The organism is Acinetobacter sp. ANC 4178 (genome assembly GCF_004331175.1).
Lineage (GTDB): Bacteria > Pseudomonadota > Gammaproteobacteria > Pseudomonadales > Moraxellaceae > Acinetobacter.
In genome coordinates this window covers 1-57671 of the sequence record NZ_SJOD01000005.1, presented here as the reverse complement: position 1 = coordinate 57671, position 57671 = coordinate 1, and the positions used below count along the sequence as shown (strand labels likewise).

General features: G+C 39.6%; 58 protein-coding genes and 3 tRNA genes (1 of these 61 running past the window's edge). 39 read left to right on the top strand and 22 right to left on the bottom strand.

The window, feature by feature from the left end:
• Positions 1-29: the 3' portion of a glutathione transferase GstA gene (gene gstA / locus E0H87_RS11350; protein ID WP_131323708.1), read on the top strand. Its footprint begins 583 nt before the window's first position; 29 of the gene's 612 nt are visible here — the last part of the coding sequence; its start codon lies beyond the left edge, outside the window; it ends in the stop codon at positions 27-29.
• 55 nt (positions 30-84) lie between these two features.
• Here the strand turns inward: gstA and E0H87_RS11345 are convergent, their stop codons facing one another.
• From E0H87_RS11345 to E0H87_RS11320, 6 genes are all read right to left on the bottom strand, one after another.
• Complete coding sequence (locus tag E0H87_RS11345) at positions 85-774, bottom strand: hypothetical protein (protein ID WP_131323707.1); 690 nt, start codon at positions 772-774, stop codon at positions 85-87.
• Positions 775-853: 79 nt separating this feature from the next.
• Complete coding sequence (locus E0H87_RS11340; protein WP_100243144.1) at positions 854-1639, bottom strand: thiazole synthase; 786 nt, start codon at positions 1637-1639, stop codon at positions 854-856.
• A 12-nt stretch (positions 1640-1651) separates the two neighbouring features.
• Positions 1652-1849, bottom strand: coding sequence for a sulfur carrier protein ThiS (thiS, locus tag E0H87_RS11335; protein WP_116758899.1), 198 nt, complete (start codon positions 1847-1849; stop codon positions 1652-1654).
• A 25-nt stretch (positions 1850-1874) separates the two neighbouring features.
• Complete coding sequence (locus tag E0H87_RS11330; protein ID WP_131323706.1) at positions 1875-2240, bottom strand: DUF423 domain-containing protein; 366 nt, start codon at positions 2238-2240, stop codon at positions 1875-1877.
• 137 nt (positions 2241-2377) lie between these two features.
• Positions 2378-3247: an RNA polymerase sigma factor RpoH gene (gene rpoH / locus E0H87_RS11325; RefSeq protein ID WP_131323705.1), complete on the bottom strand. Its 870-nt coding sequence runs from the start codon at positions 3245-3247 to the stop codon at positions 2378-2380.
• A 141-nt stretch (positions 3248-3388) separates the two neighbouring features.
• Positions 3389-3622 (bottom strand): sulfurtransferase TusA family protein, encoded by a 234-nt coding sequence (locus E0H87_RS11320; RefSeq protein ID WP_131323704.1) that lies wholly within the window; start codon positions 3620-3622, stop codon positions 3389-3391.
• Between the two features lie 384 nt (positions 3623-4006).
• On the opposite strand from E0H87_RS11320, the gene E0H87_RS11315 reads away from it, so the two are divergent.
• Positions 4007-4219, top strand: a complete 213-nt coding sequence (locus tag E0H87_RS11315; protein WP_005177104.1) for a cold-shock protein — start codon at positions 4007-4009, stop codon at positions 4217-4219.
• 98 nt (positions 4220-4317) lie between these two features.
• Positions 4318-5469 carry an ATP-dependent RNA helicase RhlB gene (rhlB, locus tag E0H87_RS11310; protein ID WP_131323703.1) on the top strand — a complete coding sequence of 384 codons (1152 nt, stop codon included), beginning with the start codon at positions 4318-4320 and terminating at the stop codon, positions 5467-5469.
• 78 nt (positions 5470-5547) lie between these two features.
• Here rhlB and E0H87_RS11305 read toward each other — a convergent pair whose 3' ends face one another.
• Entirely contained in the window at positions 5548-5925 is a 378-nt protein-coding gene (locus E0H87_RS11305) for a hypothetical protein (protein ID WP_131323702.1), read from the bottom strand.
• Positions 5926-6120: 195 nt separating this feature from the next.
• On the opposite strand from E0H87_RS11305, the gene E0H87_RS11300 reads away from it, so the two are divergent.
• From E0H87_RS11300 to E0H87_RS11235, 14 genes are all read left to right on the top strand, one after another.
• Positions 6121-6696, top strand: coding sequence for a nitroreductase (locus E0H87_RS11300; protein WP_131323701.1), 576 nt, complete (start codon positions 6121-6123; stop codon positions 6694-6696).
• A gap of 29 nt (positions 6697-6725) precedes the next feature.
• The gene (locus E0H87_RS11295; protein WP_131323700.1) at positions 6726-7799 is read left to right on the top strand and encodes an NAD(P)H-dependent glycerol-3-phosphate dehydrogenase; all 1074 of its coding nucleotides are present in this window, start codon (positions 6726-6728) and stop codon (positions 7797-7799) included.
• Between the two features lie 113 nt (positions 7800-7912).
• Entirely contained in the window at positions 7913-8368 is a 456-nt protein-coding gene (locus tag E0H87_RS11290; protein ID WP_131323699.1) for a SixA phosphatase family protein, read from the top strand.
• Positions 8369-8395: 27 nt separating this feature from the next.
• Positions 8396-9538 carry a type II secretion system protein GspL gene (gene gspL, locus E0H87_RS11285; RefSeq protein WP_131323698.1) on the top strand — a complete coding sequence of 381 codons (1143 nt, stop codon included), beginning with the start codon at positions 8396-8398 and terminating at the stop codon, positions 9536-9538.
• Positions 9538-10017, top strand: coding sequence for a type II secretion system protein GspM (gene gspM / locus E0H87_RS11280; protein WP_131323697.1), 480 nt, complete (start codon positions 9538-9540; stop codon positions 10015-10017). Before gspL ends, gspM begins: the two co-directional genes overlap by 1 nt.
• A gap of 90 nt (positions 10018-10107) precedes the next feature.
• Entirely contained in the window at positions 10108-11118 is a 1011-nt protein-coding gene (locus E0H87_RS11275; RefSeq protein WP_131323696.1) for a quinone-dependent dihydroorotate dehydrogenase, read from the top strand.
• Positions 11115-11699 carry a CvpA family protein gene (locus E0H87_RS11270; protein WP_131323695.1) on the top strand — a complete coding sequence of 195 codons (585 nt, stop codon included), beginning with the start codon at positions 11115-11117 and terminating at the stop codon, positions 11697-11699. The genes E0H87_RS11275 and E0H87_RS11270 overlap by 4 nt, the downstream gene beginning before the upstream one ends.
• A gap of 24 nt (positions 11700-11723) precedes the next feature.
• Complete coding sequence (gene purF, locus E0H87_RS11265; RefSeq protein ID WP_131323694.1) at positions 11724-13265, top strand: amidophosphoribosyltransferase; 1542 nt, start codon at positions 11724-11726, stop codon at positions 13263-13265.
• A gap of 130 nt (positions 13266-13395) precedes the next feature.
• A complete protein-coding gene (locus tag E0H87_RS11260; protein ID WP_413773125.1) occupies positions 13396-15246 on the top strand; it encodes a M48 family metallopeptidase in 1851 nt (616 codons plus the stop codon).
• 97 nt (positions 15247-15343) lie between these two features.
• Entirely contained in the window at positions 15344-16036 is a 693-nt protein-coding gene (locus E0H87_RS11255; protein ID WP_227547355.1) for a hypothetical protein, read from the top strand.
• Positions 16029-16994 (top strand): 2-hydroxyacid dehydrogenase, encoded by a 966-nt coding sequence (locus tag E0H87_RS11250; protein WP_131323692.1) that lies wholly within the window; start codon positions 16029-16031, stop codon positions 16992-16994. Before E0H87_RS11255 ends, E0H87_RS11250 begins: the two co-directional genes overlap by 8 nt.
• A 120-nt stretch (positions 16995-17114) precedes the next feature.
• A complete protein-coding gene (locus E0H87_RS11245) occupies positions 17115-18518 on the top strand; it encodes a M48 family metalloprotease (RefSeq protein ID WP_227547359.1) in 1404 nt (467 codons plus the stop codon).
• A gap of 45 nt (positions 18519-18563) precedes the next feature.
• Positions 18564-18929: a GFA family protein gene (locus E0H87_RS11240; RefSeq protein WP_116758917.1), complete on the top strand. Its 366-nt coding sequence runs from the start codon at positions 18564-18566 to the stop codon at positions 18927-18929.
• 75 nt (positions 18930-19004) lie between these two features.
• A complete protein-coding gene (locus E0H87_RS11235; RefSeq protein ID WP_227547354.1) occupies positions 19005-19370 on the top strand; it encodes a hypothetical protein in 366 nt (121 codons plus the stop codon).
• Positions 19371-19438: 68 nt separating this feature from the next.
• Here E0H87_RS11235 and E0H87_RS11230 read toward each other — a convergent pair whose 3' ends face one another.
• On the bottom strand, positions 19439-19885 hold the full coding sequence (locus E0H87_RS11230; protein WP_131323690.1) for a GatB/YqeY domain-containing protein: 447 nt from the start codon (positions 19883-19885) through the stop codon (positions 19439-19441).
• Between the two features lie 37 nt (positions 19886-19922).
• Complete coding sequence (gene rpsU, locus E0H87_RS11225) at positions 19923-20138, bottom strand: 30S ribosomal protein S21 (RefSeq protein ID WP_001136722.1); 216 nt, start codon at positions 20136-20138, stop codon at positions 19923-19925.
• Positions 20139-20283: 145 nt separating this feature from the next.
• On the opposite strand from rpsU, the gene tsaD reads away from it, so the two are divergent.
• Positions 20284-21300 (top strand): tRNA (adenosine(37)-N6)-threonylcarbamoyltransferase complex transferase subunit TsaD, encoded by a 1017-nt coding sequence (tsaD, locus tag E0H87_RS11220; protein ID WP_131323689.1) that lies wholly within the window; start codon positions 20284-20286, stop codon positions 21298-21300.
• Positions 21301-22503: 1203 nt separating this feature from the next.
• Here the strand turns inward: tsaD and E0H87_RS11210 are convergent.
• A complete protein-coding gene (locus tag E0H87_RS11210; protein WP_131323688.1) occupies positions 22504-23376 on the bottom strand; it encodes an ATP-binding protein in 873 nt (290 codons plus the stop codon).
• A 183-nt stretch (positions 23377-23559) separates the two neighbouring features.
• On the opposite strand from E0H87_RS11210, the gene E0H87_RS11205 reads away from it, so the two are divergent.
• The 5 genes from E0H87_RS11205 to E0H87_RS11185 all read left to right on the top strand — a co-directional run bounded on the left by E0H87_RS11205 (position 23560) and on the right by E0H87_RS11185 (position 26301).
• Positions 23560-25074 carry a DUF3336 domain-containing protein gene (locus tag E0H87_RS11205; protein WP_131323687.1) on the top strand — a complete coding sequence of 505 codons (1515 nt, stop codon included), beginning with the start codon at positions 23560-23562 and terminating at the stop codon, positions 25072-25074.
• A complete protein-coding gene (locus tag E0H87_RS11200) occupies positions 25052-25888 on the top strand; it encodes a serine/threonine-protein kinase (RefSeq protein WP_131323686.1) in 837 nt (278 codons plus the stop codon). The genes E0H87_RS11205 and E0H87_RS11200 overlap by 23 nt, the downstream gene beginning before the upstream one ends.
• Before the next feature lie 107 nt (positions 25889-25995).
• Positions 25996-26080, top strand: a tRNA-Leu gene (locus E0H87_RS11195).
• Between the two features lie 31 nt (positions 26081-26111).
• A tRNA-Trp gene (locus tag E0H87_RS11190) sits at positions 26112-26185 on the top strand.
• Positions 26186-26216: 31 nt separating this feature from the next.
• Positions 26217-26301, top strand: a tRNA-Leu gene (locus E0H87_RS11185).
• A 284-nt stretch (positions 26302-26585) separates the two neighbouring features.
• Here E0H87_RS11185 and E0H87_RS11180 read toward each other — a convergent pair.
• Positions 26586-26789 (bottom strand): hypothetical protein, encoded by a 204-nt coding sequence (locus tag E0H87_RS11180; RefSeq protein WP_100242376.1) that lies wholly within the window; start codon positions 26787-26789, stop codon positions 26586-26588.
• Between the two features lie 353 nt (positions 26790-27142).
• Complete coding sequence (gene metK / locus E0H87_RS11175) at positions 27143-28309, bottom strand: methionine adenosyltransferase (protein ID WP_131323685.1); 1167 nt, start codon at positions 28307-28309, stop codon at positions 27143-27145.
• 1330 nt (positions 28310-29639) lie between these two features.
• On the opposite strand from metK, the gene tkt reads away from it, so the two are divergent.
• Together tkt and E0H87_RS11165 are read left to right on the top strand one after the other, a co-directional pair.
• The gene (tkt, locus tag E0H87_RS11170; RefSeq protein ID WP_131323684.1) at positions 29640-31628 is read left to right on the top strand and encodes a transketolase; all 1989 of its coding nucleotides are present in this window, start codon (positions 29640-29642) and stop codon (positions 31626-31628) included.
• Positions 31629-31908: 280 nt separating this feature from the next.
• On the top strand, positions 31909-32493 hold the full coding sequence (locus E0H87_RS11165; RefSeq protein ID WP_131323683.1) for a YceI family protein: 585 nt from the start codon (positions 31909-31911) through the stop codon (positions 32491-32493).
• Positions 32494-32589: 96 nt separating this feature from the next.
• Here E0H87_RS11165 and E0H87_RS11160 read toward each other — a convergent pair whose 3' ends face one another.
• Together E0H87_RS11160 and E0H87_RS11155 are read right to left on the bottom strand one after the other, a co-directional pair.
• On the bottom strand, positions 32590-33303 hold the full coding sequence (locus E0H87_RS11160; protein ID WP_131323682.1) for a glutamine amidotransferase: 714 nt from the start codon (positions 33301-33303) through the stop codon (positions 32590-32592).
• Between the two features lie 77 nt (positions 33304-33380).
• The gene (locus E0H87_RS11155) at positions 33381-33941 is read right to left on the bottom strand and encodes a TetR/AcrR family transcriptional regulator (RefSeq protein WP_131323681.1); all 561 of its coding nucleotides are present in this window, start codon (positions 33939-33941) and stop codon (positions 33381-33383) included.
• Positions 33942-34031: 90 nt separating this feature from the next.
• Here E0H87_RS11155 and E0H87_RS11150 point away from each other — a divergent pair, with 90 nt between their 5' ends.
• The 4 genes from E0H87_RS11150 (at position 34032) to E0H87_RS11135 (ending at position 37123) form a co-directional block, all read left to right on the top strand.
• Positions 34032-34784 (top strand): SDR family oxidoreductase, encoded by a 753-nt coding sequence (locus E0H87_RS11150; RefSeq protein WP_171458373.1) that lies wholly within the window; start codon positions 34032-34034, stop codon positions 34782-34784.
• Positions 34785-34823: 39 nt separating this feature from the next.
• Positions 34824-35417, top strand: coding sequence for a 2-hydroxychromene-2-carboxylate isomerase (locus E0H87_RS11145; RefSeq protein WP_131323679.1), 594 nt, complete (start codon positions 34824-34826; stop codon positions 35415-35417).
• 192 nt (positions 35418-35609) lie between these two features.
• Complete coding sequence (locus tag E0H87_RS11140; protein ID WP_131323678.1) at positions 35610-36188, top strand: TetR/AcrR family transcriptional regulator; 579 nt, start codon at positions 35610-35612, stop codon at positions 36186-36188.
• Positions 36185-37123 carry a DMT family transporter gene (locus tag E0H87_RS11135; RefSeq protein ID WP_131323677.1) on the top strand — a complete coding sequence of 313 codons (939 nt, stop codon included), beginning with the start codon at positions 36185-36187 and terminating at the stop codon, positions 37121-37123. The genes E0H87_RS11140 and E0H87_RS11135 overlap by 4 nt, the downstream gene beginning before the upstream one ends.
• Before the next feature lie 99 nt (positions 37124-37222).
• Here E0H87_RS11135 and E0H87_RS11130 read toward each other — a convergent pair whose 3' ends face one another.
• The gene (locus tag E0H87_RS11130) at positions 37223-38734 is read right to left on the bottom strand and encodes an aldehyde dehydrogenase family protein (protein WP_131323676.1); all 1512 of its coding nucleotides are present in this window, start codon (positions 38732-38734) and stop codon (positions 37223-37225) included.
• A 196-nt stretch (positions 38735-38930) separates the two neighbouring features.
• Here E0H87_RS11130 and E0H87_RS11125 point away from each other — a divergent pair, with 196 nt between their 5' ends.
• Positions 38931-40121 carry a transcriptional regulator gene (locus tag E0H87_RS11125; RefSeq protein WP_131323675.1) on the top strand — a complete coding sequence of 397 codons (1191 nt, stop codon included), beginning with the start codon at positions 38931-38933 and terminating at the stop codon, positions 40119-40121.
• 1 nt (position 40122) lies between these two features.
• Here E0H87_RS11125 and E0H87_RS11120 read toward each other — a convergent pair whose 3' ends face one another.
• Together E0H87_RS11120 and mdh are read right to left on the bottom strand one after the other, a co-directional pair.
• Positions 40123-41091 (bottom strand): alpha/beta hydrolase, encoded by a 969-nt coding sequence (locus E0H87_RS11120; RefSeq protein ID WP_131323674.1) that lies wholly within the window; start codon positions 41089-41091, stop codon positions 40123-40125.
• A 218-nt stretch (positions 41092-41309) separates the two neighbouring features.
• Positions 41310-42521 (bottom strand): iron-dependent methanol dehydrogenase, encoded by a 1212-nt coding sequence (mdh, locus tag E0H87_RS11115; protein WP_131323673.1) that lies wholly within the window; start codon positions 42519-42521, stop codon positions 41310-41312.
• Positions 42522-42808: 287 nt separating this feature from the next.
• Between mdh and E0H87_RS11110 the strand changes: the two genes are divergently transcribed.
• The 3 genes from E0H87_RS11110 to E0H87_RS11100 all read left to right on the top strand — a co-directional run bounded on the left by E0H87_RS11110 (position 42809) and on the right by E0H87_RS11100 (position 47794).
• Entirely contained in the window at positions 42809-44818 is a 2010-nt protein-coding gene (locus E0H87_RS11110) for a hypothetical protein (protein WP_131323672.1), read from the top strand.
• A 173-nt stretch (positions 44819-44991) separates the two neighbouring features.
• The gene (locus tag E0H87_RS11105) at positions 44992-46707 is read left to right on the top strand and encodes an AAA family ATPase (RefSeq protein WP_131323671.1); all 1716 of its coding nucleotides are present in this window, start codon (positions 44992-44994) and stop codon (positions 46705-46707) included.
• 103 nt (positions 46708-46810) lie between these two features.
• Entirely contained in the window at positions 46811-47794 is a 984-nt protein-coding gene (locus tag E0H87_RS11100; RefSeq protein ID WP_131323670.1) for an ion transporter, read from the top strand.
• Positions 47795-47889: 95 nt separating this feature from the next.
• On the opposite strand, the gene E0H87_RS11095 is transcribed toward E0H87_RS11100, so the two are convergent.
• On the bottom strand, positions 47890-49116 hold the full coding sequence (locus E0H87_RS11095) for an MFS transporter (protein ID WP_131323669.1): 1227 nt from the start codon (positions 49114-49116) through the stop codon (positions 47890-47892).
• Positions 49117-49626: 510 nt separating this feature from the next.
• Here E0H87_RS11095 and E0H87_RS11090 point away from each other — a divergent pair.
• Positions 49627-50547: a LysR family transcriptional regulator gene (locus E0H87_RS11090; protein ID WP_131323668.1), complete on the top strand. Its 921-nt coding sequence runs from the start codon at positions 49627-49629 to the stop codon at positions 50545-50547.
• 67 nt (positions 50548-50614) lie between these two features.
• Here E0H87_RS11090 and E0H87_RS11085 read toward each other — a convergent pair whose 3' ends face one another.
• Positions 50615-51067 carry a DUF441 domain-containing protein gene (locus E0H87_RS11085; RefSeq protein WP_131323667.1) on the bottom strand — a complete coding sequence of 151 codons (453 nt, stop codon included), beginning with the start codon at positions 51065-51067 and terminating at the stop codon, positions 50615-50617.
• A 125-nt stretch (positions 51068-51192) separates the two neighbouring features.
• On the opposite strand from E0H87_RS11085, the gene E0H87_RS11080 reads away from it, so the two are divergent.
• Positions 51193-51903: a pseudouridine synthase gene (locus tag E0H87_RS11080; protein ID WP_131323666.1), complete on the top strand. Its 711-nt coding sequence runs from the start codon at positions 51193-51195 to the stop codon at positions 51901-51903.
• Here the strand turns inward: E0H87_RS11080 and E0H87_RS11075 are convergent.
• The 3 genes from E0H87_RS11075 to E0H87_RS11065 form a co-directional block, all read right to left on the bottom strand.
• Positions 51896-52339, bottom strand: a complete 444-nt coding sequence (locus E0H87_RS11075) for a GNAT family N-acetyltransferase (protein WP_131323665.1) — start codon at positions 52337-52339, stop codon at positions 51896-51898. The two genes, E0H87_RS11080 and E0H87_RS11075, sit on opposite strands and share 8 nt — an antisense overlap.
• A 93-nt stretch (positions 52340-52432) precedes the next feature.
• Positions 52433-52783, bottom strand: coding sequence for a type II toxin-antitoxin system RelB/DinJ family antitoxin (locus tag E0H87_RS11070; RefSeq protein ID WP_131323664.1), 351 nt, complete (start codon positions 52781-52783; stop codon positions 52433-52435).
• Positions 52784-52892: 109 nt separating this feature from the next.
• Positions 52893-53798, bottom strand: a complete 906-nt coding sequence (locus tag E0H87_RS11065; protein WP_131323663.1) for an RluA family pseudouridine synthase — start codon at positions 53796-53798, stop codon at positions 52893-52895.
• A gap of 132 nt (positions 53799-53930) precedes the next feature.
• Between E0H87_RS11065 and tsaE the strand changes: the two genes are divergently transcribed.
• The 4 genes from tsaE to hfq form a co-directional block, all read left to right on the top strand.
• Positions 53931-54407 (top strand): tRNA (adenosine(37)-N6)-threonylcarbamoyltransferase complex ATPase subunit type 1 TsaE, encoded by a 477-nt coding sequence (tsaE, locus tag E0H87_RS11060; RefSeq protein ID WP_131323662.1) that lies wholly within the window; start codon positions 53931-53933, stop codon positions 54405-54407.
• On the top strand, positions 54400-56334 hold the full coding sequence (gene mutL, locus E0H87_RS11055) for a DNA mismatch repair endonuclease MutL (protein ID WP_131323661.1): 1935 nt from the start codon (positions 54400-54402) through the stop codon (positions 56332-56334). The genes tsaE and mutL overlap by 8 nt, the downstream gene beginning before the upstream one ends.
• Before the next feature lie 6 nt (positions 56335-56340).
• Positions 56341-57285 (top strand): tRNA (adenosine(37)-N6)-dimethylallyltransferase MiaA, encoded by a 945-nt coding sequence (gene miaA, locus E0H87_RS11050; RefSeq protein WP_131323660.1) that lies wholly within the window; start codon positions 56341-56343, stop codon positions 57283-57285.
• Positions 57286-57380: 95 nt separating this feature from the next.
• Positions 57381-57671, top strand: a 291-nt coding sequence (gene hfq, locus E0H87_RS11045) for an RNA chaperone Hfq (RefSeq protein WP_131323659.1), incomplete at its 3' end; no start/stop codon positions are given.

The window sequence follows — 57671 nt, the reverse complement described above, 5'->3', positions numbered from 1 at the left end:
CGATGCGTGATGAAGGCCTAATCCCTTAATTTTTGTTCTTCTCTGTAAAATGTCTAAAAAAAATGCCTCACTGGAGGCATTTTTTTATTGGTATTCTGGGTATTCACTAAAATCAATATTTGGTAATTGAATCTGATATTTATTTTTAAGTGTACTCCACTGAACCTTTACAGGTTGCGAAGTTTCCGCAAATTCATTTTTACCCGTGGTACTTTTCACTTTACCTGTAGCAAAATTAATGCTCTTTTCGGTAATGTCACCTGAAGCACGATGGAAATCATTACTGTCAAAACCAATCAAACGAAAGTCATTATTTTCATAGCGAAAGGTAAAGGTATTATTGGTCACATACCAAGAACCACAACTTAACCAATAATGTAGGCTTATTTTTAACAAGCCTTTAGCAATCGTTATTCCACCTTCTTCTAGTGGGTCTGCAAGACAAGGGGATTCGGCATCGTTCTCACTAGGCAATAGCTCATTTTTACTTATTAATTGGTAACCTGAAGCTGTCTTAAATAAAACAAGCAGCGTTCTGGGGTTGGTATTAAGTACAGAACTGCCTAAACCAGCATTGGCAATCACATTTTCTGGATTATTTTCTTCAATAACCAAGACGGTGTCATTCTGACCATCACGGTTCAAATCCCCAGTGGTTGTTTTCAAAATTTTCCAACCTTGTGGCACAAACTTTGAATAAGCAGGAGTTTCTGAAGCTGCGAATGCTGAGGAGCTTAATGCCGCGAGTGTAAGAGCAAGTATATTTTTTAGCATGATGTTCTGAACTTTTATTATAAAAAGATTATAGAAAGTATAAAAAATGGATTCCGAAGAATCCATTTTAAGTGCAGTATTATTTAAAGAAATAACCCGTTTCAGGGGAACTGGCATTTGCCATACGTTTACGTGGCATACGTCCCGCAAGGAAGGCTTCACGTCCTGCTTCAACTGCCTTTTTCATGGCAGATGCCATTAAAATTGGATTTTGAGCAGCAGCAATCGCTGTATTCATCAGTACACCGTCACAGCCTAATTCCATTGCAATCGCAGCATCGCTGGCTGTACCAACACCAGCATCTACCAACACTGGAACTTTGGCATTCTCTTTAATAATTGAAATGGTGTGCGGATTTAAAATACCTAAACCAGAGCCAATTAAACTGCCTAAAGGCATAATCGCAACGCAACCCATGCTTTCTAATTCTTGCGCGACAATTGGGTCATCCGAGGTGTACACCATAATCTCGAAACCATCATCAATCAGTGTGCGTGCTGCTTTTAAGGTTTCAGTAATGTTGGGATACAGGGTTTTTTCATCCCCTAAAACTTCCAGTTTTACCAGATTGTGACCATCTAACAGTTCACGTGCCAACATACAGGTACGGATTGCACTATTTGCATCAAAGCAGCCTGCTGTGTTCGGTAAAATGGTGTATTTTTCTGGAGGGATCACAGAAAGTAAATTCGGTTGATCAGGGTGTTGCCCAATGTTCACACGACGAATGGCGACGGTGACAATTTCAGCACCACTGGCTTGAATGGCTAAATCAGTTTCATTCAAATCTTTATATTTACCTGTACCCACTAACAAACGTGAGTGAAAGGTTCTTGAACCAACAATAAGAGGGGTATCTTCCATGGGAGCTCCGAATTAGCCGCCACCAACGGCCTGAATAATTTCAATGCGATCTTGATCACAAATTGGGGTTTGTTCGAGTTTAGACTTAGAAATAATCATTTCATTTTGTTCTACCGCAAAGCGTTTACCTTCCAGTTCTAATTCCTGAACCAGTTGTAAAAGATTGCGACAAGTGGTGTCTTTTGCTTCACCATTTAAAAAAATTTGCATGTTTCATTCCAGAAAATCTGCGACTTTATTTGGCGTATTTGTAAGCATTCCAAGCCAGAACCAGCCATCCAGCAATCATGAGAGCGCCGCCAATAGGTGTAATGGCACCTAAGATGCGAGGTAAACCTAAAGCCATGACGTACAATGAGCCACAAAAGAAGAAAATTCCAATTTGAATAAGGGAAAAACTCATTTTAATAGGCAGTTGGGGAACTACTTTTGCCAAAATGGCGAGCGCCAATAAGCCCAAGGCATGATAGAAAAAATAATCTGTTGCTGTATGCCACCAAGCCAGTTGAGCTTCAGTTGCACGCGCTTTTAAACCATGTGCACCAAAAGCGCCTAACATGACAGCAATTGCTAAATTAAGTGCAGAGATTGCGATCCACATAAGCCATGATGACCTAAACAAGTTTGCGCATAACCTTAGCATATTCTGGCTAAGGTAAAAAAGCGAAATGTGACATTGTTCAAAGCGTTAATATAAAAAAGGCACAATGTGAAGTTGTGCCTTTTAAAACAAAAAACTTAATTGGATGACATCGCGACTTTAATTTTTTCCATCGCATTTTTTTCTAACTGACGGATACGTTCAGCAGAGACGTTATATTCAGCAGCCAATTCATGCAAGGTCGACTTGTCATCATCTAACCAACGACGTTGTAAGATGTTGCGCGAACGATCATCCAGTTGCTCCATCGCTTCGTGTAAGGCAGAGGTGCTTTGTTCCTCATAGTCTTCACTTTCAACTAAGCGAGCAGGGTCGTAACGATTATCTTCTAAGTATAATGCAGGGGCAACATGAGTTGAACCTTCGTCATCATCATCTCCCTGTGCTTCAAATGCAGCATCATAAGCAGTTAAACGTCCTTCCATTTCAAGGACTTGCTCAGGTGTTACATTTAAATCATTGGCAATTGATCGTGCTTCTTCTAGCGTCAGTTTTTTGCTTGATTTTTTCAGACTACGTAAATTAAAGAACAATTTACGTTGAGCTTTAGTTGTTGCAATTTTTACGATTCGCCAGTTACGAATGACGTATTCATGAATTTCGGCTTTAATCCAGTGTACTGCAAATGAAACCAAGCGTACGCCCATATTCGGATCAAAACGTTTTACGGCTTTCATTAAGCCTAGGTTGCCTTCTTGAATTAAATCGCCTTGGGGTAGTCCATAACCTGCATAACTACGTGCAATATGTACCACAAAACGTAAATGCGACATCACCAGCATTTTTGCAGCATCAAGGTCTTGGTCGTAGTAGTAACGCTCAGCCAACTCTTTTTCTTGTTCGGCTGTTAAAATTGGAATCTGATTGACAGTACTAATATATGCCCCAAGGTTTACACCTGGTGCAGATAATGACAGGGGCATCAATTGATTGCTGCTGTCACTCATAGGTACTCCTTAATAAAATTGGACATTGATGTTCCACTACCATTCATCTTAATGCCAATACGCTCACACATTAAGGAAATTTGGGTAGTGTTATGTAATTTTTTATGCCAAATTGAAACCATTTAGTTTAATTGAAAATAATTAAGATTCAATTAAGTAATGATATTCATGCTCTGAAATTTTTTGCACAACACAGGTCATCTGATGCATTTGGCAATACCTTGTTACATCAATTTGGCTATGTGGATCGGACGATTTAAGTAAGACCCGACAATGCGGCGAATTTTTTAAAGAACGCTTCAACATGAGTAATGGCATAGGGCAAGGCTTACCCATAGCATCAATAATGAGGTCATATTCGTTTTGATTCGACATCTGGAGTGAGAAATTTCAGGATACACTGCCAAATATTAGCAAATTTAATGCCAAATCCCAACTTAAATCACAGTAAAACTATATTTATGTTTATACTGGTGATAAATAAGTATCGAAAAAAAAATACTAAATTTGATGTGGAATAAGTAAAAAAAATTCTATTAATTGTCATAAACCCATGTTAAGCTCGATGCCGTATTGAGGATTTAACACAACTATAAATTGTTTTAAACCCATACTGTACAAATGGATGTAACCGGGATTTTGTTAATAGTTATACAGAATGATTACAAGCTTAGAAATAATAAATGTTTTTAAACCTTGTTTGCTCTGCTGTTTGCAACACCGGGTGGTCCTTCTTTTAAATACAATGAGGATTAACTTATGACAGCTCGTGAACAAGGCGTAGTTAAATGGTTCAACGACACTAAAGGTTTTGGTTTTATTCAACGCAATGGCGGTGATGATGTATTTGTTCACTTCCGTGCTATTCAAGGCGAAGGCCACCGTTCACTTCGTGACGGCCAACGTGTTGAATTCAGCGTTGTAAAAGGTCAAAAAGGCTTCCAAGCTGAAGAAGTTCAACCTTTAGACTAATACGCTAAAGATTCTTCGAAACGCCTCAATGTCTATTGGGGCGTTTTTTGTTTATAATGACTCTGTTTTTCTATATTTATTAGTTTGAGCGCGTATTTATGTCATCTGGTTTTGAAACCCTAAATTTACACCCGCAACTTAAACAAGCGATTGATGCTTTAGGGTTTAAGGAAATGACGCCAATCCAGCAAAAGGTGCTCAAATTTACTTTGGCTGGGCATGATGCGATTGGTCGTGCGCAAACAGGGACGGGGAAAACAGCCGCATTTTTGGTCAGTGTGATTAATGATTTACTCAATAATCCGATTAAAGAACAGCGTTTTCGTGGTGAACCACGTGCTTTAATTTTGGCACCCACGCGTGAATTGGCATTACAAATTGAAAGTGATGCGCAACATTTGACGAAGTTTACCGACCTGCATTTGGTGACTTTATTGGGTGGGGTGGATTTTGATAAGCAAAAAGCACAACTCGATAAAAAACCTGTCGATATTATTGTAGCTACTCCAGGGCGACTGATTGATTTTGTAGAGCAAAAAGAAGTTTGGTTAGATCAAATTGAATTTTTAGTAATCGATGAAGCAGACCGTTTGTTGGATATGGGCTTCATTCCTTCAGTTAAACGGATTGTGCGTTATTCACCGCGTAAAGAACAGCGTCAAACCCTCATGTTCTCTGCAACTTTTAGCTACGATGTGCTTAACTTGGCACAACAATGGTTGTTTGAGCCAGTTACAGTAGAAATCGAACCTGAAAAGAAAACCAATGCAGATGTTGAACAACGTGTGTATATGGTTGCGAAGTCTGATAAATATAAATTGCTACAAGATATTTTGCATGATGAGCCGATTGAAAAAGTCATGATCTTTGCTAACCGTCGTGATCAAGTTCGTAAGCTGTATGACAGCTTAAAGCGCGATGGTTATAAAGTGGTCATGTTGTCAGGTGAAATTGCACAAGACAAACGTCTTAAAATGTTAGATCAGTTTAAGAATGGTCAGCATAATATTATGATTGCAACGGACGTTGCAGGGCGTGGTATTCATGTAGATGGTGTGTCACACGTGGTTAATTTCACTTTACCTGAACAGTCTGATGATTATGTACACCGTATTGGACGTACTGGTCGCGCAGGCAGTCGAGGGGTAAGTATTAGCTTCCTTTCTGAGGATGATGCATTCCATTTGCCTGAAATTGAAAAAGCAATTGGTCAGAAATTGCCTTTAACCCGTTTGGAAGGTTATTGCTAATATAGGTTTAAAATCGAAAAGGGTTAGCTTTGAAGCTAACCCTTTTTTATTGCATGTCAATTCTTGGACTTAATTGTGCTAGTTGGCTTTACAATAAAAAGTCACAACAGTCTGATAATCTGTATCTTTGGCCATACTGGTATTGGTGCCTGCAATGCTACCAATCACTTCGGCGGCTGATTGAATTATCTGCCCAGTTTTATCATCAACAACGCCTTTTAAGGCACCATTGTATTCGGTCTTTTCGCTGACAACGATAGGCGTTGAGCTTTTACAAGTTTTGTTCGCGGCAGCAATGGCGTTGTTTTTCGCAATGATATTGGTTTTACCTAGCCCTGTGACTTCAAATTGGTTGTTTTCTTTTTGAATTACCGTGGAGGAAGTGGGCGTCGAGGCACACGCGGTGAGTAAGATAGTGAATAATGCAGTTGTGCCTAAAGTTAAAATTTTATTCATGTTTTCCCCATTTATCATAAGAAATAGATGAGTCATAGTTTCATGATTGGGCTATGGGTGCTGTATTAAAAATGCAGTTTTATTTTATTGCTGTGTGAAACATGATTTGCAAAGACAATTTATTCAGTTGGCTAGAGTAATATGAAAATATTGTGATACTCTTGCTGAAGTATTTATGTATAGATCTTTAAGTTAATGACGGATTTAGCAGCTGACCTTATTCATCAAAATATTCATCAACGTCAGTCAATTGGACATCTTGTTGAACCGGCTCCAAATAAAGCGCAACTCGAATTGGCATTTCAGGCAGCTTTAACCGCGCCCGATCACCATCGCCTAAAACCGACAAAATTTGTGGTGATAGAACCTGAGCAACGTGAAGCATTTGGGTTATTGTTGTCCCAAGCCCTATCAGATTTGGGTGAACAAGACCAAGTTCAACTTGATCGAGTGAAGAATCATCCTTTCCGTGCGCCGTTGTTGGTTCTCGCACTGACTAAGTTCCAAGCGCATATTAAAGTTCCTGACTTTGAGCAAACTCTAAGTACTGGTGCAGCAATTCAAAATTTCTTATTGTCTTTGCACGCGCAAGGTTTTTCGACCATGTGGCGAAGCGGTGCTGTGGTTGAGTCAAAATTATTAAAACAGGCTTTGGGCTTAACAGAGCATGATCTGATTTCAGGAATTATTTATGTAGGGACAGCGGCTAAGGTAATTCCTGCCCGAGCTGAAATAAATACTGCTGACTATGTAAGTACTTGGAATAAATAAGTTAGATCCATTTTGGGATATAAAAATAAATGTCTGAATTAAAGTTTAGTGATTTGCTAGAACCTGTAATTATTGACCGTAAGACAGCTTTACGCGTCACGGTGTTGGGTGGTGGGAGTTTTGGAACGGCAATGGCCAATACGGCTGTTCGTAATGGTTGCGATACCATGATTTGGATTCGTGATGAAGCGATTGCTGAAGAAATTAACCGTACTCACGTGAATCAACGTTATTTACCTGATTTTCAGTTAGAGGAAAATTTGGTTGCAGTTTCGAATTTGGAAAAAGCGGTACGAGATCGCGATATTATCTTGGTTGCCATTCCAAGCCATTCCTTTCGTGATGTGCTGAAACAGATTCGTCCATTTATTAGTTCGCAAGCTGTGGTGTCTTTAACCAAAGGGATTGAAGCCAAAACATTTTGCTTTATGAGCGATATTATTCAGCAAGAACTGCCTGAAATTCCTTTTGGTGTACTTTCGGGGCCGAACTTGGCAAAAGAAATTGTTGCAGGACAACCTGCGGGTACGGTTATAGCAAGCCACTCTGAATTGGTACGTTATGCTGTACAGCAAGCTTTACATAGTGCTTTATTCCGTGTGTTTGCAAGTGATGATGTAAATGGTGTGGAGTTGGGTGGTGCACTTAAGAATATTTATGCAGTCGCAATGGGGATGGCGGCTGCTTATAATGTAGGTGAAAATACCAAAAGTATGATTTTAACTCGCGCTTTGGCTGAGATGAGCCGTTTTGCTGTGAAGTTGGGGGCAAATCCATTAACTTTCTTAGGATTGTCGGGTGTGGGTGATTTATTTGCAACCTGTAACAGTCCACTGAGTCGTAACTATCAGATAGGTTATGCCTTGGGGAAAGGGAAAAGTTTAGAGCAAGCAACTAAAGAGTTGGGACAAACCGCAGAAGGGATTAATACAGTCGTTCAGGTGCGTGCGCGGGCACAAGAGTTGGATGTGTATATGCCAATCACCTGTGCACTCTATGATGTTATTTTTGAAGGTGCGCCGCCTTTATCTATTGCGGTTTCATTAATGAAAAATGGTCATCGTAGTGATGTGGAGTTTGTACTGCCGCATCATGAAATTTAATGAATTGAATACATTAGAATTGTCATAAATCTTGTATATACTTGCGAAATGGGCGCCTGCTGAATTTTAATTTGATAATGCTGCTGTGTGCTCTGCAATAATAAGGAAATTTTATGTTACTTACATTGGTCCGTCATGGTGAAGCTTCACCAGCAATTGACGGTAATGATATGAAAAGACCGCTTACTGCACGTGGTCATCTGCAAGCTCAGGAAACAGCCAATTTTTTAAAAGATATTGTGCAACCAGACATCTTTATTGTGAGCCCATTATTGAGGGCGCAAGAAACCTTGGCACATATTCAAACACATTTTAAAGGTGTGCCTGTTTTACTTTGTAATGCAATTAAACCAGAAGATGATGCACGCGTGGCAGTAGAGTGGTTGTCACATTTACCGTATGAGTCAATTGTAGTGGTTTGCCATATGAATGTTGTGGCACATATCGAAGAATTACTAACGACTGAGCCGTTTCATCCTTTTTCGTTGGCAGAAGCCCGTTGTTATGATCAAAGTGTCATTGCAGCAGGTTTATCAACAGTTCAAAAGCGCTTTATTCCTCAAGCTTAAATTATTCGAAACGGCAGATAAAAATAAATGTTGTATATATGGATGCCTGAAGCCAATGATGCATGGCAGTGGTCGCAAGGAGAATTCTGGCAAAGTGCTTTGAGTCTGGAACAGTTGATTCAGGACTTGCTGCCCTTTGCGACTCAAGAAGCGACTGTTTTTTTTCCAAGTCGCCATGTGCAAATGTTGCAACAGCAGTTAAATAAGACGAATTATAAACAACTGGGGCAAGAGGGAATCAAGTATCTGTTAGAGGAATATATTGTATTCCCTATCGATAGTATGAAAATCTTGCATCATTTTCAAAATCCAGATCAACTTACTTTGTTAGGTGTTTCGCAGCATTTGGTAGAAACATGGCAGCATTCACTTTCATTGTTGCCCATGAAAGTTGCTGCACTTCTTCCTGATTTTTATGCAGCACCACAACCGCAACAAGCTGATGAAACAGTTCTGTTGGACCTGCATGGACGTTTATTAGTACGAGAAAGTGAGTGGGTAGGATGTTCTATTGATGATTTACCACTCTATTTAGATTATCAAGAGGCGTCGAGAAGCTATACGATCTCTAATTTGAATACAGTGCAACTGAATAGTTTGCAAGCACGTGTAACGCAAGATCAAATTCATGGATTTCAATACCACTTTACGGAGCTGAACAAGCCGAAACAACATCCTTTTAATGTTTTACCTAAGCTAAAATCAGAAGCTAAAATCTCGGGTTATTGGAAAGCTTGTGCTGCTGTGTTGTTTGCTATTTTAATTGTTCAGTTTGGCTACGATGCGAGTCGTTGGTATAAAAATAAGAAGGTGGCTGATGAAACCGCACTGCAAGCGGTATCTCAATTTAAATATTGGTTTGGGCAAAACTATCCAGTAACTGAGCAAACCTTGAAAAGTCAATTTGAGTTTCAAATGCGGACCAATCAAATGGGGCAAAATGCAGGGTTGCAATTGTTGAGCCGAGTTGGTCCAGTACTAATGCAAAATAAAATTATTGCTGATCGAGTATCGTATGATGCATCAATCCTTAATTTAGATTTAAAAGCCAATTCATCAGTGGTTTTGCAAAACTTAACACAACAATTGAATCAACAAGGCTTTAAGGTTGAATTGGGGAATATTCAGCCAAATGGTTCTGGGGTAATTGGTTCGGTGAAAATACAATAATGAAAGCAATAGAAAAATTTCAAAATACATTAGATGGTTGGGGTGATCAATTCACACAGTATCTGGAGCGTTTGTCTGTTCGCGAGCGTATCATGGTGATTTTTACTGTGGTCTTTGTAGTGGTTGCGGCGGTAGGCTCAGCTTTATGGTATATGCATAAAGCGGCGGAACATCAACAGCTACGGGTCAGTGAGTTGAAGGATTTAGTGGTGTGGATGCAAAGTAATGCGGTCACCATGAAGCCTGCGGGTGACGTGCAACTCAGTGCCGCCGAAAAAGTACAGCGTGCTGCACAACAACAAGGGCTGGGTGTTGCTTCCCAGCAGACGGGTGAGCAAATTCAAGTGGTTGTGAGTCACGCAAATTATTCTATTTTGGCAAATTTTTTGACTCAATTAGCCCAGATGGGCCTAAGCATTGAAAAAATGGAGCTTCAGTCCAATGCAGGGCAGATTAAATTAACAGCGACACTACAATAATAGGTCAAAATAAACAGTTGCCAAGCATGGCGTTTTTGGTGGGCTGCGCCTATAATATATCGACTTAAAAAGCCGTAGACTTTTCTAGATATGTTGTATTCTCTAGCCCGCCCTTTGTTGTTTTCTTTAGCACCAGAGCGTGCACATGAGCTAACATTATCCTTACTGAAATCAGCCCATGCAATGGGGATGATGCGCCAACATGTTGCTGCAAAGCCTGTAACTTGTATGGGTATTGAATTTCCGAATCCTGTCGGTTTGGCTGCTGGTTTAGATAAAAATGGTGCCTATATTGATGCCTTGGCTGCTCTTGGCTTTGGCTTTATAGAAATTGGAACCATTACACCGCGTCCGCAAGCTGGTAATCCTCAGCCACGCCTTTTCCGTTTGCCACAAGCACAAGCCATTATTAACCGTATGGGTTTTAATAATGATGGTGTGGATAAACTGATTGAAAACGTTAAAGCTTCCAAATTTAAGGGTGTTTTAGGGATTAATATTGGTAAAAATGCCGATACACCTGTAGAAAATGCGGTAGATGATTATCTTATCTGTTTAGAAAAAGTTTATAACTACGCATCCTATATCACAGTTAATATTTCTTCTCCCAACACTAAAAATTTACGTAGTTTGCAAAGCGGTGATGCGCTGGCTGAATTGTTGATGACATTAAAGAAGCGTCAGCTTGAGTTGGCTGATGAGCATCACCATTATGTGCCTTTGGTGCTTAAAGTTGCGCCTGATTTAACGCCTGAGGATATTGGTTTTATTTCGCAACAATTAATTACCAATAAAATTGATGGTCTAATTGTCACGAATACGACTTTATCTCGTGAGGGCGTAGAAAATTTACCGCAAGGTGATGAGGCGGGTGGATTGTCCGGTGCGCCTGTATTTGAAAAGAGTACGGCATGTTTATCTGCATTTGCTCAAGCACTCAATGGTCAAGTGCCATTGATTGGTGTGGGGGGAATTTTAGCGGGTGAGCAAGCACTCGTTAAACAAAATGCAGGTGCTACACTTGTACAAGTGTATAGTGGCCTTATATATACTGGACCGAAACTGATTAAAGATTGTGTTGATGCTATGCTGGCAAAATGAATACCATTGATATCTTCATACTGATCATTTTGCTCATTGGAGGGCTAAACGGTTTGCGACAAGGATTTGTTAAAGCCTTTGCGAACTTGGTGGGTTGGATTTTTGCACTGATTGTCGGTGCAAAATATGCCGCTATCATTGCCCCTTCAATGAGTGCTCTCAGTCAAGATCCAGTGGTTCAGAAAATTGCAGCCTTTGCCTTTATTGTGTTGGTCATTGTGGTCCTGACTTGGCTTGCAACAGCATTATTGAATAGTGTTTTAAGTACCTTGAAATTAGGCCCGCTTAATCGTCTTGCGGGTGGTGCATTTGGAACACTAAAGGGGCTGATGGTGGTTTTAATCACCATGCAAGGTTTAAGCCCATGGGTAGAAAGCTCTCCGCATTGGAAGCAATCTAAAATGGTTCAATCTTTATTACCTTATGCACCGTGGGCTGCTCAGTTGTCTAAAGATGCAGCGCACGAAGCGCTTGAACATATTCAGTCGGAAGATGCTCAGAAATCTTCTCACTCCTTGTCTGAACCAACGCAAAAAGATCATCCGCGTTCAGACAACTCAACAAATAATCCTTTTTATTAATCCTAGCTTGTCTGCGAGGTTGCTATGTGTGGAGTTGTTGGTATAGCTGGTAAATCACCCGTTAACCAAATGTTGTTTGATGCATTAACGATGTTACAACATCGTGGACAAGATGCTGCTGGGATCGTAACTTGCCATGAAGGACGTTTATTTCTTCGTAAAGACAATGGCATGGTACGTGATGTTTTCCATACTCGCCATATGCGAGCTTTGCTCGGTAATTATGGTATCGGTCATGTGCGTTATCCAACTGCGGGTTCTTCAAGTAGTGCAGAAGCACAGCCGTTCTATGTAAACTCTCCTTATGGTATTACTTTGGCGCACAATGGTAACTTAACCAATGCCGAAGAAATTCATGACGATTTGTTTAAAACAGATCTACGTCATATGAATACCGATTCAGACTCAGAAGTTTTACTGAACGTTTTTGCGCATGAGTTGCAAAAGCGTAGCAAATTAGTGCCTGCCCCTGAAGATATTTTCCATGTGGTTTCGCGTGTTCATGAGCGTTGTAAAGGTGCTTATGGTGTGGTTGCGATGATTACAGGTCAAGGTCTGGTCGGTTTCCGTGATCCAAATGGTATTCGTCCACTCATTTACGGTTCTCGTTTAACGGAAACGGGTGAGATGGAATATATCATCGCATCAGAATCTGTTGCGATTACGGCACTTGGCTTTAAAGTTGAGCGTGATATTGCACCAGGTGAAGCGATTTTCATTAACGCAGATGGTGAAATGTTCACGCAGCAATGTGCTGAAAACCCACAATATCGTCCGTGTATTTTTGAATATGTGTACTTCGCGCGTCCAGATGCAACGATTGATGGTATTTCGGTGTATAAAGCCCGCTTAAAAATGGGTGAGAAACTTGCACACAAGATTCTGAATGAATGGGGTCAGGAACACGACATTGATGTAGTCATTCCTATTCCTGATACTTCACGTACTTCAGCATTAGAGCTGGCTAATACATTGGGTGTAAAATTCCGTGAAGGGTTTATGAAGAACCGTTATATCGGTCGTACCTTTATTATGCCAGGTCAACAGCAACGTAAAAAATCTGTTCGCCAAAAGCTCAACCCTGTAGAGCTTGAGTTTAAAGGCAAAAATGTGTTGCTGGTGGATGACTCGATTGTGCGTGGTACAACGTGTAACGAAATCATTCAAATGGCGCGTGATGCGGGTGCAAAAAAAGTATTCTTTGCTTCAGCAGCACCAATGGTGAAATATCCAAACGTTTACGGTATTGATATGCCAGCCAAACAAGAGCTGATTGCATCAGAGCGTAGTGTTGAGGAAATTCGTGAAATTATTGAAGCCGACCGTTTAATTTTCCAAGATTTGGAAGATTTAAAAGCTGCGGTTCGCACCAGCAAAGTTCCATATTTGCAAGACTTTGATTGCTCTGTATTTGATGGTGTTTATGTGGCGGGTGGTATTGATGCTGCGTACTTGGATGAACTAGAGCGGAAGCGTAGTGACACGGCTAAAAAATCTAAAGATGGTTATATTGATGTAAATATTGATGCAGCCTCTGTTGATTTAACGGGTGTGACCGAGCAATAATTTTCAATTGTTTTGCGTGAAAAAGGTGGGTATTTCCCGCCTTTTTCATTTATGATGTGGCTGAATTACAATGTAATAAAGGAACTTTACATTGAAAGAAATAGGTGGCTTCTTGATCAAAAATAAAAATATGATGTGGTCTGCGAGTATCTGTGCATTGGCTGTTCTTTTGACCATGTTTATTCTCAATACAGTTTTGGGGCTTTTGGTTTATTATTTTGATCAATCACAATCTATTTTTTGGCATCAACTCAGTCCTTTCGTCATTGTTTTACTCTTACTCATTATTGGCTCATCTATTCTGTATGAATTTTATGTGTTTCGCTCAGGTGGACACTCACTGGCAAAGCAATTGCGTGCCAGAAGACTAAGCCTTATTGAAAGTACCCCTGAGGAATTTATTGCACTGAAAATTACGGAGCAGCTTTCTGAGCGATTTCTAATTGATACACCCGCTGTATATGTGCTGCCTGATGAAGTTGGAGTGAATGCGCTCACAGCGGGCTTTTTACCCCGTGATATTGCGATTATTCTAACTTGGGGGGCTTTGCAGAATTTAGATGAATCTGAGTTATTTGGCTTATTGAGCCATGAATTTAATCAGATTTTATCGGGTGAAACTGCGGACAATACGCGTCTTAAAATTTTATACAGTGGACTCACAACTTTCAGTCAATGGGGGAGTAAGGTTGCTAAATTAGGATTTAGCCGGCGTGAATATAATCAACCGCAAAAATTCGAAACTATTTTAGTGGCACTTGGTGGTGTCATTTGGTTAGTGGGAAGTCTGGGGGTCTTAATCACACGATTTATTAAGTACTTAACTTTAGGTAGTCGTACCTTTAGAAATGATTTAAAAACCAAACGGTTGATTCAAAATAACGCCAACATACAGACGCTATTGCGTATTTATGTGCATCACGCAGGTTCACAGATTCACAGTGAATACTCGGAATCAATTTCACATATGTGTTTTGCTAATTCACTTAGTCCGCAAAGTTGGATGAATATTCATCCAAATATTGAGCAGCGAATTTATGAAATGAATCCTGGATTGGTACAGGATTTACAGCTTGAGAATCTAAAAAGACTAAAAAATCAGCCGCTATTTGGTTTGTTTCGCCCATTGGAAGAAATCAATGCTGAATATCATACGCCTTGGAGTTCACCGCAACCTTTGCCTCTTTTGCGCTTATCTCCCATTAGTTTTGCCATTAAAGATGCGATAAAACCGTTGAATCCAGATGTGCGTAGTTCTATGCAACGCCCAGAATTAATTGAACGCGCGTTACAGACAGCAACAGGCTCGCGAGAGGTTATGGTTGCAATTCTAATGATTCGTCAATACCGCGAGTTTATTCCAGCTGAAGCAGAAGTCAGTCGTGCAATTATAGATGCACTGCTCCACTTGGATGGTCGTGTGCATTTATCTATTTTTCATGATGCATGTGCCAATATTGGTGGAATGCCTGCGACAATTGCTCGCCAATTTGTGACTAAACTGGCTCGAATTATTCAAGAAGATGGTGAAATTGGGCTTTTGGATGCATTGTTACTTGAACGGGTAAAATACGAATTAAATTTATTGCCTACACATACTCCAACTGCTCTAGCTGAAGTAAAACCCCAAATTGTTCGTTTAATCGATGCGCTATTGCATGTGCAACAAATCAATAGTGATAACCAATTAGATGTCCGTGAAAAAATATTAAAACGAATTCTAACTACCGAAGAATTGGAAATTTATGAAGAAATTTCGGATGAACCGATTGATCTTGCAGAAATCGTGCACGATATATCGGGTTTATTATTGCGGGATCGCTTAATTATATTGGGGATTGCGGAGCTATGTCTTTGGAATGATCGTATTATTACGCAAGATGAATTGGATGTTTTAGAATTATTATATTGGCGTTTTGGTTTTGAAACCTCAGAAATTATTGAGCAAATGCAGAAGAAAAATAGTTTAATGATTATGTGATTAAGGTACAAATTTATATCTTATAGGTATCTGTGAGTGCTTTAATAAAGCACAGCAAAATGATGTGAATGTCGTTAGAATAGCGCTAAAGATTGAGATGTTGAACATAGAAATGATGGGGCACCAGCGAGATATATTGGCAACGATGGGAATTGATATATGGATTCCCAATCATGTCGCTCGCGTACAGCAAACTCAGCTATCTTCTTTGTGGCGTGATCAGGCTTTACCTGAGGTAATGACAGAATTGCCTCAAGATCTGATTGAGCCCCCAGCATTGAACCAGCCCGATGTTCAGGAAGTGGATAAGGTATTAACTCAGTTTGTTGAAATAGAACAAGAAAGTCATCAGCAACATACTCAAGTGGTATTGTCTGAACCTTTAAAAGCAGATCCACAGCCAGCGATTCAGATAGATACCTTCGAGTTACAGGCGATTAGTATGGCATCATGTCTGATTGTCATAGATGCATCGGGATTAAGCGAACAACAAACCGAGCTATGGGTCAATATACAGCATGCTGTACCAGCAGAATATCATGAGTTGAAATGGCCATTTCCGTTGGCTGAAATGCAAGATGGGCGTGGTGCATCTAGTTATATACGAGGTTTTATTGATGCGATTGGAGTAGACAAAGATCTGATTGCATTAGGGGTGATTCCTCATTTACAACAAGTAGATTGCCATCAATTGGCAAGTTTGCAAGATATGCTTGATCAGCCAATTTTGAAAAAACGTTTGTGGCAGTTTATGCAAAAATCACTCAATACACGGATGACTGATGAATAAAAAAGTTGTTGTTTTTAGCCAAATTGATCCAGAAATTTTAGGCCGCTTACAAGCACAATACGATGTTGTGGTGATAGACCCTAAACAAGGGGATGTTAATCAGCAAATTCAACAGCATGTGCAAGATGCGGATGGCATGATTGGTGCAGGTCGTTTGCTCAATCAAAGTAATCTGGCTACAGCAAAACAGCTCAAGATTATTTCTAGTGTTAGTGTGGGTTATGATAACTACGATGTGGCTTATTTAAATCAAAAAAATATTTGGTTAAGCCATACACCGCATGTATTAACAGAAACGACAGCAGATTTGGCATTTACTTTACTGATGAGTGCAGCACGTAAAGTGCCGTATTTGGACCATTGGACCAAAACTGGTGAATGGAAGCGTACAGTATCACAAGCGCAGTTTGGTCAAGATATTTATGGGAAGACCCTGGGGATTATAGGGTTAGGTAATATTGGGGCAGCAATTGCCCGCCGTGGTCTGTATGGCTTTAATATGAATATTCTTTATCATAATCGCCGCGAAAAATTAGAAATGGCACAGCCCCTTAATGCGCAATACTGTTCTTTAGAGCAATTACTGCAACAGTCTGATTTTGTAGTGGTTGCGGTCGACTTGAATGCGGAATCAAAGGCGTTGCTTTCGACTGAGCAGTTTGAGCTCATGCAGTCGCATGCAGTGTTGGTAAATATCGCGCGTGGTTCAGTTATTGATGAGCAAGCTTTAATTCAAGCATTGAAAGATCGCAAATTTTTTGCAGCAGGTTTGGATGTTTATGAAAAAGAGCCGCTGCAAACGTCAGAGTTGTTCCAGTTAGATAATGTAGTGACTTTGCCGCATGTGGGATCTGCTACAGCGGAGACACGAAAGAAAATGGCTGAACTTGCCTATCGTAATTTGGTTGATGCTTTAGAAGGGCGTCAGCCACGTTATTTGGTAAATCCAGAGTATTAAAATATTGATAACACATCATTGCAAATGAGACTAAGTTTCAATGTTATAGTTTGCTCAGAATGAATAAGATCCTGAGATGTAACATTGAAACGGTTTTTTGCTATTGGTAGTTTATGTGTAATCACCCATATAGCTTGGGCAGATGTTACGCATTTTTCATCATCTCCGCAGTTTAATGTTCCCGAAATTGGAAGTGGATTAGGTCTAATTGATCGCCAAAATGAAAAAATGATTGGTGAGAAAGTCTATCGTGAAGTTCAACATCAATTACCTATTACACATAATACGTGGCTCGAAGATCAACTTTTATCTGTATTTTCAAATATTTTAAGCCAGACTCAATTGGGGCAGCCGATTGGTTTGGTCTTGGTTAATGATACTCAAATTAATGCCTTTGCGGTGCCTGGCGGCTTATTTGCTTTAAATACAGGTATGATTACTTCTGCACGTAATTTAGATGAAATTGCAGGGGTAATGGCGCATGAGATTGCACATGTAACGCAACGACATTACAGTCGTTCTCAAGAAGCATTTAAAGGGCAAGGGCTTCTGGCTTTGGCGGGAATTATTGTTGGTGCATTGGTTGCTTCACAGGCTGATGGTAATGCGGGTGCAGCAGTCATGATGGGTTCTCAAGCTGCTTTAATGGATCAACAACTGACGTATAGTCGTAATCAGGAGCGGGAAGCAGATCGAATTGGAATGCAATACATGTATGCTGCTGGTTATAATCCGCAAAGCATGGCGGATTATTTTGAGGTGATGCATCGAGCAACCAGTCGTGTGAGCTTTTTACCTGACTTTTGGTTGACCCACCCCTTAACGACAGAACGTATGAGTGAGGCGCGTTTACGTGCAAATCAGTTACCTCAAGTTAAAAGCAGTATGCGTGATGAAAATTTTGAAATCTTAAGACTGTATGCATTGGTTGTAACGAATCAAGCAACTGAATTGCAATTGCAAACCCTTGCAAAACAGGGGGGTTTTGCTGGGGAGTTAGCCTTGGCGGCTTTTTATAATCAGCAGGGTGATTATGTGTTGGCGCAAGCACAGTTAGATCAGCTTAAAAAACAAAAGAAGTTACATAATTTACTGACTTTAATTCAAACAGATGTTTATCTTGGTCAAAATAAATTAGATGATGCTTATCAGACCATTGCATCACCTGCGCGGATTATGCCTGAGAATCGAGCTTTGGCATATAAATTGGCGGAAGTGTTGATTCGTCAAAAGCAACCAGCCCAAGCGAATAATGTGGTACAAAATTTTATTAATCAAAACCCGCGTGATATTACGGGTTGGCATTTGTTGCAACAGTCAGCAAATATAGATGTTGCTTCACCACTCAGAGCTGTAAATGTTTTGCGCTATCGTGCTGAAGTTGAATATTGGAGTGGTTTGGAAGAAGGTGCGATAAAGTCATTATTGCATGCACAACGTTTGGCGAAGGACAATGTTGCAATGTCTGCGCAATTAAAACAGCGTATTGATCAAATGCAAAAGGAGCACCAACTTAAAATTTAGTGCATCAATGGTATTTAAAAATTATAAGAATAATAGGGGGATAAAATGATAGAGGGGCAATGTTTATGCGGTACAGTCAGTTACCGTTATCATGGGGAAATTGAGAAATCAATCTTGTGTTACTGTCAGCATTGCCAAAAAGCACAAGGCAGTTTTGCTGGCTGGAATAGCCCATTACAGAAGTCATTATTTGAAGTGGTGCGTGGAGTGAAAGTACTTAAAGAGTATTTCCATAGTCCCAATAAAGCCCGTGTTTTTTGTCAGGAATGTGGAAGTCCTATTTTTTCTTATCGCATTGATTTGCCTGATGTAATTCGTTTGCGATTAGGGACAGTTACACAGGGGGAAATTCCTGCACCAAGTGAAGAGGCATTTAAACAATATAAGCCTGAATTTATCCAAATAAAATAAACGATGCTAGTTTTGCTATAGTGGGCACTGTATGATGGCGCTCAATCATTTTTGTTTTGATTTTTAATGGTTCACATGAAAAATAAATTACGCTGCTTGGCAGCACTTTTGTTTGCTGTATCTTGTGGTTCTGCTTTTGCAAGTGTGGAAGATTATGTTGTTACGGTTGATAAAATTAATCGTAATTACAAGGCGGATATCCGACAATTTTTTTCACAACTTAATCCGCAACAAACCAGTTTTACTGTTGAGCAACAAACACGATATTGTACAATTGTGGGGCGTTATGTAGACCAGCTTTATACTGCGGCTGATAAGAATAGAGGTTCGCTTGATGCGCAATATCGAAATTTGACTAAACAAGATGTGATTCAACAAGTGATGTCATCAAAAGAAATGATGATTTTGAAGAAATACAATCTGCAGTGTAATTTGACTTAAGTGCTGTTATCTAAGAACTGTCTTATTGTTAAGGCAGTTCAACGATAAAGAAAGAATATTTTGAAAGATTAAGCGAGTTTCGCTTTAATTTTAGCGGAAACGAGAGCAGGATCGGCGCGCCCGGCTATGAGCGGACGCAGAGAGTTCATCACCTTACCCATATCTTTCATGCTAGTAGCTTCTTGAGCAGTAATAGTTTGCTCAATGATAGAATCAAGCTCTTCCTCAGTCATAGCTTCTGGTAGAAATTGAGATAAAACTTCAATTTCGGCTTGTTCTTTACTAGCTAAATCATTACGACCAGCGCCTTCAAAGGCTTTGATCGATTCTTTACGTTGCTTTATTTGCTTTTCAATGACCGCAAGAGTTTGAACATCGTCAAGCTCTTTGCGCTCATCGACTTCGATTTGCTTGATTGCTGCTTGTAGACTACGAATGACCGTTAACTTATCCATTTCTTTAGCACGCATGGTGGCTTTTAAAACTTCAGTTATTTGGTTTTTTAAAGTAGTCATTTATTTTTCCAAGTCGTCAATCAATCACAAATTAATCTTAGTAAAGGCGTGTAGTACGAACTGATTCGCGCGCCAATTTCTTTTGGTAGCGCTTAACAGCAGCAGCTTTTTTGCGCTTACGTTCTTGAGTTGGTTTCTCATAGAATTCACGCTTACGAACGTCAGCTAAAACACCCGCTTTTTCGCATGAACGCTTGAAACGACGGATAGCTACGTCTACTGGTTCGCCTTCTTTCAATTTAACTTGTGGCATGAAGAATCCTCATTAAGTTATGGATAAGATCTCGGCATGATTGCCTTGATCACAAGTGAAGGTCAGTATTTTACTCATTTACATCTCATACCACAAGTCTATAATAGGTTTCGCTTTAGATTTGATATAGGTTGTAGGCAGTTTAATGATCGTTTTAGGCTTAGAAACATCGTGTGACGAAACAGGTTTGGCACTGTATGACAGTGAAAACGGCTTACGCGGGCAAGTTTTGTATAGTCAGATTAAGCTGCATGCAGAATATGGTGGCGTCGTACCCGAGCTGGCTTCGCGAGACCATGTACGCAAATTGATTCCATTATTAAATCAATTGCTTTCGGACAGCGGCGTTAAAAAATCCGAAATTGATGCGGTCGCGTATACACGTGGACCGGGATTAATGGGTGCGCTCATGACAGGAGCACTGTTTGGTCGAACTTTGGCTTTTGCTTTAAATAAACCTGCTATTGGTGTGCATCATATGGAAGGGCATATGTTGGCACCATTATTGTCTGAGACACCGCCTGAATTTCCTTTTGTTGCATTGCTGGTGTCTGGTGGACATTCTCAGTTAATGGCAGCCTACGGCATTGGACAGTATGAATTGCTCGGCGAGTCTATTGATGATGCTGCGGGTGAAGCCTTTGATAAAGTGGCGAAAATGATGGGCTTGCCTTATCCAGGTGGTCCAAATATTTCTAAACTTGCAGAGCAAGGTGATCCTAACGCTTTTGCTTTCCCACGACCAATGTTGCATCAGGGTTTAGAGTTTTCATTTAGTGGTTTAAAAACAGCAGTGTCTGTACAAATGAAAAAATTAGGTGATGAAAACCGTGATGCCGATATTGCTGCAAGTTTCCAAGAAGCGATTGTGGATACTTTAGTTAAAAAATCCGTGAAAGCATTAAAACAAACAGGTTTAAAGCGTTTGGTGATTGCGGGTGGTGTAAGTGCCAATAAGCGTTTACGTGAATGCTTGGAGGCTGATTTGGTGAAGATACGTGCTCAAGTATATTATGCAGAACCTGCACTTTGTACGGACAACGGTGCCATGATCGCATTTGCAGGCTATCAGCGTTTAAAAGCAGGGCAACAGGATGGATTGGCTGTAACCACGACACCGCGCTGGCCGATGACAGAGTTAAGTAATCCTACAGACATTTAAGCCGTCTTAATTGAATTGTATTGCAATAAAAAAGCCCGACAGAATGTCGGGCTTTTTCGTATGGGGTATTTGGTATAACTCCTGTCGTACCTCACGTCCGAGTGCTGAACTTATGATTATTGTTTTAGGTTTTGGAACATCCTGTTCTTCATGGCTTTATAATATAAATCTTGTTGTGAATGGTAGAGAAGTTATCTGCCTAAAGAGGCGTAAGCTGAGGCTTACAGAGTTGTAATACACTTACCCCTAGGGTTATCCACAGAAATTGCGGATAAAATTGAGGGTTCTAGGGTTTGATTTAATTAGATTTATTAAATTTTAGGGTGTTTTTTGTTCTATTTTATCTATTAAAAGTTTCAAGCATGTTTAAAAGTGAGTGCAGGAAATTTCCAAAAGTTGAATATTTTAATTAAGAAATTGATTTATATAAATATATAATAAGAATTTAGTCTAATTACCATTATGTTAAGTGGATGGAATACATCTAAACTAATTACTTAATTTTTAAAAATCAATTTACAGGATAGACAATTTCTATAAGAACTCTTATTTGAATAATTCAATATTAAAGAATAAAAATTATGAGCTTATTAAAAACACATATAGAGTTTAGATCTGATAATTTCTCTCAAACTTCTGAGGAGCAAAAAAGATTGGGATGGACAAATTTGGGGCTATACATTAGCTAAATACCTATCAGAAGAACTTCCTAAACATGGTGTAACTGTATCGAATTTCTTAAATGAGGATTGGGGATATTTAATACTTTTAGCTGATGAAAAATTTAAAGATATTTGGATTGGGTGCAATCATTATCAAGAGTATGAAAATGGTTTTTTAGTTTTTATAAACCCATCTAAGCCAATAGTTAAGAAAGGATTTTTTAAGAAAATTGATATATCAGAGCAACTTACATTCCTAGCAACTATTTTGAATGAAATACTCACAACTAATCCTACGATTTATGCTCAACACTGGTGGGATGAAAAAGAGATGAAGTTAATTGGTGAGTAATATTTAAAATTAACATAATACACCTCATATGAAATCCTTATTTTATTTCAATATAAATCAAATGCTTATTGTATTTGATTTAGCCCAATCCTCATGGGTTGGGCTTTTATTCTAAAAATAACGTTCCGCTAATAAAAATCTAAATAGGATTCTGCATCATTGTTTAAATAAACTGATTTTATAAGAAGTTTAGAGCTGATTTAACTGCTGTGAACCCACCCAATGTTTTGAGAATTGATAAGCAGCACGTCCTGAACGTTGCCCGCGAGCCTGACACCATCTTAGTGCTTCTGCACGAGTTTCATCAGACATTGGCATATTTGACTTTGCTAAATAATGCTCAACGATTTCTAGGTAAAGTGCCTGATCCATAGGGTAAAACGACAACCACAAACCAAAGCGATCAGACAGTGAAATCTTTTCTTCAATTGCTTCTTGCGGATGTAGTTCAGTATATTGAGGCACATCAACCCGAGTTACAGGCGTATTTTCATGCATAAACTCAGGTAACAAATGACGACGGTTACTGGTTGCGTAAATAATAAAATTACTTGCACCAGATTGTAATGAGCCATCTAATACACTTTTTAAGCTGCGGTAGTTTTCATCTTCTGCGTTAAATGCCAAATCATCACAATACACAATGAACTTTTCAGGTCGAGTTTGAATAATTTTTTGAATTTCGGGTAATTCTGATAAATCATCACGTTCAATTTCGATTAAACGTAAGCCTTGATCTTGATATTGGCTCAATAAAGCGCGAACAATAGAAGACTTACCTGTACCGCGTGAACCAGTCAGCAATACATCATTTGCAGGTAATCCATTTAAAAATTGCAGCGTATTTTGAATGACTTTGGCTTTTTGGCGTTCAATCCCTTTTAGGTCATCCAAATCTATTTTTTTGGGATGAAAAATGGGAATCAGTTGCTGATTTTGCCACTTAAACGCAGGAGCAGAAAAGTCAGGTTCTTGTTTTAATGTGGGAAGTGTTTGATGTAATTGGGCAAGCACTTGGGATAGAGATTGTAAAATGGTGTCAGGTAATTCAATGGTTGCCATAGTCATTCAGCTTATAATTACGATAAAGTAGCAAATAAGACCAACATCAGCCTTGGTTTTAGACTGTATAGTATTATGTGAATGAATGCTAATCGAATCATACTTCGATTTCTCCAAATTTTAAGATTGAATGATAAAGATTTTAAGTCAGTATATTTAAGTGCAGGTGTTTTGAGGGAAGCTATGTTATTTCAAGAATTCATACAGGACATGAATCCACACCAAGCCTATCGTATAAAAAAGTTAAAACGCCAATTGGAGCATGCGGAAAGCTACGCGGAATGGAAAAGTATTGCGCTCAAAATTGACCAAGAGTCGGGGGCGCAAGAGTGGAAATATGATAATTGTTCCCCTTATTTTGATGCGGAAATGATTTCGTATCGTTTGAAATTATTAAAACGCTATCGCTATCAGCATCGGACGCGTGACTTAATGTATTTATTGCGCGAGGGACTGACCTATGACATCGCCAATATTGCACACCCAATGCTTTTTGCTGCGACTTATGTCGGTACGAAAACCATTATTGAGGACTATATTGAAGAAATGAGCGCAAGTTTAGCGTTTATTGCTTCGGAAGCTTGCGAGTGTCTTTCCCATCAAGAAAAAATGGACTTCTTTAAGCATTGTGAAAAGGCCTATGGACAGCCAGCGCTGATGTTTTCTGGAGGTGCAACTTTAGGACTGTTTCATACTGGGGTGTGTAAAGCCTTACTTGAGCAAGATTTAATGCCTAAAGTGCTTTCTGGCTCAAGCGCGGGTGCAATTATGACCGCTATGCTTGGGGTCTCAAACCCTGAAAATATCTCGAAAATATTAAATGGTGAGAACTTTTTTAGTGAAGCTTTTCACTTCCGTAAATTGGGTGATTTATTAAAGGGCAATGGTGGGGTTGCCGATGTAAAATATTTGAAAAAATTCCTTATTGAAAATTTAGGACATGTCACCTTTGATGAAGCATTTAAACAGTCTGGGCTATACATCAATGTTGCTGTGGCGCCTTATGATACATCACAAGAAGCACGCATTATGAATACCTATACTTCGCCCGATTTGTTGGTGTGGAGTGCAGTATTGGCGTCCTGTGCGGTTCCTATTTTATTTCCACCTGTAAAGCTCACCAGTAAACGTTATGATGGCGAGCATACGCCATATATGGCAACCACACGTTGGGTGGATGGTAGTGTGCGGAGCGATTTTCCTCAGCAGAAAATGGCGCGCCTTTATAACTTGAACTACAGTATTGCAAGTCAGGTCAATCCACATATTGTGCCATTTATGCAGGATGATGTTTCGCGGTTCCGACGTGACATGTTAAGTTGGCCTGAGCGTATTATTCGTCGTCAAGGCAAAGTTATTGCTAAGGGTGTGATGGACTTTACGCGTGAGCGGGTAGGGAAAGTACCGTCTATACGCCGTTTACTTGATCATGGTTATGGTGTAGTGGATCAGCGCTATTATGGCGATGTCAATATTATTGGCCGGTATAGCCTGCGCCATTATAGTTATATGCTACAGAACCCGCGTCCTCACTTATTTAAGTTGTTACAACGTGAAGGTGAACGTGCCACGTGGCCCAAAATTTCGAGTATTGAAACTCATGCTCGAATAGGGAAGACCATCCAGCACGCCTTAGAGCTTTTGAATTATCAGCAATTACACCGACAAGAAACACATGTCCAAGTTCATACTGCCTGATTTTGACCGTATTGAGGGTTTGGTATTAAGAACCAAGCCTACTAGCCTGCGATACGGACGCAGGCTTTATTATTTTCAAGATCAGCAAAATGCTTATTGGTTGAAAATGCAGTTGCAGCAGGGGCATTCCAACTACCAACAAGGCTTCGAACGTGAGTTGGCTTTTTATCAAGAGAGTCTGAACTCTACTGCATTATCTAGCATCGCATTACCGTGTGAAATCGTGTCTAAGGAGTTTGTAGCTTCTAGGGCGGTAGATATTAAAATCGAGCAATCCTTAACGCAGATGCTGATGCTACCTCATGCAGTGCCATACTTTAGGGTGAGTGCTCAGGCATTGCCAATTGCAAGTATTCAGCATTATCTATTACGTGCCTTGGATGTCATACAAGGATTACATGAAGCTGGATGGATACATGCTGATTTAAAACAGGAGCATTTTGTAGAATATCAGGGACAAGTCAAACTAATTGATTTTGAGCAGGTTCAATCTGTTCGCCAACAAGTGAAAACTGAAATGAATGCGACGCCACGCTATATGGCACCAGAATTATTTCATGGCGAAGTAAAAACACCACAAACTGATATTTACGCTTTAGGCATTATTTTTTATGAATGGCTGTCTGGGCAGAGATTAAGTGCGAAAAATTATACAGATTGGGCATATTTACATTGTCAGCGGTTGCAGATTGAGCTACCAGAGAAATTTTTAGGTTTTCAATCACTTCTTTCAAAGATGTTGGCAAAGCATAAAGCTGCTAGATTTGACAATATTTGTGCAATAAAACACGCCTTAGTGTCTGAAATTGCTTAAGAAAAGTACATAAAAGTGTTTTTTGTTTTATATTTAATCAAACAAGAGGTTTTTTAATAAAAAGGGCTTGTCAGAGGGGAGTGATCTCTATAATATACACAGCCATCGGGGGCGTGGCGAAATTGGTAGACGCACTGGATTTAGGTTCCAGCGCCGCAAGGTGTAAGAGTTCGAGTCTCTTCGCCCCCACCACTTAATCATCAGTTGATGATGTTTAGGTAACAGAGGATTGGTGTAATGGTAGCATGACGGTCTCCAAAACCGTTCGTCAAGGTTCGAGTCCTTGATCCTCTGCCAAATTTATTCACTTTTAAGTGAAACCCGGTACGGGGGCGTGGCGAAATTGGTAGACGCACTGGATTTAGGTTCCAGCGCCGCAAGGTGTAAGAGTTCGAGTCTCTTCGCCCCCACCATTTAATGTGCTGGGAAGAATAAAGCAAGGTTAAAACCTTGTTTTTTTTCGTCTGGAGAAAAGTGGATGTTTAAAGTTCACTAGAAAAATTGTGCATATTAAATTTAGATGCTTTCGAATACGAGGGTGACGAGTATTGTATCTGTTGCGTGCTGGTTGGTGAATATCGTTGTTTGGCTATGATTTAGAGTGTAAATAAAAAAGCCCCGTAGGGCTTAAATACATAGCAATGGTAACTCAGTCAACTGTGAATATCGTGTGCGATTTACAGGTTTGCTTATTTCGTTATGCTTTTAAATGATCTTCAAATTCTTCGCCTAATTGCATTGCTAGCGAATTTCCTGCCAAATCACAAGTAACTAAACCATATTCTTTTTTAAAACTAAAAGTAAAACCTCGATCATCAGCCAGAGTCTTTACTGAATAACCTAATTTTTCTAACCAAATACGAAATGCGATTAAATTTTTTGCTTTCACAACCTTTTTCACGAGACAACTCCTGTAAACATATAAATATTTAATAGGGATAGGCAAAATTTTTTAAAGGGCAAAAACCTATTTTTTTATTTATATGCTCTTTTTTGCCTAATTTCTATGCTGATGTGTAATTGCTTTGGTGGATTTAATACAAGGAAAATGGCTAAATTAAAGTGGAAATTTTCGTTATTTTATAGATTAAATATAAGATTAATAACATATTATTTCATATTAAACATAGGTCATTTTTTTGCTATTAAACATCAAGCAGAAAATACGTTTGAAATATTTTGTTATGAGAAATTATTTTGGAATAGTCATAAAAAAGCTCACCGAAGTGAGCTTTTTTATAGGATGAAAAAATCTTAGAGGCCAGCAGAAGACTTAAGTGCTTCAACTTTGTCTGTTTTTTCCCAAGTAAATGCAGAATCAGAACCTTGGCGACCAAAGTGACCATATGCAGCAGTTTGTTTGTACATTGGCTGAATAAGATCGAGCATACGTGTAATACCGTATGGACGAAGGTCGAAGTGTTCACGAACCAATTGAATAATCAGTTCATCAGGCACTTTGCCTGTGTTAAATGTATTGATTGAAATAGAAGTAGGTTCAGCAACACCAATTGCGTAAGATACTTGAATTTCACATTTATCTGCTAAGCCAGCAGCCACAATATTTTTGGCAACATAACGACCCGCATATGCAGCAGAACGGTCAACTTTAGATGGGTCTTTACCAGAGAAAGCACCACCACCGTGACGTGCCATACCACCGTAAGTATCTACAATGATTTTACGACCTGTTAAACCACAGTCACCTACAGGACCACCAATCACAAACATCCCTGTTGGGTTGATGTGGAATTGAGTGCCTGCATGGAACATTTCAGCAGGGATAATTTTTTTCACGATTTCTTCAATCACAGCTTCTTTTAAGTTGGCTTGTGAAATTTCAGGATCGTGTTGTGTAGACAGTACAACTGCATCTAAACGTACAGGCTTGCCATTTTCATAAGCAAAAGTCACTTGGCTTTTTGCATCTGGGCGTAACCATGGAAGTGAGCCATTACGACGTAATTCAGCTTGTTTTTCCATTAAACGGTGTGCATATGAAATTGGGGCAGGCATGAGCACGTCAGTTTCACGGCTTGCATAACCAAACATTAAACCTTGGTCACCTGCGCCTTGATCTTCAGGCTTTTGACGGTCAACACCTTGAGCAATTTCAGGAGACTGTTTACCAATCATATTAATGACGGCACAAGTCGAACCATCAAAGCCTAAGTCTGAATGGTGGTAGCCAATACCGTTTACAGTTTGACGAACAACAGCTTCGACATCAATGTTTGCAGTTGTTGTGATTTCGCCAGCAAGTACGACAGCACCCGTTTTTACAAGCGTTTCACAAGCAACCCGCGCATATGGGTCTTCTTTTAAGATTGCATCCAAGATAGCATCACTGATTTGATCAGCCATTTTATCTGGATGGCCTTCGCTTACAGATTCCGAAGTAAATACAGCGTACTCGCGCATAAGTCCTATCACAGTTAATTTTAAAGACGCAATATGTTACATCGAGTTAGACTTTAGGACTAGCTCATCTTGTATAAAAAAGGATGAATTTATTTCAATTCAATGACTTTTTATTTGATATAAGCATCTATAAAACTGATAAAGCAGTGATTAATTGTTTTGATTTTAAATATGTGATGTCTGAGAATTAAACAATTTGATGCAATTTTATCTCTCAAAACAGAATTTTGCTGAATTTAAGGGTGGTGGAAGATCACGTCTCTAGTTCTCTATTAAGTGTGCTTCTTGTTAAAAGTCATGGTGAAGAAGATTAAATAGGCTTAACGCAGAATGCTCGAAATGAATGATAGTTTGAAGCAATCCATAGAGATTAGGAGTATCCGTGATATGACTAAGGAGGAGCAATGGCGCCTTAGTGACATTTGTGGGTTCGTCATTTCTTGGTGATATTTGTGGAGAAAGCATTAATTCAATTGATGCGTAGGGCAGACAATGAAGGGTTCATCTGCGTTGTATAAATAGCTGTTGTGATTAAGTCATGAGTTTCTATTTACCGTTCACGGGTGTCATTATTGATTTGTGCAGTGTGTTCACGTGTCTGAGCTAAGATATATAAAAACCAGAAAAAAGGCGGGGTTATCTCCGTTAAAATCACAATTATTGGCGTAGGATAAACCGAGTTTGGTGGTGACTTTGGTTGGCTCATTCACCCATTTGTCTACATTCTGTTTACACTTTTTTTTCCACAGCCACAACACATACCTACGGACATCAAAATTGCTGTGGAGCAAAGAGGGATTAATCTTATAGGAACTTCTAGTAATTATGTTGTTTAGGGCTTTTTGTTGATCCTCATATCGGCTGAGAGTCGTTTATTGAGTACTAAAAAAATATACGAGAGAATATGGTAATTGATGAATACATTGCATATTGAATGAAATGAATGGAATGTTAACTCTCTAAAAAGATCATGATCAGATTGATACGTTTATTCAGTGTCGTTACTTTGACGTTTTGGTTTGTTTATCAGGCTGTTCTGTGAACATGAGCTTGAATTTGTGGTGAATTTCTACTGATCTGAATATTAAAGGTTAATCTGCTTTTGTAGCGATGACGATGGTTTGGAGCGCATAACACGGGATAAAAATAATGATGACTTGATAGCTTAAATTAAAATCCTAAAATTTATATTCATTCAAGTCCACATAAGTAGCAATTAATAGGGAAAAATTGTGTATAAGGCTTTACCCATCCCGCTTTTTTTAAGACAATAGGCGCAGTATTGAATGTGATATTCATTTCTTAAATTGTTTTAATTGGACTCTGATCTATGACAACCCCTTTGAACGAACGTCGTATTGCAAATGCAATTCGTGTATTGGCTATGGATGCTGTGCAAAAAGCTAACTCAGGACATCCAGGTGCACCAATGGGGATGGCAGATATTGCAGATGTCGTTTGGCGTGAATTTTTAAATCATAATCCGACTAACCCACAATGGGCAAACCGCGACCGTTTTGTATTGTCAAATGGTCATGGTTCAATGCTTCAGTATGCATTGTTACATTTAACGGGTTATGAGCTTTCAATTGAAGATTTAAAAGCATTCCGCCAACTGCACTCTAAAACACCGGGTCACCCAGAATTAGGTTATGCACCAGGTATTGAAACTACGACTGGTCCACTTGGTCAGGGTATTGCCAATGCTGTAGGCTTTGCGCTTGCTGAAAAAACTTTGGCAGCTCAATTCAACAAAGAAGATATGACTGTTGTTGACCACTTCACTTACTGTTTCTTGGGTGATGGCTGCTTAATGGAAGGTGTTTCGCACGAAGTGTGTTCACTTGCAGGCACTTTGGGTCTAGGTAAGTTAATTGCTTACTATGACGACAATGGTATTTCAATTGATGGTGAAGTTGAAGGTTGGTTCTCTGACGATACAGAGCAACGTTTCAAATCTTACGGTTGGCAAGTACTTCGTGTTGATGGTCATGATGCAGATGCATTACGTGCTGCAACTCTGGAAGCAAAAGCTGAAACGCAAAAACCAACGATTATTATCTGTAAAACGATTATTGGTTTAGGTTCTCCAAACAAACAAGGTAAAGAAGATTGCCACGGTGCACCGTTAGGTAATGATGAAATTGCATTAACACGTGAAGCTTTAGGTTGGACTGAAGGTCCATTTGAAATTCCTGCTGATGTTTATGCAGCATGGGATGCAAAAGCAAAAGGTGCTGAATCTGAAGCAGCATGGAATGCAGTATTTGCTCAATATCAAGCGAAGTACCCTACAGAAGCGGCTGAATTATTACGTCGTATCGAAGGTGACTTACCTGCTGAGTTTATTGCTCAAGCAGATGCGTTCATTGCAGAAACTAATGCTAAAGCGGAAACAATTGCGACGCGTAAAGCAAGCCAAAATACTTTACAAGCGTTTGGTCCATTACTTCCTGAATTATTGGGTGGTTCTGCGGACTTAGCGGGTTCTAACTTAACACTTTGGAAAGGTTGCCAAGGCGTTCAAGACAATCCAGCAGGTAACTACGTACACTATGGCGTACGTGAGTTTGGTATGACGGCAATTGCAAACGGTGTTGCATTGCATGGTGGTTTCATTCCTTACGTTGCAACATTCCTTATGTTTATGGAATATGCGCGTAATGCAGTGCGTATGTCTGCATTAATGAAACAGCGTGTCATTCATGTATATACGCATGACTCTATTGGTTTAGGTGAAGATGGTCCTACACACCAACCAGTTGAACAAATTGCATCTTTACGTGGTACACCAAACTTAAATACATGGCGTCCATGTGACACTGTTGAAGCAGCGGTGTCTTGGAAATCTGCACTTGTACGTAAAGATGGTCCTTCTGCGTTAATCTTCTCTCGTCAAAACTTACCATTCCAAACGCGTACTCAAGCACAAATTGAGAACGTGGCAAAAGGTGGTTATGTATTGGCTGAAGAAAAAGGCGAATTAAAAGCAATCATTATTGCAACAGGTTCTGAAGTATCATTAGCGATGGAAGCATATGCACAATTAGACGGTGTGCGTGTTGTTTCTATGCCATGTGCTGAAGAGTTCATGAAGCAAGATGCTGCTTACCGTGAAGCTGTATTACCAGCTCATATCCGTGCGCGTGTTGCAGTGGAAGCGGCTCATGTTGATTACTGGTGGAAGTTTGTTGGTCTAGATGGCAAAGTAATTGGTATGACGACTTACGGTGAATCTGCACCTGCAAAAGACTTGTTCCAATTCTTTGGTATTACGACTGAAGCAGTTGTAAATGCAGTAAAAGAATTGACAGCTTAATCAGTCATTTCTAATAAAAACGCCTCACTATGAGGCGTTTTTTTATTTTAAGATCCACGATACGTTATAGAAGTCATGCTTCTTGGCTAGAATCACGCTTATAAATATTCTAAATGTTCGGTTAATGCTTCATATGTTGTTTAGATTGCTGCGTTAAGTTCTGTAGTTATTTGATTACATTAAATTGTTCTAAATTTGAAACATATCGTCTTATGCATAACAGTGAATTATAATTTGAAAGGTATACACTAATAATCATTCTGAAATGAGATAAAATCACATGAATTTAAAAGCATTAACGTTAGGTTTGGCTGTTGCTTCAGTTGCAACATTCTCTATGGCAAAACCTGTTGCATATCAAATAGATCCTACACATACGGCAACAGTATTTTCTTGGAGCCACTTTGGTTTTTCTACACCATCGGCAAACTTTAGCAATATTCAAGGCACAATTAATGTAGATAATGATAAGCCTGCGAATTCTTCGGTAAATGTGACTATTCCATTAGCGAGCTTAAATACCAATGTAGCTGCATTAGATGAGCATTTGAAAAAAGCTGAATTCTTTGATGCGATCAATTATCCGAATATCACATTCAAAAGTACCAAAGTAGAATCTTTAGGTAATAATCAATATAAAATTACAGGTAACTTAACGGTTAAAGATGTAACTAAGCCTGTTGTGCTTGATGCTGTATTGAACAAGCAAGGTGAACATCCAATGACGAAACTTCAGTCGATTGGTTTTAATGCAACCACTTCATTTGACCGTTCTGCGTTTGGTGTAGGTGCATACGTGCCGAATGTAGGTGATAAAATCACAGTAAACATCACGACTGAAGCATCAGTTCCTGCGAAGAAATAATCTCCCCACGATTTCTTCGGGAAAGTAAAAGGCACTCGCATTGAGTGCCTTTTTTAGGTCTGTTGATTCTTAGCGGAATGATTTGATTCAGTGATCTTATTCAATATGTTGCATAAAAAACTCAAGCACTTGCAGTGCGTGTTGCTCTAAAACGGGTGCAAAATTTTGGTTATCCGCACGTAGGCTTGGAATGTTAATTTTTGCATGACGTAATTCACAAGTATGGCCAATCAGCCATTTTTCCATTGCATCCGCAGCAACTTCAACATGAAATTGTAGCGCCAAAATATTATTACCGATTTTAAATGCTTGATTTGGATATAGAGTAGAACTTGCCAGAAGTTCAGCATTCTGCGGTAAATCAAAGGTGTCGCCGTGCCAATGTAAAACTGGTGTATTGGTGAGACTCACAAGTGGATTCTGTGCGACAGGTTTGATTTCTAAGGTGCTCCAGCCAATTTCTTTTTGTGCTCCCGCATAAACTTTGGCACCAAACGCATGAGCAATCAATTGCGCACCTAAACAAATGCCGAGCGTTGGTAAATTACGTGCTAAGCGCTGTTGTAATAGTTCAATTTCTTGCTTTAAAAATGGGTAATCCTCGGTTTCATAGACCCCAATTGGACCACCTAAAATAACGGTGAGCCCTTCATGTTCAAGCGCTTTACGCAAGTCATCTACACCTGCCTCTACATATCTCACACGAAAGCCAAGTTGATAAAAAGTATCCTCTAAAGCACCAAGGTCTTCAAAAGCAAGATGTTGAATCGCATAAATGGTTTCAGGAAAATCGGGAGCTGTTGTTTTCATACGCTTTGAATTGTGATGAATAAACGGAATGGTTTTGAATATATACCAAAATAATAAAGTTGCGTAAGTAATAAAATTTAAACGGCAAGACTCGCTTTTAAAAATGCCTTGCTGGACTCGATCAGTTGTTTTTGTATGGTTTCATCTGCCATGCCGCGTGCAAGGCTAATCGCACCCACCAGTTGGCAAAGTACTCCCCAAGCTTTGTCTTCAGAGCCTAAATGTTGTGTAAACAGGGCATGTCCACGGAGTAATTCTTGCTGATACAGTTGTTTAATCTCAATATCTGAGCGGGCAACTTCACTGGCAAGCGCAGGTAAAATACAGCCATGATCTGCATGCTGTACATGAGAGATATTGAGGTAACGATTTAACTCAAAATCCAGCCATTCATGCGGACTATTGTGAGGATTATTTTCCCATCTGGAAAAGCTTTGTTGTAGTTCTGACTCTAATAAAGCTTTTAATAATGCATGTTTGGAAGAAAAGTGTGAATAGAAAGCACCGCTGGTCACACCTGCCGCTTTCATAAAACTGTCAACGCCCGTTGCGGCAAAGCCTTGCTGTTTAGCCAGTTGACCACTGATATGCAGTAATTCTTTGCGTTTTTCTTGTTTGTAGCCTGGTTTATATCGCATGTGAATGACTCATAAACGAGATTTGACGATGGATAAATTATAACATAGTATTCGTTATAGTAACGATCGTTATTCAATGGAATGCAAAAAATGAATGAGAAAAATGAGCAAGGAATTGGACAAAAGGGTGTTGCCCTAGTGATTGGTGCAGGTGATGCGACGGGCGGAGAGATTGCTAAACGCTTTGCACGCGGAGGCTATATTGCATGTATGACACGCCGTAATGCCGATAAGTTACAGCCTTTAATTGATGAAATTGAAACCATGGGAGGTACGGCTTACGGTTTTGCTTCCGATGCACGTAAAGAAGAACAAGTGATTGAATTAATTGAACAGATAGAAAGTTCAATAGGCCCGATTGAAGTGATGGTCTTTAATATTGGGGCGAATGTGCCGTGTAGTATTTTAGAAGAAACCGCGCGTAAATATTTCAAAATTTGGGAGATGGCATGCTTTAGTGCTTTTCTGACAGGACGTGAGGTTGCTAAGCGTATGGTGCAGCGTGAACAAGGCAGCATTATTTTTACAGGGGCTACGGCGGGTGTGCGGGGGGCTGCCAACTTTGCAGCTTTTGCAGGTGCTAAACATGCATTACGTGCTTTGGCGCAAAGTATGGCACGTGAATTGGGACCAAAGAATATTCATGTTGCACATGTTGTCGTCGATGGAGCAATTGATACAGATTTTATTGAAACAACCTTTCCAGATCTTTATGCGCTGAAGGCACAAGATGGAATATTAAACCCTGCACATATTGCGGAAAACTATTGGCATTTGGCACACCAACCACACGATGCATGGACACATGAATTGGATTTAAGACCATGGATTGAACGTTGGTAATTAATGGATTTTAAAACATTAAATAAGGAGATTTAAGTAGTGCAAACAATTGAATTTTATTTTGATTTAGGGAGCCCATATAGTTACATGGGTTTTCATCGTATCCAAAAAATAGCAGCGGATAAGCATGCCAAAATTATTTGGAAACCGATGCTTTTGGGGGGAGTGTTTAAAGCAACAGGTAACAGTAGTCCTATGACTGTACCAGCCAAAGCACGATATGCCATGAATGATTTAAAACGTTGGTCAAAGCTATGGCAAATTCCAATGCAAATGAATCCTTATTTCCCGATTAATACTTTGCAATTGATGCGATTAATCACCGCTGTACAGTTGTATCAACCCGATCAATTCTTGCCTGTATTCACAGGCGTGTTTCATGCCATGTTTGGTGAGCCACGCAATTTGAATGATTTACAAGAATTTAAAAAGATGCTTGCAGATTTAGGCTTAGATGTACAACAAGTCCAAGATTGGTTGGATGATGAGCAAGTAAAGCAACAGTTAAAATCGGTCACTGAAGAAGCTGTACAACGTGGCGTATTTGGCGCACCGACATGGTTTTATCAGAATGAAATTTATTGGGGAATCGATCATTTACATTTTTTAGAAGATGCTTTAACGCTAAGCTAAAGTAATTCTTGGTATTAAAAAGAGCCAGCCTTGTATGACCCAATGGTCATACAAGATATTATTATATAATGATATTTTTATTATTTTCTTTACTCCAAATTGTTCTTTTTTTGTCCTTAAAACAAATCTTATTGCAAAACTCAAACTCTTTTTATAAATTAGGTAGATCGGTCTATATAATGTGGGTTTTTCATGAGCAATAAATCAGCAAAAGAAAAGATTTTAGAGGCAGCGGCAACCTTGTTTTATAACGATGGAATTGCCAATACAGGAATCAATGCGATAACTGATCGTGCAGGTGTGGCTAAAATGTCGCTCTACAATAATTTTCCGACCAAATCTGATTTGATTGCTACTTATATACAAGCTCGTCATCAGGAATGGCTAGACCTGTATGCCAAGCGATTAGTCGATTGTAATTCTGCTTATGAAAAAATTTTGGCTGTATTCGATGCCTATCAAGATCATGCGGAATGTGCATACGAAAAGGGATTTAGAGGTTGCGGTTTATTGAATGCAGCGGCGGAGTTTCCCGCTGCAAGTCCAGAGCGACTAACGGTGAAGCAACATAAAGATGAAGTTGAGCAGATTTTAGTAGAGCATTTAAATGCAATGTTTCAGGATCAAAATAAAGCTCAAGAATTAGCATTATTCATTTCTTTTGTTTTAGAGGGTTCGATTGCCCGTGCAGGTTTGGAAGGCAATGGAACGAAGGTACATGCTGCGAAGCAAATGATAGAGCGCCTTTTACAACAGGAGTTGAATGTGTGAGCCAGAAGTTTGATTTAAGTCCACATTATGGTTTTATCGCGGTACTGGTTGCCTCAGTATTATGGGGAACTACGGGTACAGCGGCATCATTTGCACCGAATTTGAGTCCCTTGGCTATTGGTGCTTTGGCAATGGGTGGGGGTGGGCTTCTACAGGCACTCTTGGCCAGAAAGAAAATCGCAAACCATCTTCAAGACATTCCTAAAAATAAAGGCATACTGTTGTTAGGTGCTCTTTCTGTGGCAATTTATCCTTTAGCCTTTTATAGCTCTATGCATTTGGCCGGCATTACCATTGGTACAGTGGTTTCTATTGGCACAGCGCCCTTATTTACTGCCTTGTTAGAGCGTATTTTTGATCAAAAGCAATTATCAAAACGTTGGTTCTTGAGTTGTTTCTTTGGCATATTCGGGGTGTTATTGCTCTCGTTGGGGGAATCACATGCTACGACTCATTTACAACAGTCAACTGATCAGAAAGTTTTAGGCATAATTCTAGGATTGGTTGCGGGCTTGACCTATTCACTCTATTCATGGGCTGCAAAAAGACTGATTGATCGCGGTGTAGAAGCGAAAGCATCCATTGGTTTAATTTTTGGTTCTGGGGCAATGTTATTGTTACCAACAGCATTTTATACAGGGACAAATCTGTTTGATGAAGCCGTCAATATCTATGTAGTCGGCTATATGATGTTGATTCCAATGTTTTTGGGCTATTTATTGTTTGGTTATGGACTCAAAACTGTGCCTGCAAGTCGTGCAGTGACGCTGACTTTGTTTGAGCCATTTATGGCAGCTGTATTTGCTATGCTGATTGTAGGGGAACAATTAGATGGATTGGGTTGGTTAGGCATGGGGTTTATTTTTGTTTGCTTAACGATCTTATTTAAAGAGGGGCGACAACCTGAAATAGCTCACACTGTAGTTTCTACATAGTGAGAATCAATGCTTGATCACTGATTTGAATATGAAAACAGCGAACCTTGGTTCGCTGTTTTCAGTTTTCTTGCAAAGGAAATAGGTCTCACATGAGAATTAGAAGAAACCTGCTGGTTTAGTCGAATAGCTCACTAACAAGTTTTTAGTTTGTTGATAGTGATCAAGCATCATTTTGTGGTTTTCACGACCAATACCTGATTTTTTGTAACCACCGAATGCCGCATGTGCAGGGTAAATGTGGTAACAGTTGGTCCATACACGACCAGCTTCAATCGCACGACCAGCGCGATAAGAGGTATGCGCCGAACGCGACCAAACGCCTGCACCTAAACCATAAATGGTGTCATTGGCAATTTTGATGGCTTCATCAAAGTCTTTGAAGGTTGTTACAGACAAGACTGGTCCAAAAATTTCTTCTTGGAAAACTTTCATGCTGTTGTTGCCTTTGAAGATGGTTGGTTCAATGTAGAAACCACTACCAACTTCGTGACGAGCACCACCACCAGTCAGAACTTCTGCACCTTCGCCACGACCTGTTGCAATACAGCCCAAGATTTTATCTTGCTGCTCTTGAGATGCCTGAGCACCAATCATGGTTTCTGTGTCTAAAGGGTGGCCTGTTTTAATACGCTTAACACGTTCAATGGCTTTTTCAAGGAATTTGTCTGCAATGCTTTCTTGAACGAGAGCACGTGAAGGGCACGTACAAACTTCGCCTTGGTTCAAGGCAAACATTGCAAAACCTTCAAGGGCTTTGTCTAGGTAGTCATCTTCACGATCCATCACATCTTCAAAGAAGATATTTGGTGACTTACCGCCAAGTTCTAAAGTCACAGGAATAATGTTTTCAGTTGCATATTGCATAATTAACTGACCCACTTGCGTAGAACCTGTGAAGGCAATTTTTGCAATACGTGGGCTGGTTGCGAGTGGACGACCTACTTCAGCACCAAAACCATTAACGATATTCAAAATACCTTCTGGTAATAGGTCTTGAATTAATTCAGCAACCAATAAAATACCGACAGGGGTTTGTTCCGCGGGCTTAAGAACAATACAGTTACCTGCTGCCAATGCTGGAGCAAGTTTCCATGCCGCCATAAGAATTGGGAAATTCCATGGGATAATTTGACCCACTACACCCAATGGCTCATGGAAATGGTAAGCAATTGTATCTTCATCAATCTCAGAAATTCCGCCTTCTTGTGCACGAATACAACCTGCAAAATAACGGAAGTGATCAATTGCTAGAGGGATATCAGCCGCAAGTGTTTCACGGACAGGTTTACCATTGTCCCAAGTTTCAGCAACTGCCAGTAATTCAAGATTTTGTTCTAAACGATCTGCAATTTTAAGTAACAGATTTGAACGCGTTGTAGGAGAGGATTTGTTCCATTGAGCCTTAGCTTTGTGCGCTGCATCAAGCGCAAGTTCGATATCTTCAACCGTTGAGCGAGGAATTTTGGTGAATACTTTGCCATCGACAGGCGAGATGTTTTCGAAGTATTCTCCTTTAACAGGTGGTACCCATTGTCCACCAATAAAGTTTTCGTATTGTGCTTTAAATTGAACCTTAGAACCAGGTTGATTAGGATCGACGTAACGCATATATAATTTCCTTTGCTTGTTGTTTATCTCAGCTTCTACAGCTTTGGTATAAGGTACAGCAGTACATTATTTGTTTAGCATAACTAGCATAAGGTTGGAGAAAGGTTGGAAAGTAGAAGGTTTACATCAGGACGACAAATGCTTACAAAAACAGTTAAGTACAGGATGTCGAATCATTAGTTGTTGAGAGAAAGCAATGATGAATAAGCAAGCATTATTAGAAAAAAGACAAAGGATTGATCAGTTCCGCCAAAGTAGTAGTCTTTCGCCGTTACATGCAGAACAATTAGGGCAAAGTATTGCAAGTTCATGGCAGCGTTCTGCTTCGGCAGCTATTCCTAAAGACCGTATGGCCGCACCAATCAATCATCAGCATCGTCGTGGTTTAAACGGTGCATTAGAGCATGCCTTACAACTGTGCACAGAAGATCTTAAGCATATTGCACAGCAATCTTCCATGGTGGTTGCAGTCGGTGATATTGGCAGTACCATTGTATGGTCGGCATCGAGCAATCAAATGCAGAGTGCAGCCGAAAGTGTACACTTTGTTGAAGGCGGGCAGTGGCGAGAAGAATTGGTCGGCACCAATGCATTGGCATTGTCGTTAAAAACCCAGCAATCGAGTTGTGTGTTTTCGAATGAACATTACATGACTTCAATACAAGATTGGGTCTGTTATGCAGCACCGATAATTGATCCTTACTCAAAGCAAGTCTTAGGGGTAATTGATTTATCGACCACATGGAAAAATCACAATAGTTTGGGACTCTTGGCAGCGGAACGTTGCGCATCGATTATTCAATCGGCTTTATTGGAGCATCAAAAGCAACAGTTATTTATTCGTGCATTTGCTGTACCACAAATTTTGTTCAATGGTAAAGCCTTGGTACTCACCCCGCGTCAAATTGAGATTTTGGCGATTTTGGCTTTGTGTCATCAAGGATTGACTTTAGATACCTTACATCAGGCACTTTATGGCGAGCGTAAGGTCAGTGTAGGAACGTTAAAAGCGGAAATGTCACAGCTCCGTGATATTTTGGGAGGCATGTTAGGCTCAAGACCTTACCGTTTGTTGGTCAATGTCGATGCTGATTTTTTACAGGCTGAACAAGCTTTAGACGCTGGGTATTTGGAAACCGCTTTAAAGTTGTATACAGGTGTGTTCTTGGCGAAAACTGAAAGTCCATTTTTATGTGCTTGGCGGGATTGTTTGGAGTCGCGTTTAAGTGATGCCATTTTTAAAGCCAACGAAACCGATGTATTACTGAAACACGTGGCGCATTTTCCAGAAGCAATAGATGCGGTAGAGCGTTTGATTGAATTGATGCCTAAGACACATCCTGTCCATCAAACGCTGTTGAAATTTAAGGATAGAGAGGATTTTTAATTCAGATTCCTTTCTCTTTTATCCAAGCAAATAAGTTCTGATAAACCTGCTCACGAACTTTAGGTGCGGATAAAACCAAATCGTGCAAACCATTTTCAATGGTTTGAATGCTGACATCGCCGATCATTTTCTCGGCGTATTTTTGAATATCATTAACATTTAAAATCACGTCGCTAGTCTGAGCTTCAATCCCCCATTTTTTCGGGTTCGTGGTTTGATGTGAATGCATGACGAGGGTGGGAATGGTGAGGGTGACGCCTGCATGAATCTCTTTTTGAGCTTCATAGATGGCTCGAACAAAGCTGAGTTTTACCATTTTATAGCTGGGTTGTTTCCACTCAAGGTTAAAATTCCATTCACCGTGATAGTGACAATGTAGGCTAGGAACGTACCATTTGTTCAGACCGCTTGGAATAGGGAGATTAGGCAGCAATCGACCTAGTTTACTGAGCTGAGGTAACGCTTTATTTTTTTCAAGCTCACTCATGTTGAAATCATAAAAAGGGCTGTTTGCCCATAAACCCTTAATCAATGAATGCTGTGGGTGATGCGCTGCAAAGAGGGTGCAAATGAGTCCACCCGTCGAATGCCCACTCAACAATACTGCATCATGATCTTCTGCTTGAATAATTTCTAATGCTTTACTAATTTCTGCGTCATATTCACTTAAATCACGGACATTATAAAGTTGTTGATGTCCTAAACGGGAACGTCCATATTTGCGTAAATCCAGTGCATAAAAATCAAAACCCTGCTGATTAAATTGATCCGCCATTTCTGTTTGAAAGAAATAATCAATAAAACCATGAATATATAAAATCGCTTTGGTGGTCGTCTGCGCCGCTTTTTTGCGGACTAAAGTCGCAATGACTTTGCCTTCATAATCGTCAGGGAATTCAAGCACGAGCTGTTGATAATCTGGCCCTAGAACATCGGCTTGATAGGTGGTAGGAATTTTGAGCGATGTCATTGTTATACTCATCAAGATTTATTATGGCTTAATCCTTGATGATGTTGGAACATTTGTCAAATTGAATTCATTAGAGAATAAAAAAAATGCAACCCAGTGCCTTCTTCTGTAAAGAATCTAGACTGCAGCCAATGGTTAGTCAACATTGGCTACATTCCATGCCCGATTCAAACAGAACTGGGTTGCCAAAAGCAAAAAGTAAGAGATTGGAGAGAGACTTACACCGCTGCTTTAAAATCTACAACTTCAGCACCACTTTTTAATGCTGCTTTGAAAATATCAACCACTTGAGCATGAGTAGCTTTACGTGGGTTAGTTAACATACAAGCATCTTTTTGTGCATTTTCAGACATAATGCCTAAGTCTTGTTCTTTCACACCGAGTTCAGTAAGGCTTGATGGAATACCGATAGAAGACGATAACTCACGGATTGCATCAATCGCAGCATAAGCAGCTTCGGTCACAGTAAATCCAGTGGTGTTAACACCCATTAACTCGGCAATACGTGCATAACGGTCAGGGCAGGCAATTAAGTTGAACTCGCACACATGTGGTAATAATACCGCATTACATACACCATGCGGCAGGTTGTAGAAACCACCTAATTGGTGTGCCATGGCATGTACATAACCTAAAGATGCATTGTTAAATGCCATACCTGCAAGATACTGTGCATAGCTCATTGCATCACGTGCTTCTAGGTTTTCACCGTTGGCAACTGCTGGGCGTAACCATTCACTGATCATCGAAATCGCTTTTTCGGCACATGCATCGGTAATTGGGTTTGCAGCAGTAGACACATAGGCTTCTACAGCATGAGTCAATGCATCCATACCTGTAGCAGCGGTTAAACTTGCTGGTTTGGCAATCATGAGTTTAGGGTCATCAATTGCAATCAGTGGAGTGCAGCGCCAATCGACAATTGCCATTTTTACATGCGTGTCTGTGTTGGTAATAATACAGAAGCGCGTCATTTCAGATGCTGTACCAGCAGTTGTATTCACAGCAATCAGAGGCGTCATTGGGACAGAGCTTTTATCAATGCCTTCATAATCACGAATATGACCGCCACCTGCTGTAACTAGGCCAATACCTTTCGCACAGTCATGTGATGAACCACCACCTAGTGAAACAATGAAGTCACAAGCATGGTCGTTGTAGGCTTGTACGCCGTTATGTACATTAATATCTGTTGGGTTTGGTTCTGCACCCGGGAAGATGTGACTGTCGACACCCGCATCTTTTAGATAGCTCGCAATGCTGTCTGCTACACCAAATTTAAATAAACCGGCATCGGTAACAATCAGTGCTTTTTTAGCACCTAAATTTTGTGCTTTGGTTCCAATTTCTTTAGCACAGCCTGGACCAAAGAGTGAAACACATGGAATATAAAAACCGTTTGTTTGATCTGCAATATTTTTAAAAGCCATGGTGCGATTCCTTCTACCATTGTTATGTTCTAAGCGGTGACCCTCACCGTGGCTTGAGTATTAAATGAAGACCGTTTTAAACCTACCTACCAAACACCTACCATCACATTTAGATTGAAAAATTAGCACGTCGTAGCAGGGCATTATTGAAAGTAAATATTGCAATATTTATTCATACTATTTTGAAAAATAACAAAATATTGTGATTTTTTTCTTTAGGTGATTTTTTTCAAAATTTGATTACAATAAGGAGAAGCATTATACAAAAGTAGAATGAGGGGGCGTGTATGGAACAGGAGCGTTTAATACCGCAACATCGTCAAATTGCTCAATTGATTCTGGGGTTTTCTTCAGATTTAACTGCCATGCAGCATCAACAATGGCAAATCTTAGGGGATCTGAATGCACAAAATATGTTTCGGATTGATCAAGAAAAGCATACGATTTTCATGATGAATGAGATGTTTCATCTCTCTTTTGATTTAGTCCAAAACCAACAGATTCCTTTTATTCAATACAATTTTAATTATCAAGGTCAGTATGCCGAATTACTTGAAGATTTCTTTTTGCATGATGTCGGTTTTTTAACAGACCAATTGAATGAACAACATTCTTTATTCCTTAAAAATAAAGTACAGCAATTACGTGAACTGATTGCGAAACAAGTGTATCAATGGGTAGATGGACCTGCACGTGTGATTGCATGTTTAAACCAAATGAGCTTGGCTCAAGCGGAATTGTTAGATCGGCGTTTAATGGCGCTTGGAATGGCAAAATACGCTTGCTTTGCCCAGTCCAAACTCACAGCAACTGATTTAGATCCTGCGTTAAAACAGCATTTTAGCCAACTTTGTGCATTACACATTGTGAATGGGGAAGACTTTTTGCCGTTGCAGGGCTTAATGGATAGTTATGATGAGCTTTGTCATAGTGCAGCGCAGTTTTTACCTTCAGCACTGTATCGGATAGCGACTTTAACTTTTGAACAAAAATTTAATTTAGATGAGCTGCTTGATCATCAAATGGATTTTGCATTACTACAACCTTATGCCTTACAGCAAAGTCATGTTTTGTCCTTTGTGCGCTTGATGAATCGGGAGTTGTGGCATAAAGATGATTTATTGGCTAAACAGAATTTTTTGCTGCCAAACGCGCAGATTTGGCAAAAAAAAGTCGCACGGCTGCCTATCTTTGATTATTCCAGAACGGTCAATTGGTTATTTAAGCAAGATGCAATGGTACTTGATTGGTTAAGTGCACATATTCAACACAGTCATGTACGCATCGCCGTAACCGCGTTAAGTTTTGTCGATACCAGTCAAATTCACCCCTGTATCATTTTATTGACATTGCAGTATTTTCAACATACCTGTGCGCGAATGTTTATTCAAAGCTGTGATATCCATGCGACCACAGAACAATGGTTTGAGCATCAAAACAATCAAAGCGTGGTACTGAAAGGGCAGCAGCAAACGGTCGAGGATCAGCGTATTGCCATCAGCCCATCCATTTTATATTTGGATGAATGGATGAATTTACTGCGTAATGTCGCCAATAAGAATGAAACCATAGTGAAGCAGGTCTACAGGAAAATTAGCCGCGTCATGCAGGCATATATGTTGCATTTACATCATATTGTGCAAGATTTACCGCAAGAATTATTAAATTATGTGCATCCCAGTACGCACCAGAATCGAGGATTTTACCGTACCTTGCGTCGGCATCATGTTCCTGTAAATGAATTTAGAGCCTTATTTTATTTGAAGTATCAGAATTTAAGAGTGTCGGTGTTTGATGCCTATGTGCGGGATTATTTGATTTATTGTTTTAATGAAAATCGTGAAATTGCGAGAAATAGTACATGGTTAGGTCTGTTTCACCATGCTGTAGAATGGCATCGTCAGTTACATAAAGATGAAATTTTAGCGCGTTTAAAACAGAATTTTGCGATCAATACTTGGAATGCCGTATCCCCTCAAACCATTTTGCAATATTCAGGTTGGAACTTTGAAGAATTACATCAAATTGAACGGATTATTGAAGAGTCGAATATATTTCATCATTGTCTGGCTGTGAGTTATGCAGAACGGATTATGCAAGGAGAATATGTTGCTTTTCATATGTCTTCACCGCATTACGCACAGCCTCTAACACTCGGCTGTCATATTCAGGCAGGGAAATTGTTATTTGATCAATTGGAATATCCAAATAATCAAAAAGCCGAGCAATTGTTGGTCACGATTGCCGAGCAATTTATTCAATGGTTTAACGAGCATTTTTCACCCCCAATGAAGTAGTCTTCATATGCGTTAAACAATTGACAATAATTATTCTGATTTTTTTAATTGATAGGTAAGCTTTTGTTCTTTAATCATTTGATGTGCAAAAAAAGTAGTGTGTTTCTTCTCAGGCTTAACTTTTAACGCAAAACTCGTTAGGCTATAGCCGTTATTTATTGGTTATCGGTCATATGAAACAAGAAACTGCACTTAAGCTCCTTAAAGCTGGCGAAAATGTCTTCCTAACAGGTTCGGCTGGTGCAGGAAAAACTTATACTTTAAATCAGTACATCAATTATTTAAAAGCACGCAAGGTGCCTGTTGCGATTACGGCGTCTACAGGTATTGCTGCAACGCATATGAATGGGATGACCATTCATACGTGGGCAGGTATTGGCATTAAAGATAGTCTAAGCGATGATGACCTGAAGCGCATGAAAGAGCGTAAATACCTCAAAGAACATTTAGAAAATGCACAGGTATTAATTATTGATGAAATTTCGATGTTGCATGCAAAACAACTGAATTTGGTCAATCAGGTTTTAAAATATTTTAAAGAAAGTGACGATGCTTTTGGTGGCATTCAGGTGATTGTTGCGGGTGACTTTTTTCAGTTGCCGCCCGTTGGCAAAAAAGAAGAGCTGAATCGGGATAAGTTTTGTTTTATGTCCGAAGCGTGGGTAGAAGCCAAGTTTCGTGTTTGCTACCTGACCGAGCAACATCGTCAAGGTAATGATTATCTCAATGATATTTTGAATGCTATCCGTAGTCAGAGCATTACTTCAGAGCATATACGTGCATTAGAACAAACGCGCTCACAAGATATCGGCGAGACTTTCACACGTTTATATACCCATAATATGGATGTTGATTCGATTAATTATCAACATTTAAATGCGATTGAGCAGCAAGGTCATGAATTTATGGCTGTTTGTGATGGTAATGATAAATTAATTGAAACCCTAAAATCTTCTGTACGTGCCCCAGATGCATTAACTTTAAAAAAGAATGCCAAAGTGATGTTTGTAAAAAATAACTTTGATATGGGGTATATCAATGGCAGTTTAGGCGAAGTCATTGGTTTTGAAGAAGATGATGATCATGGTATTTTGCCAAAAGTGAAACTCACTGATGGTTCAGTTTTATTGGTTGAACCAGAAACATGGTCAGTGGATAACGAAGCGGGCAAGAGTATTGCCAGTTTGCAGCAAATTCCACTACGTCTGGCATGGGCAATTACTATTCATAAATCACAAGGTATGACCTTGGCGGCGGCAGAAATAAACTTAAGCCATACTTTCGAGAAAGGGCAAGGTTATGTCGCGTTATCACGGTTAAAATCATTAAATGGTTTAAAACTGCTCGGTTTTAATATGCAGGCTTTGGAATTAGACAGTCTTGCGATTAAAGCAGATCGACGCTTTCAAGAACTATCTGCTGAAGCTGAAACGAATTTTGCTGAAACGGATTTGGCTGTACAGCATAAAGCTTTTATTCGCCACTGTGGCGGAACATTGAATGACGTTGAAATCGAGCGAAATGAGAAAAAAATTGCGCGAAATGCAGGTAAGCAAAACTATGCTTCGGCAACTTTAGATGAAACTCGTGAACTCTTCGAATCTGGCTATGAGATTGAAGATATTGCGACGGAACGTGGGCTCACTCCTGCCACCATTATTAATCATTTAGGACGTTTGCATAAAGAACAAGGCTTGGATATTTCTGTCGCGCATCCAGGTGAAGAGGTTGTAGAGGAAGTCCGTAAGATTTATAAACGCTTGCAAAAACGCCAAAGCCCAGATCATTTTGCGGATGATGGTGCCATTAAATTACGTCCAATTGTGGAAGCAACTAATCCGCGTATGGGCTATGACCAAGTTCGTTTAGCGTTACTTTATATCGAATAAAACTTACATGAGAGAAAAGAGTGGGCAAGAGGAATTCTTGCTTACTTTGATTTAAAGTTCATATACACTGATTTATAAGCGATAAGAATAACTTAGAACAGCAATGAAATTTACGGCATGGTATACGCTACGCAAGTTGGTCTATAACAATTTGCACAATGAAGATTATGAAACCCGCTTAAGTCGTGCGATTAATTATTTTCTGATAGCACTCATTATGAGTAATGCTGCTGCGGTATTACTGGAGTCAGTACATCAATATTATGTACGTTACGAAACTTTTTTTTATTATTTTGAACTTTTTTCAATTTTTATTTTTACCATTGAATATGTTTTGCGTTTCTGGTCAGTTGCTGAGTCAGACAGTTTTGAATCTGCTTGGAAAAATCGTTTAAATTGGGTGAAAAGTGGTGGAGCGATTATCGATTTACTGGCTATTTTACCTGCGTATCTCAATTTCTTTGTTCATTTCGACCTACGTTTCCTTCGAATTGTACGCTTACTTCGATTGTTAAAACTGACCCGCTATTTTGTTTCATTACAAATTTTATTGCGAGTGATCGAACGTGAAAAAGGTTCGTTCCAAGCCGTCATTTTTATCTTGGTGATTATGATTGTTATGGCTGCGGCAGGTGTGTATTTAATCGAAAGTCGGGTACAACCCGATGTCTTTAGTTCAATACCAGCATCGATGTGGTGGGCAGTCGTGACCTTGACCACGGTCGGTTATGGTGATGTGACTCCTGTAACACCACTTGGTCGTTTTTTAGGGGCATTGATTACTATTTTAGGTGTAGGCTTGGCGGCTTTGCCCGCGGGTATCTTAGCCAATGGTTTAGCAAATGAACTTGAATTACGCAAACAAGAACTTGAACTTAGATTTCGTGAATTGATTCAAAACAGTGATATTGATTTTATTCTTGAAAAAGAGAAGATCGAAGAAATACGTAAAGAAGTGGGACTCACTCAGGAGCAAACCCAAGATATTATTTTGCAATTGATTCGAGAGCAAAAAGAAGAATCGCTTAAGCAGGAAAGAGATCAATATGCGTATTGCCCACATTGCGGTAAAAAATTGCCTGAATAATATTTAAAAATTTAGAGTCAAGTGATGAGTAAAGCAATGAAAGTAGAAAGCACTTTCATTGCTTATTTCACACAAGCACACGCCTATGCATTATTTTAGATAGACTCATGACATGCTGAAATGGCGAGATTATTTTTCTCATGTTGAAAAGCGCAAAATAAAATGATTAGACCACCAAAGCTGAGTAGTGTGCCGACCCAAATGGGTGCGAGCCAACCCAAATTTTGACTAATTAACCAGCCACCAAGAAAAGCACCAAAAGCATTGGCTGTATTAAATGCTGAATGATTTAAAGAAGCAGCCAAACTTTGAGCATGACCAGCAACATCCATGAGACGAGTTTGAAGAAGTGGACCTAAGCCTGCAATACTAAAGCTGACTAAAAATAATGCAGCAAACGCGGTATAGAGATTTCCAATCGCGAGTGCACAAATGATATAAGAAACTGCATTTGAGAGAAGCACCCAAATAATTGCTTTATTTAAATTTTTATCGGCAAAATGCCCTGCGATTAGACCACCAACGACTAAACCTAAGCCGATACTTGCAAGAGCAAATGGTACAATTTCAATATTGGCATGTGTATATTCAGTCAAAATAGGTGAAACGTAACTATACACCGAGAAAAGACCGCCAAAACCAATAGCACCGACACCTAAAGTTAGCCACATTTGCGTATTTTTAAGTCCACGGAGTTCATTTCGAATACTGGCAGTATGATCGAGTTGAATTTTTGGCAAGCAAAAACAAATTGCAATCACCGTTACAAATGCAAGTGAAACCGAAAATTTAAACCCAGACCGCCAACCATAATGTTGTCCCAACCATGTTGCAAAGGGAACACCTATGACTGTGGCGACATTTAAGCCCATCATGAGTTTCGCAACAGCAGAAGCCCGTTTTTGTTTACCTGCAAAGTCAGCCACAACCAAGGCCGCGATACCGAAATAGGCACCATGAGGCAAACCTGAAATAAAGCGTGACAGCAACATGCTCTCATAATTATTGGCAAATGCAGTGACAGCATTGGCGATACCATAAAAAAGCATAAGCCCAATGAGCAGGGTTTTACGCGGTACTTTGGCTGCTAAGATGGCAATAATCGGCGCCCCGACTGTAACCCCTAAAGCGTAGGCACTAATAAAATGTCCGGCTACAGGAATACTCACATTTAAATTATGTGAAATTTCTTGAATAAGCCCCATTGCGACAAATTCAGTGGTACCAATACAAAAACCACCTAGGGCAAGCGCAAGAATAACCCAAAATAGACGATAGGATGGCGTACGATCAGTCGCCGTATTTAAATCCGGAGATATCATTTTTAATAGGAATATTGGGAGGGGAGAAAGGACTAATTATAGGTGAAATGAGAGAATAATGTTAACTAATTCACTTGGTATTTTTTGCATTTATCAATCATTTAAATTTGAGTTTTTTAGTTTGATTTTTAAAAATATTGAATATAATCATGTATATAAAATGAGATTTTATGTGTGAATTAATGGATATATTAAGTATTTTTTTAAGAAACAAATATCATAATGCATAAGATACACATTTTTGAATATGGACAGAGGAAAATAGTCTAAGTTTCTTAAGATGGGCAAATACTGAAATTGCATTTGGGGTGAAATATACTAATTAATTTTATGTTAGAATGAGATGAATTCATTTTGTGGTTTGATATTAAACCATATCTATAATCTCTTGTTTTATTGCTGGCTCATTTTATAGCGTTTGAGAACGCCTCCTTATCTCAAATCAGGTATTTAAACCGCTTTAAATTATTGAGTTAGCATAGCTTTTACGTTTGCGGACTGATAATAAACATGCTTGAAATTCGACATCTAAAAACATTACTTGCACTTCGTGAACATGGCTCTTTGGTCGCAGCAGCCAATGATTTATGTTTAACGCCTTCTGCTATTTCGCATCAGTTAAAAGAATTAGATCATTGGTACGGGGTAGAGGTGGTTAATCGCCGTAGTCGTCCTGTCTCATTTTCCAATGTAGGACAACGTCTGTTAAAGCTTGCAGACGATGTTTTGCCACAAATTCAAATTGCACAAACCGACATTACGCGGATTGTACATGGCCAAACAGGGCGTATTATTTTCTCATCAGAATGTCATAGCTGTTTTGATTGGTTAATGCCTCTTTTAAATCAATACCGCCAGCAATATCCAGATGTTGACTTGGATTTTGCTTCTGGCTTCGAAGCCAATCCACATGAATTATTGCAAAATGGCGAGTTTGACTTGCTCATTACTGCCGATCCAATCGCTTTAAAAGGTGTGGACTACTTTCCAATTTTTGAATATGAATCGCGTTTAGTATTATCCAATACACATCCTTTAGTACGTGCTGAAAGAATTACAGTACAAGAATTAGCTGAAGAAACTTTAATTACTTATCCTGTCGATAAACATCGCTTAGATATTATGTCAAAGTTGTTTATTCCAGCAAATATTCAACCCAAACAGATCCGTACCACGGACTTAACTCAAATGTTAATTCAATTGGTGGCAAGTGGGCGTGGCATTGCAGCTTTGCCAGATTGGGTTGTGAATGAATATGAGCAAAAAGGCTGGGTAACGTCACGTCGTTTGGATTGTGTATCCGCCAGAGGTCTACGCCGTACTTTATATGCAGGCTATCGAACTGAAGAAAAAGAGAAGAATTATTTTGAAGGCTTCTTGAAACAGTTGGATAAATTCTCACAAAAGCGTCATCAATATTATTTGTCTTAATCTAATTGAAGTGGTTTGCTGTGATGGTACTGTTTGCGGATTGTACCATCACTCAATATCAATGAAACTAAGACTGTCCTATAAATAGCGACAGGACACCTGCTGCAATTAATGGGCCGACGGGTACTCCACGTAGCAGAGCAACCCCAGCAACGGTTCCAATGAGCAATCCTGCGACTACATTGGGTTGATGAGTCATCAGTTTTACCCCACGCCCACCTAACCAAGCTACAAACAGGCCAATTGCAATTGCGAGTAATGATTTCCAGCTTAAAAATGATTTAAGAATAACCTCACCAGGAATCTTGCCACTGGCAATTGGAGTTAAAACCCCGATAGTTAAAATGACAATACCAATATTTAAGCCATGTTGTTGTAATAGTGGGAAAAATTCGCTTAAGGGAGTGATTTTGAAGACAATGAGTACGCCAGCGGCAATGGTAACAGCAGAGTTATGACTGAAAATACCACAAGCCAATAAAACCAGTAGGACAAGCAAATTTAGATCTAAATTAGGCATGAGACGTAGGGAGAATGTGTGAAAATGCAACTATTGTAGCGATTTTTTGCGCATTGCATCTAGAAAATCAGCGGGAAATTAGAAAATTGTTTAAAATGCAACACTTTAATGTAGGGTCTTAAATTATGTATTTGGAAAAAATGTTGCAATCTCAAGGTTTTGGTTCGCGTAAGCATTGCCAACAATTAATTAAATCTGGAGCTGTTAGCATTGACCAAGACATTATGCAAAACCCTAAGCAGAAGCTAAATTTGGACAATTTAGTTTTTGAGGTGTATGGAAAGTGCTATCAATACAGAGAAAACGTTTATATTGCCCTGAATAAGCCCGCAGGTTATGAATGTTCTCATCAGGCGACGCATCATTTTAGCGTATTCGACTTGTTTGATGATGTGCTGTTAAATCGTGGCTTACAATGCGTTGGACGTTTAGATCAAGACACGACAGGCTTATTGCTGCTTACGGATGATGGTCAATTTCTTCAATCATTAACCCATCCCAAAAAGCATGTGGGCAAAGTTTATCGTATGCAAACGGCTGATCCAATTTCTCAGGAACAGATTGAGCAACTTGAAAAAGGTGTTGAGTTACGCAATGAACAAGGTGCTTTTGCAGCGACTGATGTACAGCGATTGGCAGTGTGTGAGTTGCAAATGACCATTCATCAAGGCGTTTATCATCAAGTGAAAAGAATGTTGGCTGCTGTGGGTAATAAAGTAGAACAACTGCATCGGGTGCAGATTGGCGCGTTGGAGTGCCCTGAGCTAAAAGAGGGCGAATGGATTTATTTGACACCTGAGCAGATAGAGCAAGCACGTACTCGAGAAGCTATTTAAGGAAGCAGTGGTAGGTTCTAAATTCATTATCGGCAATGAAACCCATAGCTTCGTATAGCCGATGAGATTCACGATTGGTTTTTTGCGTTTCGAGGCTAATCCGAAGCGCATTTTCATGTCGTGCAAACAAAATGGCAGTATCAATCAATTGTTTGGCTGAGCCTTGACGACGAAATTGGGGGGTTACATAAACATCGTCTAAAATATAGTAGGTTGAACAGGCAACAGAAGAAAAACCTAAGTAAAGTAAAATAAAACCAGTAAATACTTCATCTTTGATATGAATAAAAATGACACTTTCTTGGTTTTCAAAGCGTTGTTTTAAAAATTGTTGGGAAAGATTTAAATTAGAAGAAGCACCATAAAATTGACGGTATTCATCAAATAAAACTGCAAGTTGATTGAGGTCATCTAATGTGGCTTTTTTTACAATCATTGATTGCTCCATGCATTTTTTATTGTCCTTTCATGAAGCATACCTAAGTTTTTAAATGAAAAAATTTAAATAATGTATAAAAATGCAACAGGGTTAATTTTTATCACCTTCGCCTAAGATTGCATTAAGTTCTTCAAATAGGTCTAAATGGTCATCATCGATGAACAATTCATCACTACGTTGAATATTGTTTGAGGTGTCATTACTTTCATGCTTAACTGCAGCCGTTTTCTGTTCTTGTTTAAGCCGTCTTAACTTAATCAATTGTTCTAAATTGATATTTTGATTTTCAATAGAAAAGGGGATGGACTTTGTCAGTACAACTTGTTTGAAAAAAAGCCGCACGGCTTGTGCTGGCGTAATCCCCAATTGTTTAAAGACAGCAAAAGCCTGTTTCTTTTCCTGTGAATCGAGACGAATTTGATAAACTTCGGTTTTTCTCATGATTTTTATAAATTTGAAGATTAAACTTTTAGACTTCATTTTAATCAATTTTATTGTAATTTCAATATTGTTAAGCGGAAAACTTTACTTTTTTGTAATGACAAACAAACTACAGTGTCAATTCAAAATTAGATGAAAAATCTATGGATTCTCCTGTAACAGGATCCGTGAATTGAATTCGTTTGGCGAGCAGCTGTAATGGGCAAGAGAAATCATCATCAGCTTTGTGCTGAACAGTTGGGTAGAATGGGTCGTTTTGAATGGCAATACCTAAATGATTGAGGTGAACCCGTAATTGATGCTGTTTTCCCGTTTCGGGTTTTAGCAGATATTTGGCCCATTGAGCATTGTGTTCCAAAATATCAATCTGCGTTTCACTGTTTGGTGCACCCTCTACAATCTGCATGGTGTAAAACGGATGCCCTTTGTCCATTCTTAAACAAACGGTACGTGGGAATTCAAGGGTAGGAAGATAAGCAGCAATCGCATGATAGGTCTTTTTCACTTCGCGATTGGCAAACATTTGTTGGTAAATGCCACGCGTTTCAGGTCGCTTGGAAAATAAAACCAGTCCAGCAGTTTCACGGTCTAAACGATGAATTGGGGTTAAATCCGCATTTCCCGTTTGGTTTTTTAAACGAACTAATAAAGTTTCTTGTACATATTGCCCTGTAGGGCTCATAGTCAGGAAATGAGGTTTATCGACAATATACAGATCATCAGTTTCATACAAAATATGATGTTGAAACGGCACATGAATTTCATGTGCTAAAAATCGATAGTAATAGATATGTTGATTGGCAAGATATTCGCTATCTAGGCTTAGAATTGCACCATCAGCTGCATAAATTAATTGGTCTTGAAAACGTTGTTGCCATTCTTGTGCTGAAATGTGGGCAAATTGTTGACACAGGTATTCGTACAAACGCTGCGGTACAGGCTGTATAGCAGGTAAGAAGAGTTTGCTGGCGGTTACACCGCGAATCATCGGCGGGACAAAATTATTCGCAGTCATAAGATATCAATCACAACAGGTTGGCAGAACGCATGTGCTGTATTAAAAATACACATTTCGTATGCATGGCATAGGTATTAACAGCGTGGCGATGCTATCATAATTCTACTTTTGAATCATGTTGTGAGTCATATGTCGTATTCATTTCATTTGCCCCTAAACTCTGAAGCAGATACCCAGCAACTTGCGCGCGTAGTTGCACAATATTTTACTGAGGGTGTGATTTATTTAATTGGCGATTTAGGTGCAGGGAAAACGACATTTACCCGTTATTTGTTGCAACAACTCGGCCATCAAGGCTCAGTAAAAAGTCCAACGTATACCTTGGTGGAACCATACAGCATTCAGAATAAGCAAGTCTTTCATTTTGACTTGTACCGCCTCAATGATCCTTATGAACTTGAGTTAATGGGTATTCGTGATTATTTGGATACACCCAATGCTTTATTTTTATTCGAATGGCCAAGTAAAGGTGGTGAAGAAATTCCAACGGCCGATTTCACCATTGAAATTTTAAAGTCTGAAGATGAATTATCACGTCAGGCAACATTAAGCTTTCAAGATGAAATGCTCTATAAAGCACTCGAACAGGCATTTCAACATGCGTGATGAAGTTTCTGTTCGCCGCATTCATACCTTAGATCCTGCGCTTGCCAACCAGATTGCTGCGGGTGAAGTGATTGAACGACCAGCTTCTGTGGTAAAAGAGCTACTCGAAAATTCAATTGATGCGGGCGCAACAGAACTCATTATTCGGGTCGAACAAGGCGGCAGTACGCTCATTGAAATTATCGACAATGGTCGAGGTATTCATCCTGATGATTTATCTTTGGCTGTTATGCGTCATGCCACCAGTAAGATTCAGACCGCAGAAGATTTACACGCCATTGTGAGCTTGGGTTTCCGTGGAGAAGCACTGGCATCGATAGCAGCGGTTTCGCGTTTAACCTTGACCAGTAGCCAAGTAGACGAAGGTGTTGGCTATCAAGTTGAAGTGAATGGTACAGCATTCCAACATCAAGAAATTCAAGCAGTAGCAGCAGCACGTGGTACACAAATTCGAGTGCAGGATTTATTTTTTAATGTCCCCGCACGCCGAAAATTCTTAAAAAAACCAGGCACGGAATTCGGGCATATCGAAGAAATTGTGCGCCGTTTAGCCCTGACTCATTTTGATATTCGTTTTGTGCTGGAGCATAACAATAGTATTCGTTTGAATTTGCCCGTTGCTGATAGTGGTGCATTACGCTTTCAACGGGTCCAACAATTACTAGGACGTCAATTTACAGAAAATGCGTATTGGATGGATGCAGACAGCATCAATATGCGTCTCAGTGGTTGGTTAGGGCATCCCTCTGACGCAAGAGCACAGGCAGATTTACAGTATGTCTATGTCAATGGACGGATTGTCAAAGATAAAACGATTTCTCATGCTTTACGCATGGCTTATGATGGTATTTTACACGGGCACCAACATTCAGCTTATTTGTTATTTTTAGAGGTTGATCCTGAAAATATCGATGTCAATGTTCATCCAACCAAACATGAAATCCGTTTTCTGAATCAACGTGAAGTTCATGAGTTTGTACGTCATTTTGCAAAAGACACGTTGTCTCAATTTCAAACTGCGAGCGCAGATTTAGCTCAAGCATTGAAAGTTGAGCCAACAAGTCCAACCAATCTACTGCAACCGCGCTATCAAGATCAGCTTCAGTTGCATCGTTCGGTAGAATCAACCCCAATGCCTGAGTCTGTCGCAGTATTAACAGATTTTGAGTCTCCACAGCCACAAGCTGTGCAGTATGTAGCGCAAGACTCCCGAGCGTATCAGGTCAATCCTGCATCAAGGATAAATGCTGCTGCTTTACAGAGTTATCTCGCACCATTACGCACGGTAGCTGAGTCTAGTGATGATGTTGTAATTGATGATGTAGCACCTAAGGTGGATGAGCATCCTTTAGGAATTGCAATTGCGCAGTTACACGGCATTTATATTTTGGCGCAGAATACCGAAGGTCTGATTATTGTTGATATGCATGCGGCGCATGAACGGATTTTATTACAACAAATGAAATCCGCTTGGGAAAATCCTGAATTTTGGATTTCTCAGCAGCTATTGATCCCGAAAATAGTTAATGTAAATCGAATGCAGGCCCTTCGGGTGGAAGATTTAAAAGCACCTTTGGCTCGCTTAGGTTTGGAAATTGACCAATATGGAGATGAACAAGTCATTGTTCGTGGTGTGCCAGCGATTTTACATAAAGCTGATTTCTCTGCTTTGATTCCCGAATTACTCAATGATTTGGATCCAACGGACGAGGTGCGTGGGCTATTACAGAAACGTGATCAAATCTTGGCGGGTATGGCGTGCCATGGCGCGGTACGCGCACATCGATTGTTGAGTCTTTCTGAAATGAATGCCTTACTGCGTCAAATGGAGCAGACCGAATTTGCGAGTCAATGTAACCATGGGCGGCCAACATGGCGTGCATTTCCATTGGCTCAGCTAGATAAACTTTTTGCTCGAGGAGAGTAAACCTAAATGTCGAATCAATTGCCTGTCATTAATTTGATGGGACCTACAGCCAGCGGTAAAACGGCTTTAGCATGTGAGTTATATGAACAGGGCAATTTTGAATTGATTTCTGTTGACTCGGCATTGGTTTATCGAGATATGGATATTGGAACAGCAAAGCCAAGTAAAGCTGAGCAAGCACAATATCCACATCATTTAATTGATATTATTAGCCCATTGGAAGTGTATTCTGCTGCACAATTTGTAGAAGATGCATCTAGGCTTATTGATGAAATACATACCAAAGGGAAAACACCAATTTTGGTCGGTGGGACGATGTTGTATTTCAAAGCTTTGCTAGAAGGTTTATCGAGTAATTTGCCAAGTGCAGATTATGTAATCCGTGCTGAAATTGAAGCACAGGGTGATCGAGAAGGCTGGGAGTCAGTTTACGCTTCTTTATGCAAAGTGGATCCACTTGCAGGTGAAAAGTTCAAGATAAGTGACAAGCAGCGTATTATTCGTGCACTGGAAGTATTCCGTATTACAGGGCAGCCGATTACTCAATTACAAGCAGAACAACCTAAAAATGTACCATATCGTTACACTTTTCATAATTATGCTTTGTTGCCAGATCGGTTAGAATTACATAAGCGAATTGAAAAACGTTTGGAAATTATGTGGGAAATCGGTTTTTTAAATGAGGTTGAATCACTAATTGAAAAATACGATCTAGCTGATGATTTGCCTTCAATGAGATCAGTAGGTTATAGGCAAGCCTTGGATTTTTTATTAAAAAGCGACAAAAGTCTCGAAAATAAGAAAGAAATGGAGGATAAAGCCCTTTTTGCGACACGACAACTTGCAAAACGTCAATATACTTGGTTAAGATCTTTGCAACAGTCGCATAAATTTAAAACATATTTAACAATAAAGCAGGCTCAAGAAGACTTGCGAAACTGTTACGGATAAAGCAAAATTTACATACTGTCTTTTTTATAATTTTTAATTGAAAAATAAAGATAGTTTTTTGCGCTGATTTTTAATATTTTTTGGAGTTGTATAACATGTCTAAAGGTCAAACTTTGCAAGATCCGTTCTTGAATTCTCTCCGTAAAGAACGCATTCCTGTATCTATCTTCCTTGTGAATGGTATTAAGTTACAAGGTCATATTGAATCTTTTGACCAATATGTTGTTCTATTGAAAAATACTGTAAGCCAAATGGTTTACAAGCATGCTATTTCTACGGTTGTTCCTGCACGTAACCCTCGTCCTGCTGGTGCTCCTGCTGGTGCTCAAGGTACAGGCTTTGGTGGCGGTCAAGGCGGTGGCTTTGGTGGCGGTCAAGGCGGTGGC

What these genes read in the sequence shown, in the direction of transcription:
- E0H87_RS11130 (WP_131323676.1), bottom strand. Translation starts at nt 38,734, where the DNA reads ATGCGTTACGTCGATCCTAATCAACCTGGTTCTAAGGTTCAATTTAAA.
- E0H87_RS11080 (WP_131323666.1), top strand. Translation starts at nt 51,193, where the DNA reads ATGTATTTGGAAAAAATGTTGCAATCTCAAGGTTTTGGTTCGCGTAAG.
- E0H87_RS11200 (WP_131323686.1), top strand. Translation starts at nt 25,052, where the DNA reads ATGTCCAAGTTCATACTGCCTGATTTTGACCGTATTGAGGGTTTGGTA.
- E0H87_RS11070 (WP_131323664.1), bottom strand. Translation starts at nt 52,783, where the DNA reads ATGAGAAAAACCGAAGTTTATCAAATTCGTCTCGATTCACAGGAAAAG.
- thiS (WP_116758899.1), bottom strand. Translation starts at nt 1,849, where the DNA reads ATGCAAATTTTTTTAAATGGTGAAGCAAAAGACACCACTTGTCGCAAT.
- E0H87_RS11270 (WP_131323695.1), top strand. Translation starts at nt 11,115, where the DNA reads ATGAATACCATTGATATCTTCATACTGATCATTTTGCTCATTGGAGGG.
- tkt (WP_131323684.1), top strand. Translation starts at nt 29,640, where the DNA reads ATGACAACCCCTTTGAACGAACGTCGTATTGCAAATGCAATTCGTGTA.
- E0H87_RS11255 (WP_227547355.1), top strand. Translation starts at nt 15,344, where the DNA reads ATGTTGAACATAGAAATGATGGGGCACCAGCGAGATATATTGGCAACG.
- E0H87_RS11205 (WP_131323687.1), top strand. Translation starts at nt 23,560, where the DNA reads ATGTTATTTCAAGAATTCATACAGGACATGAATCCACACCAAGCCTAT.
- E0H87_RS11345 (WP_131323707.1), bottom strand. Translation starts at nt 774, where the DNA reads ATGCTAAAAAATATACTTGCTCTTACACTCGCGGCATTAAGCTCCTCA.
- tsaD (WP_131323689.1), top strand. Translation starts at nt 20,284, where the DNA reads ATGATCGTTTTAGGCTTAGAAACATCGTGTGACGAAACAGGTTTGGCA.
- gspL (WP_131323698.1), top strand. Translation starts at nt 8,396, where the DNA reads ATGTTGTATATATGGATGCCTGAAGCCAATGATGCATGGCAGTGGTCG.
- E0H87_RS11340 (WP_100243144.1), bottom strand. Translation starts at nt 1,639, where the DNA reads ATGGAAGATACCCCTCTTATTGTTGGTTCAAGAACCTTTCACTCACGT.
- E0H87_RS11260 (WP_413773125.1), top strand. Translation starts at nt 13,396, where the DNA reads ATGATGTGGTCTGCGAGTATCTGTGCATTGGCTGTTCTTTTGACCATG.
- metK (WP_131323685.1), bottom strand. Translation starts at nt 28,309, where the DNA reads ATGCGCGAGTACGCTGTATTTACTTCGGAATCTGTAAGCGAAGGCCAT.
- E0H87_RS11090 (WP_131323668.1), top strand. Translation starts at nt 49,627, where the DNA reads ATGCTTGAAATTCGACATCTAAAAACATTACTTGCACTTCGTGAACAT.
- mdh (WP_131323673.1), bottom strand. Translation starts at nt 42,521, where the DNA reads ATGGCTTTTAAAAATATTGCAGATCAAACAAACGGTTTTTATATTCCA.
- E0H87_RS11120 (WP_131323674.1), bottom strand. Translation starts at nt 41,091, where the DNA reads ATGACATCGCTCAAAATTCCTACCACCTATCAAGCCGATGTTCTAGGG.
- E0H87_RS11125 (WP_131323675.1), top strand. Translation starts at nt 38,931, where the DNA reads ATGATGAATAAGCAAGCATTATTAGAAAAAAGACAAAGGATTGATCAG.
- E0H87_RS11295 (WP_131323700.1), top strand. Translation starts at nt 6,726, where the DNA reads ATGTCTGAATTAAAGTTTAGTGATTTGCTAGAACCTGTAATTATTGAC.
- E0H87_RS11235 (WP_227547354.1), top strand. Translation starts at nt 19,005, where the DNA reads ATGAAAAATAAATTACGCTGCTTGGCAGCACTTTTGTTTGCTGTATCT.
- E0H87_RS11305 (WP_131323702.1), bottom strand. Translation starts at nt 5,925, where the DNA reads ATGAATAAAATTTTAACTTTAGGCACAACTGCATTATTCACTATCTTA.
- E0H87_RS11085 (WP_131323667.1), bottom strand. Translation starts at nt 51,067, where the DNA reads ATGCCTAATTTAGATCTAAATTTGCTTGTCCTACTGGTTTTATTGGCT.
- E0H87_RS11330 (WP_131323706.1), bottom strand. Translation starts at nt 2,240, where the DNA reads ATGTGGATCGCAATCTCTGCACTTAATTTAGCAATTGCTGTCATGTTA.
- purF (WP_131323694.1), top strand. Translation starts at nt 11,724, where the DNA reads ATGTGTGGAGTTGTTGGTATAGCTGGTAAATCACCCGTTAACCAAATG.
- E0H87_RS11075 (WP_131323665.1), bottom strand. Translation starts at nt 52,339, where the DNA reads ATGATTGTAAAAAAAGCCACATTAGATGACCTCAATCAACTTGCAGTT.
- rhlB (WP_131323703.1), top strand. Translation starts at nt 4,318, where the DNA reads ATGTCATCTGGTTTTGAAACCCTAAATTTACACCCGCAACTTAAACAA.
- E0H87_RS11140 (WP_131323678.1), top strand. Translation starts at nt 35,610, where the DNA reads ATGAGCAATAAATCAGCAAAAGAAAAGATTTTAGAGGCAGCGGCAACC.
- E0H87_RS11105 (WP_131323671.1), top strand. Translation starts at nt 44,992, where the DNA reads ATGAAACAAGAAACTGCACTTAAGCTCCTTAAAGCTGGCGAAAATGTC.
- E0H87_RS11165 (WP_131323683.1), top strand. Translation starts at nt 31,909, where the DNA reads ATGAATTTAAAAGCATTAACGTTAGGTTTGGCTGTTGCTTCAGTTGCA.
- rpoH (WP_131323705.1), bottom strand. Translation starts at nt 3,247, where the DNA reads ATGAGTGACAGCAGCAATCAATTGATGCCCCTGTCATTATCTGCACCA.
- gspM (WP_131323697.1), top strand. Translation starts at nt 9,538, where the DNA reads ATGAAAGCAATAGAAAAATTTCAAAATACATTAGATGGTTGGGGTGAT.
- rpsU (WP_001136722.1), bottom strand. Translation starts at nt 20,138, where the DNA reads ATGCCACAAGTTAAATTGAAAGAAGGCGAACCAGTAGACGTAGCTATC.
- E0H87_RS11250 (WP_131323692.1), top strand. Translation starts at nt 16,029, where the DNA reads ATGAATAAAAAAGTTGTTGTTTTTAGCCAAATTGATCCAGAAATTTTA.
- E0H87_RS11100 (WP_131323670.1), top strand. Translation starts at nt 46,811, where the DNA reads ATGAAATTTACGGCATGGTATACGCTACGCAAGTTGGTCTATAACAAT.
- E0H87_RS11275 (WP_131323696.1), top strand. Translation starts at nt 10,108, where the DNA reads ATGTTGTATTCTCTAGCCCGCCCTTTGTTGTTTTCTTTAGCACCAGAG.
- miaA (WP_131323660.1), top strand. Translation starts at nt 56,341, where the DNA reads ATGTCGAATCAATTGCCTGTCATTAATTTGATGGGACCTACAGCCAGC.
- mutL (WP_131323661.1), top strand. Translation starts at nt 54,400, where the DNA reads ATGCGTGATGAAGTTTCTGTTCGCCGCATTCATACCTTAGATCCTGCG.
- E0H87_RS11240 (WP_116758917.1), top strand. Translation starts at nt 18,564, where the DNA reads ATGATAGAGGGGCAATGTTTATGCGGTACAGTCAGTTACCGTTATCAT.
- E0H87_RS11110 (WP_131323672.1), top strand. Translation starts at nt 42,809, where the DNA reads ATGGAACAGGAGCGTTTAATACCGCAACATCGTCAAATTGCTCAATTG.
- E0H87_RS11095 (WP_131323669.1), bottom strand. Translation starts at nt 49,116, where the DNA reads ATGATATCTCCGGATTTAAATACGGCGACTGATCGTACGCCATCCTAT.
- E0H87_RS11150 (WP_171458373.1), top strand. Translation starts at nt 34,032, where the DNA reads ATGAATGAGAAAAATGAGCAAGGAATTGGACAAAAGGGTGTTGCCCTA.
- E0H87_RS11320 (WP_131323704.1), bottom strand. Translation starts at nt 3,622, where the DNA reads ATGTCGAATCAAAACGAATATGACCTCATTATTGATGCTATGGGTAAG.
- E0H87_RS11315 (WP_005177104.1), top strand. Translation starts at nt 4,007, where the DNA reads ATGACAGCTCGTGAACAAGGCGTAGTTAAATGGTTCAACGACACTAAA.
- E0H87_RS11210 (WP_131323688.1), bottom strand. Translation starts at nt 23,376, where the DNA reads ATGGCAACCATTGAATTACCTGACACCATTTTACAATCTCTATCCCAA.
- E0H87_RS11290 (WP_131323699.1), top strand. Translation starts at nt 7,913, where the DNA reads ATGTTACTTACATTGGTCCGTCATGGTGAAGCTTCACCAGCAATTGAC.
- tsaE (WP_131323662.1), top strand. Translation starts at nt 53,931, where the DNA reads ATGTCGTATTCATTTCATTTGCCCCTAAACTCTGAAGCAGATACCCAG.
- E0H87_RS11230 (WP_131323690.1), bottom strand. Translation starts at nt 19,885, where the DNA reads ATGACTACTTTAAAAAACCAAATAACTGAAGTTTTAAAAGCCACCATG.
- E0H87_RS11065 (WP_131323663.1), bottom strand. Translation starts at nt 53,798, where the DNA reads ATGACTGCGAATAATTTTGTCCCGCCGATGATTCGCGGTGTAACCGCC.
- E0H87_RS11155 (WP_131323681.1), bottom strand. Translation starts at nt 33,941, where the DNA reads ATGCGATATAAACCAGGCTACAAACAAGAAAAACGCAAAGAATTACTG.
- E0H87_RS11160 (WP_131323682.1), bottom strand. Translation starts at nt 33,303, where the DNA reads ATGAAAACAACAGCTCCCGATTTTCCTGAAACCATTTATGCGATTCAA.
- E0H87_RS11300 (WP_131323701.1), top strand. Translation starts at nt 6,121, where the DNA reads ATGACGGATTTAGCAGCTGACCTTATTCATCAAAATATTCATCAACGT.